A 54,943-nucleotide genomic window follows, 5' to 3' on the forward strand; every position below is an offset into this window, starting at 1 on the left:
GGTGGCCTCACGATCGCCGCGGCCACGGGCAACGATCCCACTCAGGGCCAGCCATTGGGCAAGCATGGATTTTTGCGCGGTGGCCGAAGGGGCCGGCAGGAAGCGACTCAGATGGGCGGCCAGTTCTTCGGCGGCGTCCAGTTGGCAAGCCAGCCCCAGCGCCCAGCTGTAGAGCACGATCAACCGTGGCGTGCTGATGAGCAGGCTGTCGGGCAGATCCATTTTCCAGCGCAGCAGCATACCGACGTTCTGCTCGGCCAGCAGTTGCTCCTCCGATAGGTTCTGCACCAGGTTCGCCGCCACGTCCAGATGGCCGGCCCGCAGGGCCTGTTCCACGGCCTCATCGATCAGGCCCTGGGCGTTGAACCAGCGACAGGCCCGCAGATGCAACGTCGCGGCCGGCACCATGGCCGGCGCGCTGGGACGACTGCGCAGCAAGTCGGAAAACAGGTGGTGATAACGGTACCAGTGGCCATGCTCGTCCAGCGGTACCAGGAACACTTGATGAGCCGCCAGGAAACCCAGGATCTCGGCGCTGTCATGGGCTTCGCGCACGGCATCACACAGTTCGCTGCAAAAGCGGTCCTGAGGGGCTGTGTCGTAGAGGAACGCCTGCACCTCGGTGGGCAGGCAGTCGATGACTTCTTCGAGCAGGTAATCGCGAATCAGCCCTTCCCCGCCGTGCAGGGCCTGGGGCAGCAGGCCTTCGGTACCGGCTTCGGAGGCCGCCAACAGCCAGAAACGCAGCCCGGCCACCCAACCTTCGCTGCGCTGGATCAGGTTTTCCAGCGCTTCCCCACGCAGCGAACTGCTGTGATGCTGGAGCAGGGTCAGGGCCTCGTTGTGGGTCAGGCGCAGATCCTGTTCATTCAGTTCGAGCAATTGCCGCGACAGACGCAGGCGCGCCAGATGCCAGTCCGGGCGCTGACGGCTGGTGACCAAAACCAGCAGGCCATCGGGCAGGTGATTGAGGAAAAACTGCAGGCAGCGATCCAGCACCGGGCTTTGGGCCAGGTGATAATCATCGAGCACCAGCAGCAAGGGTTTGTGGGGCGACAGGTGCGCGGACAGTTCATCCAGCAGACCGTCGAGCCACTCCTCGAACGCAAAAGGTTGGTGGCGCTGACGCATTTTCAGCAACCCCAGCGCCCGGCCTCCCAATTGCGGAAAAAATGCCTGGAGCCCGTCGAGCAGCCGCTCCAGAAAACGCCCCGGGTCGTTGTCCCGGGCGCTGAGCCCAAGCCAGAGGCTTTGCCAGTGGCTCGGCAGCCCCTGGCAGAACTCCACCGCCAAGGAGCTTTTGCCAAAACCCGCCGGGGCACTCACCAATAGCAACCGGCCTCCAAGCCCCGCACTCAGACGCTCGCACAACCGCGGCCGCACAACATGACCGTCGGGCAAGGGCGGGCGGTAGAAGCGCCCGTCCTGTACCGCAATGGCTGCGCGGGCAGAATCCGGAAGTGAAGACAGATCAGTCATGGCCGGCTCTTGTTGAAAGGCGGGTGGCGGCGTTGCAGATGTCCGCAGACTAGCGGTAAACGCGGAGGTATTGAAGGGAGTGCTACAAATGGCTACAAAAAGACTACAAAACGGTTTACTGGAAAGACCAATGCCAGGCACCGCCCCTGTGGCGAGGGCGCTTGCTCGCGCTGGGCTCTGTAGGCGCTGGCAAAGCCTGCGATCTTTTGATCTTTCGCTTGAGGCCCAAGTGCTTGGGGAAAGATCGCAGCCTCGTTGCACTCGACAGCTCCTACGGGCGCAACCCAGCGGGAGCAGGCGCCCTCGCCACGGGGGGGGGTGCTGGTCAAAAAAACGCCCCGAACCAGTCGGGGCGTTTTTTCGAGGATGCGGCCTCGGGTAAAGCGGTTTAGCGGATGCCGTCCTGGCGCAGTGCGTTCGGGGTGAAATCCGCGGTGGTGGCGGTGAAGCCGAAGTCGTAGGCCGATTTCTCTTCGTTCTTCATGCCCAGGGCCAGGTAGCGGCCCGACTGCAGGTCGTAGAGGGTTTCCAGGGCGTACCACGGCACTTGCTTGTCGTAGTAGTTCTCGGCATGGGCCTCAGCAACGCGCCACAGTTGGCCACGACCGTCGTAATGGTCGATCACCGCCGCTTGCCAGGTGTCTTCGTCGATGTAGAAGTCACGCTTGGCGTAGATGTGACGCTGGCCTTCCTTCAGGGTGGCGGTCACGTGCCAGACACGACGCAGCTCGTAACGGGTCAGGTCCTGGTTGATGTGGCCAGCCTTGATGATGTCGTCGTATTTGAGCTGCGGCGAATCGATCTTGTGGCTGTTGGCGGCGATGTACAGTTCTTTCTTGCCTTCCAACTTCCAGTCGTAGCGGTCCGGCGCGCCGTTGTACATGTCCAGGTTGTCGGAAGTACGCAGACCGTCGGCGGCGGTACCCGGGCCGTCATAGGACACTTGCGGGGCACGACGCACGCGACGCTGGCCGGCGTTGTAGACCCAGGCCGAACGTGGCTCCTTCACCTGGTCGAGGGTTTCGTGCACCAGCAGCACGCCACCGGCCAAACGCGCCGGCGCGGTCACTTGCTGCTTGAAGTAGAACAGGATGTTGCCAGGGTTGGCCGGATCGAAATCCTTCATCTTGTCGCGGAACACGAACTGGTCACGGAAGTACACCAGGCTGTACGAGCCATTGGGTTGCGGCGTGGCCTGGGTCACCAGGCGCGTCACGCTGCCGCCGCGGTAGCGGGTGATGTGGTTCCAGATCACTTCCACACCGCTCTGGGGAATCGGGAACGGCACGGCCGTCTCGAAGTTCTCCAGGCCGTTGCCGCCGGACACCAGCTTGGTGTTGACCGCGTTTTTCTTGATGGAGGCGAACACCTCGTCCGGCACGGTGGCGCCGCGATGGGTCGGGTAGACCGGCATCTTGAAGGTTTCCGGGTAGCGCTTGAACATCGCGTACTGGCCCGGCGCGAGTTTGGCTTTGTACTGGTCGACGTTCTGCGCAGTGATGGTGAACACTGGTTTTTCACTGGCGTATGGGTCGGAAAGGAAACCCTTGCTGTCCACCGAGCCGGCGTTCTTGGCCATGGGTTTCCAGGCCGAGATCGAGCCATCGGCATTGCCGGCCATCTCAGCGCCCATCGGCGTCAGGCTCTTGCCCAGTTTGTCGGCCTCGGCGGCAGGCACCGCCGCCATGACACTGGCCGCCAGCAGGGATAGCCCCAAAGCACCGACCTGCAACAGATTCTTGGTTATTTTCATAGTGTGTCGTCCTGAAATACGGTGCTTAGAAGGTCACGCCGACGCTGAGCGCCAGGAAGTCGCGATCGTCCACAGTGCTGAAGTCGCCACCAAAGAAGTTGGTGTAGGCCAGGCTCGCGTTGTAAGTGTTCTGGTACTCCGCATCCAGCCCGAGGCTAACGGCCTTGCGGCCTTCTTCGAAGTTGCCGCCAGGGCCTGGCGAGTAGCCTTTGACGTCATGGGACCAGGCCACGTTGGGCTTGAGGTTCACGCCAGCGAAGACGTCCGGGTATTCCCAGATGGCGCGAGCGCGGTAGCCCCATGAGGTGGCGGTGGTGAAGCCGTCGTTGTTGCAGTTGCTGTTCACACCGCTGCTGGTCTGGCCGCCACCTGCGGCGGTCGAAGCGTTGAGCGTGTTACAGAAACCATTGGGCAGTTCACCTGGACCGAACACTGGGTCACGGCCGTAGCGAGCCTCGGACCTGCTTTCCAGGCCTCCGACGTGAGTGACCCCAACCTCACCCACCAAGGTCAGACGGCTCGCGCCCATAACTTGATCGAGGAAGTGGGTAAAGGTGGTCTGGAACTGGGTGATTTCCTTGCGGCGATAGCCGTGCAGATCCTGACCTGGGGTGCCATCGAGCACCGAGGCATTACCAAAACCCGGGATCGGAGTAACACCTGCAAAGAGAATATCGGTGGTGCTCAACTGTACCGGCGCATTCGGCCGATAACTCAGCTCGCCGCTCCAGGCCGTGCCGGTGGGCAAGGTGGTGGAGAAACTCAAGCCATAGAGCCGAATGTCTTCAGGGTATTCAACGAAGTAATTGGAGTTACCCGCCACGATCAGAGGACGCAATGCCGCCAATGGCCCCAACGGCATCGTATAAAACCCTGATGCCGCTCCCGTGGCGCTGAAAATCGGCGCCCGGCTATGGTAATTCATGAAGTAGGCACCGAATTCGGTGTCCAGCGGCTCGAACATATATTTCAGGGATGCGCCCCATTGGCCGCTATCCCGGGCATCGCGGTCCGCGCCACGACGCACCAGTACGCCTTCATCGTTGACGTCGACCCCCCTTGCAGCCAATGCACCTAATGCAGGGGCCGAGAGCGCGGAGCGTTTATTCAGTACACGCAGATTGTCATCGCACCCATCGGCAATAACATCCGGTTGGGAGAAGAACGTCCCGCAGTTATCGACAACAGTCTGGTCCCACTCCAACTGGTAGAAAGCTTCAGCCGACAAATTGTCGGTCAGGCTCTGGGACACATAGAACATGTTGACCGGGATCAAGCCCTCCTTGACCTCGGCACCAGGGCGACGGAATGCGGACACATCGACCGGGTTGATGGAGTTGATGCCGCCCTGGATGAAAGTACTTTCCCCCCAACTGACAACCTGTTTGCCCAGGCGGACCGAACCCGGCTGATCGGCAATGGCGTAGTTGTGATAGACGAACGCATCGAGGATCTGCCCGCCGGAAGACTGGGCGCCTTCCTTGCGATTGTTGTCGCTGATGTCCTTGTACAGGCGGTGTTCGTCCTTGAGCTCAAAGTCATACCAGTACTTGCCGCGCACAAACACGCCGGTATCGCCGTACTTCAGTTCCAGGTCGTGGATGCCCTTGAAGATCTTCGAGAAGGTTTCCCCGCGCTTGAAGTTCAAGTGGCCGTCATCGGAGGTCTGCGACAGCCCACGGCCGCCGTTGTTGACGCCGATCAGGTCTTTATTGGCGTTGGCCGTGGACCAGCTCGCCCCCACCGACAGGGACGAGTCGAACTGGCCTTCGATTTCACCAATGTTGAAACTGACGCCGAATGCTGGGCCGGCGAGCGAAGAGGCAAGACTGACCGCCAAAGGCAGTTTTGCCCGGCGCCAGAACGTATTTGCTGAGGTCATCGACGCTACTCCATGTGCTTTATTGTTATGGCAGACAGTATTTTCAAAGACCCTTTTCAACGGCTGGAAGCGGCATGCCCCACCCTCCGTTCAAAGTCGCAGCGCCCGTTTAGTACGTGCGTTCCGTTTTTGAAAATTCTTACGCGGACTATAGCCAGCAGGTAGTACGGCTTGATCCCTCTAAAGTGTGATTTATCGCCTCGACCACTCTGGAACAGTCCATTGCCAGGCCGACAAGTGTCGGCACGGCAAGGATGGCTGAAATTTTCGGTTTGACAAGGCAAGCGCTTGCTTGGTGCGGCTGCCGCGCCCTTTCGGGCGCGGAAAAGGTGTTTAAAGCGTCGAGAGAAAGGTGCTGTTGTTGCTCTGCCATTCGGTGATGTCGACGCGGATGCGCTTCTTGTCGAGCTTGCCGACGCTGGTCTTGGGAATTTCCGTAACAAGGGCGATCTGACTCGGGATCGCCCACTTGCTCAGGTGCCCCAGCTCGACGAACGGCTTGAGGTGTTCCTTGAGCTCGCGAGCCCCGATCTGATGCCCTTCGCGAATCACCAGCAAGGCAAACGGTCGCTCGCCCCACTGCGGATCGGGAATGCCGACCACTGCTACTTCGCGTACCGCCGCGTGACGGCTGATGAGGTCTTCGAGGTCCAGGGAGGAGATCCATTCGCCACCGGTCTTGATCACGTCCTTGATGCGGTCGCGGATGTCGATGAAACCCATGTTGTCCAGCGTGGCGACGTCGCCGGTGTGCAGCCAGCCGCCGGCCCAGAGCTCGGCGCCCTTCTGCGGCTCGTTGAAATAGCCCTCGGTGAGCCACGGCGCACGCAGCACCAGTTCGCCCTGGGTCTCGCCATCGGCCGGCAGGAACCGTCCCTCGGCGTCGACAATCGCCGCCTCCACCAGCGGCCCCGGCACGCCGGCCTTGATCCGGTAGGTGGTGCGCTCGTCTTCGCTGCCGGCCATCAGTTCAGCGTTGAGGTGGGCGCAGGACACCAGCGGGCCGGTTTCCGACATGCCGTAGGCGGCGGTGAGCTGGATGCCCCGGGCCTTGGCTGCTTCGTACAGGCTGCGGTTCAGGGCGCTGCCACCGATGACGATTTTCCAGCCGCCGAAATCGGTGTCCTGGGCGCCCTTGGCGTTGAGGACCATTTGCAGGATGGTTGGCACGCAATGGGAGAAGGTGACCTTTTCCTTGCGCCACAGTTGCACCAGGAATTCCGGATCGTAGCGACCGGGGTAGACCTGCTTGAGCCCGAGCATGGTCGCCACGTAAGGCAAACCCCAGGCGTGGACGTGGAACATCGGCGTGATCGGCATGTACACGTCGTTGGTGCCCAGCAGCCGCACGCTGTCGATGGAGCCCATGATGGTCGCCACGCCCATGGTGTGCAGCACCAGTTGCCTATGGGTAAAGTACACGCCCTTGGGGTTGCCCGTGGTACCGGTGGTGTAGAACGTGGTGGCGACGGAGTTTTCGTCGAAATCCTGGAAGTCGTAGGTTGGGCTGGCGGCGGCCAGCAACTGCTCGTATTCACCCACCAGGTTCGGCAGGTCGGCGGTTTTTTCCGGCAGGTCGGTCAGCAGCAGGGTTTTCTGCACCGTGGTCAGGTGCCCGGCGATCGCCTGGTACAAACCGACAAACTCGCTGTTGACCAGCACGAAGCGGTCCTCGGCGTGGTTCATGGTGTAGACGATCTGCTCCGGTGACAGACGCACATTGATGGTATGGATCACCGCGCCGATCATCGGGATCGCGAACATGCATTCCAGGTAACGATGGCTGTCCCAGTCCATCACCGCCACGGTATCACCGGCCTTGACCCCGGCCTCGGTCAGCACATTGGCCAGCCGGGCGACCCGTTCGATCAGCGTCGGATAGCTGTAGCGCAACTGGTCACGGTAGATGATCTCGCGGGTTTTCTCGTAACGCGCCCCGGACATCAGCAGCCGCTTGATCAGCAGCGGGTATTGATAGGCACCTTCGGCTGGAGGAATAACGCGAGTCTGCAACATAAGAGTCCCTTTTCTGACTGCACGGTCTTGGCTGGAAGTAAGCACTCTAGAGTGCTTATACACGGATCAAATCAGCCAAAGGAATGATTTGATCCGCGTGCAAATACTAGCCTTGAGCCATCCACGGGCAGGGACCAGGGCCCGTCAATGCGTCTCGGTAAACGCCAGTTTCACGCCGATAGCGACCAGTACCGCGCCCATGGTCCGGTCGAACCAGTGGCCCATGCGGGCAAAGCCGGCGCGCACCCGCTGCTGGCTGAACAGCATGGCCACCAGGCAGAACCAGGCGGCCGTCGCGACCGCCAGGTACACGCCATAACCGGCCTGGATCGCCAGAGGCGTGTGCGGATTGATCACCACGGTGAACAACGACAGGAAAAACAGCGTCGCCTTGGGGTTCAGGCCATTGGTGACGAAGCCCGAGGTGAACGCGCCGCGAGCAGTACGTTCGCCCGCCTCCTGGTGCAAGTTGTCTGCCGTTGGCTTGGCCGGTTGTGCGCGCAACGCCTTGAAGCCGATGTACAGCAGGTACGCGGCGGCGGCCCATTTCAAGGCGTTGAACAGCACGATCGACTGCGACACGATCAGGCCGATGCCCAGCAACGAATAGCCCACGTGCAGGAAAATCGCCGTACCGACGCCCAGCGCCGTCCAGGTCCCGGCGCGCCGGCCATGGGTCACGCTTTCACGCACCACCACGGCGAAATCCGGCCCGGGGCTGGCAACGGCCAGCAGGTGAATCAGGGCGACGGTGAGGAATTCGGTGAGGTACATGGGGGCTCCAGGGAGGTACGCGTTGTTAAGTGAAAACGGTGGCGAGGGAGCTCGCTCCCGCTCGACTGCGCAGCAGTCGCTTGCCGTTTGTTGGGGCCTGCTTCGCAGGCCAGCGGGAGCAAGCTCCCTCGCCACGGGGTTCGCCGCCATGGCAGCCAATGCATCTGATAGGCTCGCCACATTACGCCTTCGATTCTTCAGATAAAAGGTACAGCTGATGACGAATACCGCCCGCGCAGTTTTCCTCGACCATCCCTCCCTGGACCTTGGCGACCTGGACCTGGCCCCGCTGCGCAACTGCTTCGGCGAACTGCAATTGTTTGATCGGACCACACCGGATCAGGTGGCCGAACGGCTCAAGGGCGCCACGGTGGCGATTACCAACAAGGCAGTGATCGATGCAGCGGCCATGGCCGCCAACCCCGAGCTGAAACTGATCCTGATCAGCGCCACCGGCACCAACAATGTCGACCTGGCCGCCGCCCGCCAACACGGCATCACGGTGTGCAATTGCCAGGGCTACGGCACGCCATCGGTGGCCCAGCACACGATCATGTTGCTGCTGAACCTGGCAACGCGCCTGGCCGACTATCAGAAAGCCGTGGGCGAAGGTCGTTGGCAACAGGCCTCTCAGTTCTGCCTGCTGGACTATCCGATTGTCGAGCTGGAAGGCAAAACCCTTGGCTTGCTGGGGCATGGCGAGCTGGGCAGCGCCGTCGCGCGATTGGCCGAAGCCTTTGGCATGCGCGTGCTGCTGGGGCAGGTTCCCGGGCGCCCTGCCCGCCCTGACCGCGTGCCACTGGATCAACTGTTGCCGCAAGTCGATGCCCTGACCCTGCATTGCCCGCTCAACGAACACACCCGCCACTTCATCGGTGCCCGGGAACTGGCGCTGCTCAAACCCGGCGCCTTTGTGGTCAACACCGCCCGTGGCGGCCTGATCGACGAACAGGCCCTGGCCGAGGCGCTGCGCAATGGCCACCTGGGCGGCGCAGCCACCGACGTGCTGAGTGTGGAGCCGCCGAGCCAGGGCAATCCGTTGCTGGCCGCCGACATTCCCCGGCTGATCGTCACGCCCCACAACGCCTGGGGCAGCCGCGAGGCGCGGCAACGGATCGTCGGGCAAATGAGCGAAAACGCCCAGGGCTTTTTCAGCGCTGCAGCGCGGCGGGTCGTCAGTTGATAAACTGCCGCACTTTTTTTCAAGGAGCAGACCATGGATCCGCGCAGTGAAGTACTGCTTCGTCAGGCCGAGTTATTCCAAGGCTCGGTGTTACTGGCCGGCCTGCCCGCCGACGATCTGCTCGGCCGCCTGCCCGAAGCCCACGGTTGGTGCTGGCACGCGGGCGATCAGGCGGCGCTGGACGCCCGCTTCCCCGAGCGCAGCCACTTTGGCGTGAACGTACCAGAGCGCGGGTTTGACACTGCCGTGGTGTTCCTGCCCAAGGCCAAGGACCTGACCGATTACATCCTCAATGCCGTGGCCGCGCGCCTGGCCGGGCGCGAGGTGTACCTGGTGGGAGAAAAGCGCAGCGGCATCGAAGGTGCGTCCAAGCAACTCAATCCATTGGGCAAGCCGCGCAAGCTCGACAGCGCACGGCATTGCCAGCTATGGCAGGTCACCGTTGCCCAAGCCCCCGAGGCCAAGCCGCTGGAAAGCCTGGCCCAGACCTACGAGTTGCCCCTGGCCGAAGGCCCGCTGAAGGTCATCAGCTTGCCGGGGGTGTTCAGCCACGGTCGCCTGGATCGCGGCAGTGCGCTGCTGCTCGAACACCTGGATAAACTGCCCAGCGGTCATTTGCTGGACTTCGGCTGCGGTGCCGGTGTGCTCGGGGCGGCGGTCAAGCGTCGCTATCCACACAACACCGTCACGCTGCTGGACGTGGATGCGTTCGCCGCCGCCAGCAGTCGCCTGACCCTGGCTGCCAACGGCCTGGAAGCCGAGGTACTGACCGGTGACGGGATCGACGCGGCACCGATGGGTTTGAGCGCGATCCTGAGTAACCCGCCGTTCCATGTCGGCGTGCACACCGATTACCACGCCACGGAAAACCTGCTGCGAAAAGCAGCCAAACATCTGAAAAATGGTGGCGAACTGCGGCTGGTCGCGAACAGCTTCCTCAAGTACCAACCCTTGATCGAAGAGCATTTGGGTGTGTGCGCCATCAAGGCCGAAGGCCAGGGGTTTCGCATCTACCGGGCCAAGCGCGGCTGAAGCAATTTTAAGAAACAGCACTTGCCCAATCGGATTTGCCTAGGCAGAATCCGCTCCGTCCTAGGGGAGTAGTCTCCCGCGAGCGCCATGCTCGCCCGGCATACGTCAACATACTTGGTCAGCAGACCATGGCGTATGCGGCCCAAGCGTCCACGCAGATGGTCGCTGGGTTTGACAAGACCTATGACACGCACACCTTACCCGGGGCGGGAAGGCTGTACGTGTCATAGCCGTGTCGACCCGCCCCTCTAGGAATCACCTGATGCTGGACTCTTTCCTCGTACCTACCGCTATCGTTGCGCTGGCCGAAATCGGCGACAAGACGCAATTGCTCGCCCTCATCCTGGCGGCACGCTTTCGCAAACCCTGGCCGATCATCGCCGGCATCATTGCCGCAACGCTCGCCAACCATGCCGCCGCCGGGGCGGTGGGGGCCTGGGTCGGCAGTTTTTTCTCGGATGCGGTCCTGCACTGGATCCTGGCAGCGAGCTTCGCGGCCACGGCACTGTGGACCCTGGTCCCGGACAAGCTGGACGATGAAGAAGCCAACACGGCGCGCAAGTTCGGCCCGTTTGTCACCACGCTGATTGCGTTTTTCCTGGCCGAAATCGGCGACAAGACGCAGATCGCCACGGTGATGCTTGCCGCGCAATACCCGGAGTTGTGGCTGGTGATCATCGGCACCACCGTGGGCATGCTGATTGCCAACGTGCCGGTGGTACTGGCCGGCAATTTCGCCGCCGAAAAACTGCCCCTGACCCTTATCCGCCGCCTGGCCGCCTCGGCATTTTTCGTCCTGGCGATCGTGGCGGTGTACAAGGCGATGCAGAGTAGTGGGTGGGTTTGATCCAGGCTCAGGAGGGCAATTGTGGCGAGGGAGCAAGCTCCCTCGCCACAAAAAACAGCTTTTACTGCATAACGCTGGTTACTTCTTGGCCTGCTGATAAAGCGGCATCACCTTCGGAATCGCCGCCTGCAACGAGGCGATCCGGCTGCTCGACGAAGGGTGGGTGCTCATGAACTCTGGTGGCGCCCCCTCCGAGGCCTTGGCCATCTTGTTCCACAAGGTGATCGCCGCGTTCGGGTCGTAGCCGGCGCGGGCAGCCAGTTCAAGGCCGATCAGGTCGGCTTCGTTCTCGTTGCCGCGGCTGTTAGGCAGGGTCATGCCGTAGTTGGCGACAGTGTCGGCCAACGCCAGGCTGTCCTGGCCCAGGCCGAACAAGGCACCAGCGCCCTGCTTGGCCATCTCGATGCCGTAGGCCTTGGACATCGCTTCACGCCCGTGCTCGCGCAGGGCGTGGGCGATTTCATGGCCCATGATCGCGGCGATTTCAGCGTCGGTCAGTTTCAGTTGGTCGATCAAGCCGGTGTAGAACATGATCTTACCGCCGGGGCCGCAGTTGGCGTTGAGCTCGTCGCTCTTGATCAGGTTCACTTCCCAATTCCATTGCGCCGAATCCGGGCGGAATATCGGGGCCTGGGCAATCAGTCGGTCAGCAATGACCTGGATACGCTTGGCATCGCTACTGGTCTTGTCCAGCACGCCCTTGTCGCTCGCCTCGCCCATGGTCTTCTGATAGGACTGCGCATACATCTGGTTGACCTCAGCAGTCGACAACATGCTGAACATGTACTGCTTGCGCTCCACGCCCACGGCTCCGCCACTGGTGGTGTTGACCGATTGGCAACCGGCGAGCAGCAACCCTGCGCTCAGTGCACTCACCATCAAAATCTTGTTCATTTTAGAAGCTCCCTGGAAACGTGGGCGTATCCTAGGCGGTGATTTGTATCCGCGCCAGATACACAGCAGCAACGAATTACATTTTTTTCATACAAACCCATCCAGTCCATTTACGACACTCACCCAGTCAAAACAGTCACCCGACGAATAGCGCCTCATGCCAGGCCACACAAACGCCGATACATGCACCAGACGTCATCCTGCGTCCGGAGCCTTTATGAAATTCAAATCGATCCAGTTTTCCGTGGCCGCCCTGGCGGGTGCCATCGTGCTCAGCGTGGTCGGCGCCCTGGTGCTGTACGCGTTGTTTGCCGGCGCCCGCACCCAGGACATGGTGCAACAACGGACCAAAGCACAGTTCGAGCAGCTCATCGAACAACGCCTCAGCGCCCTGGCCCGCACCCAGGCGAGCCTGATCCAACGGGAACTGGAAGCACCGCTGCAGCTCGCCCGCGGCCTGGCCACCAGCAACGCCTTGATGGGCATGAACGGCCCGGATGGCAACCCGCAACTGAAGGTGCCTCGCGAGCAAATGATCAGCCTGCTGCGCGAAACCGTGGTGCGCAACCCGAAGGTCCTTGGCGCCTACATCGCCTGGGAACCGAACGCCATCGACCACGACGACGCCAATTACGTGAACAGCCCCGTGGTTGGCATGGAAACCAACGGGCGCTTCCTGCCGTGGTGGTTTCGCAATCAGGATGGCAGCCTGGGCCTGGAAAAACTCGCCGACGTAACCGACCAGAAACTGCTGTCCACCGGCATCCGCGCCAGTGAGTACTACCTGTGCTCCCAGGACAGCAGGAAAGCCTGCGTGATCGACCCGGCGCCCTACCGCGTCGGCGCCACCATGACCATGCTCGCCTCGTTCATCGAGCCGATCATGATCGATGGCAAGTTCCAGGGCATCGCCGGGGCCGACCTGTCGGTGAACTTCATCCAGGACATGCTCGTTGCCGCCGACAGCAAGCTGTACAACGGCGCCGGGGAAATGGCCCTGCTCTCGAGCAACAACCGGCTGGTGGCCTTCACCAAGGACCCGAGCAAACTCGGGGAAAAGGCCAGCGACCTGCTCGACACCAGTGAGCTGGATAACCTGGCCAAGCTCGGTGTTGGCGAAGTGCGTTACGACATCGATGAAGAGCATGGGCATATCGAGGTGTACATGCCGTTCGGCATCGGCGAGACCGATGCCCGCTGGACGCTGATGCTGCAACTGCCGCTGAATGCGGTGATGGCCGATCTGTTGGCGTTGCAGAAAGACCTCAACCAACAACGCGAGACCGACATCTTCGGCATGGCCATGGTCGGCTTGGTGATTGCCGGTATTGGCCTGTTGGTTATCTGGCTAGTGGGCCACGGCATCGCCCGGCCGCTCAAGCAAATGGTGGCGATGCTCGAGGATATCGCCCAAGGCGAAGGCGATCTGACCCGGCGCCTGGTGAGCGACCGCGCCGACGAACTGGGCGCGATTGCCAGGGGCTTCAATACTTTCCTGAGCAAGTTGCAGGGGATGATTACCCAAGTGGTGACCTCGGTGCAGAGTGTCAGCGACTCATCGGAGCACACCGCCGACATCGCGATCCGTACCAATCAGGGGGTGCATAAGCAGATGTCGGAGATCGATCTGGTCGCCACCGCCGTGCACGAAATGACCGCCACCGCCCAGGACGTGGCCCGCAACGCGACCCAGGCCGCCCAAGCCGCCAGTCACGCCGACCAGGCCGCCAGCCAGGGCATGCAGATCGTGCGGGACACCTCCACCTCCATCGGCGCCCTGGCCGTGGAAATCGGCAAGGCCGTGAGCGTGGTACAAACCCTGGCCAAGGACAGCGAGAACATCAACGCAATCCTCACCGCCATTCGCGGGATCGCCGAACAGACCAACCTGCTGGCCCTCAACGCGGCCATCGAAGCGGCCCGGGCCGGTGAACAAGGGCGTGGTTTTGCGGTGGTGGCCGATGAAGTGCGCAATCTGGCGCAGAAGACCCAGCAGGCCACGGGAGAAATCCAGTCGATGATCCAACAGTTGCAGCAAGGCACCCGGGATGTGGTGCGGGTGATGGAAGACAGCCAGCACCGCACCGATGAAAGCGTGCAGCACGCGGCGAAAGCGGCCCAGGCCCTGGAAACCATCACTCAGGCGGTGTCGGTGATCAACGACATGAACACCCAGATCGCCAGCGCCGCCGAGGAACAAAGCGCCGTGGCCGACGACATCAACCGTAACGTGATCAACATCGGGCAAGTGGCGAACGAAGTGGCCAGCGGCGCCGACGAATCCAGCGCGGCCAGTGCCGGCTTGACCAAGCTGGCAGAGCAGCAGCGGCGGTTGATCAATCAGTTCAGGGTTTGATCCACGGGCCTCATCGCGAGCAAGCTCGCTCCCACAAGGGATTGGCGGTGAACACACTTTTTGTGAACACCCGCAGCCAATGTGGGAGCGGGCTTGCTCGCGATGAGGCCAGCACAGACGCCTCAACACTCAAGCCGGGGTCAGGCACTCCGGGCCGTTGAGCTTCGGGTCATTGACCATGTTGGCCAGCACCCGCTCGCGCAGTTGTGCCGGTTCGCTGGCCAGAAGCCCTTGCAAGGCGTGCAGTGGTGTCTCGGGATCGAGCCACAGGCGCTGACCCTCTTCGTCCAGGATCAACGGCCGGCGCTGACCCGCCGCCGGCTGAGTGATAACCGCCGTGCTCAGCCACACCTGTTCCTGCACCGGATACGCCTCCCAGATCGCGGCAAAAAACAACGACGAGCCCTCCCCTGGCGTCAGCCAGTACGGACGCTTGCGCGTGCCGCCACGCCATTCATAGAAGCCGTTGGCCGGCAGCAGGCAGCGACGCTGGCGCAAGGCTTCACGGAACATCGGCTGCTCGGCCACGGTTTCGGCCCGGGCATGGGCCGGGGTGCGGGACAGGTCGGTCAGCCACGGCGGCGTCAGCCCCCAGCGCGCCCGGGCCAACTCACGCTGGCCCTCGGCGCCGGCGCGCAGCATCAGCACCGAATCGTTGGGCGAAATATTCCATTGGGCCTTCTGATCGGCAGGAAAGCCGGGCAAGGCCGCGAAGGCGGGGTTCCAGCGAAACAGGGCATAACGTCCACACATGGGGCAACACAACTCTTGATCAAACGGCCGCCAGCCTAACAGACCAGCGTGCCGGGGTAGCTCTCCGGCTCATCGCCGGGCAGCGGCAATGCCGCATTGTACGCGGCGATCAAGTCCCGGGCGTATTGCGCCTGATCGTCCTCCACCGCCAGCCCCAACAGCCCGTGCATCGGCAACTCCCCGGCGCCGCCCATCAAATCACGACCCACCAGGTGCGCCCTGATGCCTTCGCTGGCGAGCATGCCCTGGAGCAACTCGCCTTCCATCAGATTTTCCAGCTCATAGATTCGTCGCATGGACGCCCCCATCACTCGTTTTCGCTAAAAACCTCGAGATGCCACTCCTCACCATGGACCTGCAGTACGAAGGTTATCGGCCGGCAACAAACCTGACAGTCCTCGATATAGGTCTGGTCGCCACCGGACAGGTCCACCGAAGTCTCCACTTCCTCACCACAATACGGACATTCATACAGAGCGGTTTCCAGCATCGCGGTCTCCCAGGTGACTTGTGCGTATAATCGCCGGTCTATTTGCAGGGCTATTTTTGCCTGGCTTATCTTCCAGGCCGTGCCCCGTCGTTTTTTGATCGAACCTTTACTTACCCTAGCCGTTTCCAACAAGAGAGCATGATGGGCGAATTCGATGCCATCCGACCTTACGACGACAGCGAAGTCCCAGCGGTGCTGGCACGGCTGCTCGGCGACAAGGCGTTTCTAGATATCCTCACCCACTTCCGCTTCCCGCGCCTGGCCGGCGCCTTCGGCTGGATGCTCAAACCCCTTATAGCGCAAAGATTGCGTCGCGAGTTCGCCGGTGTGACGTCAGTCGCCACTTTGCAGGACAAGGTGGAGTTCTACGTCGATCACACCATCGAGCGCGCCACCGATGGCGTGACGTATACCGGGGTGGAGCAATTCAAGTCCGGCAGTGCGTACCTGTTCATCGCCAACCACCGCGACATCGTGATGGACCCGGCCTTCGTCAACTATGCCGTGTACCACGCCGGCTTGCCGACGCCGCGCATCGCCATTGGCGACAACCTGCTGCAAAAGCCCTTTGTCAGCGACCTGATGCGCCTGAACAAGAGCTTCATCGTGCACCGCTCCATCACCGGGCGGCGGGAAAAAATGGCGGCGTACCAGTTGTTGTCGGCGTACATCAACCATTCGATCCGCAACGATTGCGCCTCGATCTGGATCGCCCAGGCCGAAGGTCGGGCCAAGGACGGCGACGACCGGACTGAATCGGCAATCCTCAAGATGTTCCACATGAGCCGCAAGGACGAGCCGTTTGGCGAGGTGATCCAGTCACTGAACCTCACGCCGGTGTCCATCAGCTACGAATACGACCCGTGCGACCAGGCCAAGGCCCGCGAGTTGTACATCCGCGCCACCACCGGCACCTACACCAAGGCGCCGGGCGAGGACGATGTGAGCATCGCCACGGGCATCACCGGCTACAAGGGCCGCGTGCATGTGAATTTCGCCGCGCCGATCACCGAGCTGTTCGAGGACACCAAGCAATTGGCCCAGGAGATGGACCGGCAGATTCTCGGCGGCTATCGCCTGTTCCCGGTGCACTACCTGGCCTACGCCCAATGGGCCGATGCCGACCCACAGTTGCAGGTGCCCAAGGCGGCCGAGGTGTTTGATGCCGAGGAATTGGCCAAGGCCCAGGAAGAATGGCAACGCCGGCTGGACGCTTGCCCACAGGAACACCGGCCGTTCCTGGTGCTGCAATATGCAACGCCGGTGCGCAATCAGTATCGGGTCAAGGCGGGGTTGGCGCTGTAAAACCACGCTTGCGAGAACCTGATGCGGCTTTTTGTGGCGAGGGAGCTTGCTCCCTCGCCACAAAAGCGCCTTTACCCCAGCGACCTATCAGAACTGCGTACTGATCCACGAAACCAGCAACGCCAGCGCCAGACAGCCAAAACCGAACCGGTAGAAAAACCGGTTCATGCGCTGAGTGGCCAGGTCCAGCAGCGCTTCGAATCGTTCATTGCCATCACGATTGCGTGCTTCAAGGCAGGCCCGCGCCCGCAGTTCACGGCGGCGCGTGGCGTGCAACACCCAGCCGCCCGGGCAGGCAAACAGCAATGCGAGCAGGTTGATCAGTTTGGCGGGGTGGGCGGCGAACAACGAAAGCACATGCAACGACATCACAAACCTCAAGCGAAAATCGGACAGGACACGCCCGGGACCTACGAACAGGGCGCGGATTCTACCGAAAGCCCACCGCTCTGCGCCGTTTTTTCCGACCAGTAACGATCCCACCGCAGCGCTGGGTTCTTTTGTGGCGAGGGGACTGTGCAACACCCTAATTCTTCATGTCACGGTTTCGTCATCTGAGCAGGCCACTCTGTCGCCCTTCAAACCTGCACGGACCCCATCATGCTTCACGCCGAAAACCAGGATCGTCTCTACCTCATCAGCCCGAGCGAAGAACAACAGAACCTCGTCGGCAGCCTGTCCTTCAACGTGCAAGATCGACACTGGCTGGTGTATTGCGCCCTCGGCGGCCATCAACACGCCGACCTGCCCGAGACCGACCTGCTGACCGGGATCAGTGTGCTGGAGTTTTATTCCCAGGCAGCGTGAAGATCTCGCCCATAAAAAACCCTGTGGGAGCGAGCTTGCTCGCCCCCACAGGGTTTATGGGACGTAATACTTACTCAGCCAGCACCTGACCAATGGTCGGGTCCTTGAACAGCCGGGTCAGGGCATCGCTCAATACGTCGCTGACCAGCTTGGTGTTGGTTTCCTGGTTGGGCGCCATGCCGAAACGCTGGTCCAGGGAGGCGCCGTAACGGCCGCTGTAGCGGCGGTTGGCGTTCTGCACGTCGGAGCGGAAGGTCGCGCCGATGGTCGCTTCGGTCACGTACATGCCTTCCTTGGGCGACTGGTACTTGAGCTCAGCCAGGGTGACGGTCAATTGCGGCGCATTCATGGCATTGGCGGTGGGGGTGAAACCCAGCAAACGCACCGCTGCTTCAGCCTGGGCCTGCAGCTTGGGCAGGATCTGCGCGCCCTGCACGGTGATCACGCTGGTTTCCGGGTACAGCCCGCCACGGGTGCCGAGCGTCGGCGACGGACGACCATCCACGACCCGCACCACCACCGGCTGGCCGCGACCCACAGGCGCCAGTTGGGCATTGAGCGTGGGCTGCGGGTTAAGTTGTTGCGGGCTGTGGGCGCAGCCGACGAGGGTCAGACTGGTCACAGCGATCAAACCGAACAACAGGCGTTGCAACATGCTCTTCTCTCCAGAATCGGGCACAAACAGGCCGGCAGTATAGCGGTGCGCCATCGCGGTGAACTAGCGCCTTACGATGAATACTGAAATGTCTGACACGGGCCGGCATTACCGGTTCCTGTCACCCCATTGTCACGATCCTTACACCGGCATGTCATGGCCAGCTGTCAGGCTTGCCCCAAGCTCACCGACCCGGTATCCGATCATGCGCTACCTTATTTCCCTGTTCACCCCGCGCCCACATCACCGCAGCTTCGCCCTGCTCGATCGCAACGGCCGTTGCCAGGCCTTCAAGCAGTGCAGCCTGCAGCCCATGGGCGAAGGTTGGGTGGAAATCGAGGAGATCCGCCTCAACTGGTTGCACCAGCCATTGCCCGCCAGCGCACGCGTGCAAGCACTTGCGGCTCGCGCACGTAACCGGCAGTTGTTGACCATCTGACCGGACGCCTAATAAAAGTCATTAAACACGACCATTTCCCTGCGTTTCTTCGATACAATCTCCCCCCGATTATAAGGACGTCTCCTGATCGGGCCTCGCAACACCGCCGATGCGCTGGTATTGGCACCCCGCAACGCCCACAGAGAGCCGCCCACACAGATCGAGTGAAGCTGGCGCGCCTGCTGTTCCCGGGCAAAACACCACTTTTCGCGAATCTGCAGAGCTGTCATTACGCTCGGTCACTGAGCTGTCTGCCCGTTTTGCCTGTCATGTACTACATGGGGGCAACCAAACCGGGCGCGGTGCCAGGCTGGGACAGCCCTTTTTTGAGGTTCACGTCTTCAAAAGAGCGTGAAAAAACGGGTTTTCACAACTTCACGAGAGTGTGGCGAGCAAATGAATAGTTTTGCGTCTGAACAAGCACCATTAGCGTCTGAAACAGCCCAACGACACAGGACCGGATATCGCTCAAGAACTGGCGCCTGAAGCCTGTCCGCTACGGATTTGGTTGCACGAACGGATGTCTCGGCCATAAGTCGAATTGCCTGCCCGGCGCTTAAATGAGTTCATGTGACTCTTGAGGCCAGGCTGCATGCATCCGCAGTAGGTGCGAAAAATTGCGAAGATTCGGACATGGCGATCCTGGCCATGGATACCTGGGGCGCAACTGACCTGCCCCGCCAATCCTGGCCGCTATGCCGACAATTTGGTGCTGCAGATTTTGGAGACGCGTTAAATGGCGCATAACGAAGCAGTCGATGTAGTTCTGGTAGGGGCCGGCATCATGAGTGCCACCCTGGCCGTACTGCTCAAGGAGCTCGACCCCGCGATCTCGCTGGAAGTCGTCGAGCTGATGGATTCCGGGGCCGCGGAGAGTTCCAACCCATGGAACAACGCCGGTACCGGCCACGCCGGGCTGTGTGAGCTCAATTACACGCCCCAGGCAGCCGATGGCAGTGTCGACATCAAGAAAGCCGTGCACATCAACACCCAGTTCGAGGTGTCGAAGCAGTTCTGGACGTACCTGACAAAAAAAGGCACGTTCGGCTCATCCAAATCGTTCATCGCCCCGGTGCCGCACCTGAGTTTCGTGCAGGGTGAGAAAGGCGTGTCGTTCCTGAAGAAGCGCTTCGAACTGATGCGCCAGCACCACGCCTTCGCCGACATGGAATACACCGAAGACAAGGCCAAGATGGCCGAATGGATGCCGCTGATGATGCCAGGCCGGCCGGCTGACGAAGTCATTGCCGCCACCCGCATCATGAAGGGGACCGACGTCAACTTCGGGGCCCTGACCAATCAGTTGCTCAAGCACCTGACCAGCGCCCCGGACACTCAGGTCAAGTACTGCAAGCGCGTCACCGGCCTCAAGCGCAACGGCAGTGGCTGGACCGTGAGCATCAAGGACGTCAACTCCGGCAGCAGCCGCGAAGTCGATGCCAAGTTCGTGTTCCTCGGCGCCGGTGGTGCTGCGTTGCCGCTGCTCCAGGCCTCGGGCATCGAAGAGAGCAAAGGTTTCGGCGGCTTCCCGGTCAGCGGCCAATGGCTGCGTTGCGACAACCCGGAAGTGGTCAAGCACCACCAGGCCAAGGTCTACAGCCAGGCCGCAGTGGGCTCGCCACCGATGTCGGTGCCGCACCTGGACACGCGCGTGGTCGATGGCAAGAAATCCCTGCTGTTCGGACCCTACGCCGGTTTCACCACCAAGTTCCTCAAGCACGGTTCGATCATGGACCTGCCGCTGTCGGTACGCGCCGGCAACATCGGCCCGATGCTGGCCGTGGCCCGGGACAACATGGACCTGACCAAGTACCTGATCAGCGAAGTGATGCAGTCCATGGAGCAACGTTTGGAGTCCCTGCGCCGCTTCTACCCCGAAGCGAAAGCCGAGGACTGGCGCCTGGAAGTGGCCGGCCAACGGGTGCAGATCATCAAGAAAGACCCGAAGAAAGGCGGCGTCCTACAGTTCGGCACCGAGCTGGTGGCGGCCAAGGACGGCACCCTCGCCGCCCTGCTCGGCGCCTCGCCAGGCGCTTCGGTGACCGTTTCGATCATGCTGGAACTGATTGAGCGCTGCTTCCCGGACAAGGCCAAGGGTGAGTGGGCGGCCAAGCTCGCACACATCTTCCCGGCCCGGGAAAAAGTGCTGGAAACCGACGCGGCGCTGTATCACAAGATCAGCACGCAGAACAACATCGCGCTGGAACTGGTTGAAGACAACAAGGCTCAAAGTTACGCCTGATACTGCGTACTTATAAAAAAGCCTCCCGTGCAAACGGGAGGCTTTTTAATTTCTGCTTTATTACTTCATGCTGAACTTGATGCGTGTTCCGCCATGACGAACATAATCGTCGTCATCTTCAACTTCCAACAACTCTGCGACACAGGAACCTGCCGGCTTCGCTTCAGCCCAGCGACGATAGGGCATTGTCTGCCCATCACTCACCGGCGCTTTAGCGATATGCCCGAAACTGAAATGACAGGCGCGGTTTCCTTGAGTATAAGTAAACGACTCCCGCTCGGCACGCGATTGGGGCAGATAATAGGTTAACTCCTGACTCTCGCCGGGACCCACAAAAAAGCCGTGGCCTGCATTTTCCGGGGCCTGGGACCAGGTGAAATCGCGGCCCGGAACAATGACCGCTGACGTTGCGTTGAATATTTCCACATTGACGATTTCATCGAACGCATTGGAAATCGAACTTGCCAAACAGCCAACCAAAGCCAATAACGCTCCGGCGATATAGGTATTTTTATCTTCCATGATGAACACAGCTCCATTTAAACGATTGAATTGAAACCACTTGGCTTCAACGCAAAAGTAATGGAAACCCGGACAAAACAAAACAGCCCGAATGGTGACATAACCTTTCGGACTTTCTTGAACAAGTAATGGGGATACTTAATAAGAACATTCAAGCGCCCCGAAGGGCGTTGACATGGCCTCTAACGCGCTCAGCCACGCGCCTTATTGATCAACGCAATATATTCCTCGGCATTGCGCTGGTCCTGGATCAGCGCAACAAAATCGTTGCCATGCTCATCCTTGCCATTGAGGTCGTAGCCGGCCTCGACGAAAAACGTCAGGAACCGCTCGAAATCGTCGACCCGCAGGCCGCGGTAGCCCTTGATCAGCTTGTGCAGCGACGGCGAAGTGGCATCGATCGGCTCGAAATTGAGGAACAGCTTGATCTGTTCATCGCCAATTTCGTCACCAATCACTTGTTTCTTGTCTTTACGCATTGCCGGCTCCAGCTCGCACAGTTCACGGGGCGAGCAGTTTACCCCCGCCAGGCCCTGGGGCTCAACGCGGGCGTTCGGCACCGGTGTGCAGGTCGGCCCAGATATGGCCATTGGCGTAGCTGAGGAACTGCACGTATACGGTGTCGTGGCGCAGCAGATCGATGACCACCCGGTACTGAGCCTGTGGATAAGACAGGGTCAGGGTCTTGCTCGCCTCGTCGAAAACCGGCTTCTTCAGGCTTTTGCTTTCGCCGTCGAAATTAAGGATCACCTGGTTGAGGGTGGCGCCCTTGTTCAGGGGCTTGCCCTTGAGGCGCACCAGCAATGGCGAGGTTACCGGGATTGGTTGCTGGTTGGACTGACGCTGATTGCCCAACACCACCGAATATTCGGTGACCTGCAGCAATTGCTGCTGTTCGGGCTGCTCCTGACGCAGCACCAAGTCGTCGGGCGGCAGGAACTGGCTGTGCATCGGCGCGGCAACAGCCGCCAGGGGCAGGCTGGACATCAGCAGCAGAGCGGCGCAGCGGCGGGTCAGTACACTCATGACAGGCTCCAGGGTCTTGGCCCGGCACTCTAGCATGAGCCCAGGTGGTAAAAATAACGATCCAGATCAATACATCCGCGCAACGAGCACGGCATACTCAAGGAGCCATCAGCCCCGGCCTTCCGGTGTCTGCCCTTGTGGCGAGGGAGCTTGCTCCCGCTGGGTTGCGGTAGGAACTGCCAAAGGCTGCGATCTTCTGATTTTTCGTTTGAGATTCAAGTGGCGGGGGAAAGATCGCAGCCTGGTTGCACTCGACAGTTCCTACGGTCCTGCGGGAGCAAGCGTCCTTGCCACGGGTTCTGTGTTTGGCAAAGCTCAGGATGTATCCCTTTCTTTCGTGCGTGGAGTGCCCATGTCCTTCTCCGCCCCACCGTTATTCGCCGCTTGGCGCCAAACCTGGCGTGCCGGCTACACCCTTGAGCGCCTGCGCGGCGATCTTGTGGCCGGCCTGACCGTTGGCATTATCGCCATTCCACTGGCCATGGCCCTGGCCATTGCCGTCGGTGTCCCGCCGCAACACGGCTTGTACACGGTATTAGTGGCCGCCCCCTTGATCGCCCTTACCGGTGGCTCGCGCTTCAATGTCAGCGGGCCGACGGCGGCGTTCGTGGTGATCTTGCTGCCCATCACCCAACAATACGGCCTCGGCGGCCTGTTGTTGTGCACCATGCTCGCAGGCCTGATCCTGATCGCCTTGGGATTGATGCGCGCCGGACGGCTGATCCAATACATCCCCTATCCGGTGATCCTTGGTTTTACCGCCGGGATCGGCGTGGTCATCGCCACCTTGCAACTCAAGGATCTGCTGGGGCTGACCACCGTCGGGCAAGCCAAGCACTACATCGAGCAATTGGGCGAATTGATCGTGGCGCTGCCCAGTGCCCGACTCGGCGATGGCATCATCGGCGTCGCGTGCCTGGCGGTGCTGATTGCCTGGCCACGCTGGGTGCCGCGGGTTCCCGGGCATCTGGTGGCCTTGCTGGTCGGGGCGCTACTGGGACTGGCGCTGGAACGCAGCGGATGGCCGGTCGCGACATTGGGCGAGCGCTTCAGCTACGTGGTCGATGGCATCAGCTACCCCGGCATCCCGCCGTTTTTGCCAAGTTTTGACTGGCCATGGAACCTGCCTGACGGCCAGGGCCACCCCCTGGCGCTTTCCTATGACCTGATCCGCCAATTGCTGGGCCCGGCCTTCGCCATTGCCATGCTCGGCGCCATCGAGTCGCTGTTGTGCGCCGTGGTGGCGGACGGCATGACCGGCAGCAAGCACGATCCCAACGCCGAGCTGATCGGCCAAGGCCTGGGCAACGTCGTGGCGCCGCTGTTCGGCGGCATCACCGCCACGGCCGCCATTGCCCGCAGCGCGACCAATGTGCGCAGTGGCGCCTCGTCACCTCTGGCCGCAATCATTCATAGCCTCGTGGTGCTGCTGGCGATGGTGCTGCTGGCGCCATTGTTCAGCTACTTGCCAATGGCGGCCCTGGCGGCGCTACTGGTGATAGTGGCCTGGAACATGAGCGAAGCCGGACACGTGCTGCACACCCTGCGCATCGCCCCGCGCAGCGACGTGCTGGTGCTGCTGACCTGCCTGAGCCTGACTGTCTTGTTCGATATGGTCATGGCCGTCGCCGTCGGCCTGCTGCTGGCCGCCGGGCTGTTCATCAAACGCATGAGCGAGTTGACGGACAGCGCCGAACTGCCGCGCCACTTCCATCAAGCCTTGCTGGACATGCCCGAGCATGTGCGCTGCTACGGGATTCGTGGGCCGCTGTTCTTCGGGGCGGCAGAAAAAGCCCTTGATGTGTTGCGCAAGTTCGATCCGGGGGTGCGGGTGGTGGTGGTGGAAATGAGCGCTGTACCGATGCTGGACATGACCGCGCTGGCTGCTTTTGAAAATATCCTGAAGGATTACCGCAAACAGGGCATCGGCCTGATTCTGGTAGCGACCGCACCACGGGTGCGCCTGAAGTTGCGCCGCGCCGGTATTCATCGCGAGCAGCGCCAATTGGCGTATGTGCAAACCCTGGAGCAGGCGCGGATCAAAAGCGAGCAGTGGCTGGCCGCTAGCAGCGCTCACTCAAAACTGGCCTGATTGATTTGTGGCCACGGCGCTTTTTGTGGCGAGGAGCTTGCTCCCTCGCCACAAAAGCCCAACTGCCGCAGCGGTCAATCGAACTGCGCGCGCATCCAGGCTTGATATTGCGCCGCACCCGCCTCGCCTTCACGGGGCGCCCAGTGGGCCAGTTCACCCTCGCCCACGGGCCGGTAAGGGCCGGCCTTGCATTCGAACATCAGGCTGTCGGCCTCCAGCACCACCAGGCCGTGATACACACCGGCCGGCAGGTCGACACCGAGGCAATCGCCGCCGGCCTGCAGGACGCGCTTGTCCAGCACCGCACCGGCCTCATCAAAAATCAACACCCCGAGCCGGCCCTTGAGCACCAGCAAGGTTTCAGCCTTGTCGGCGCTCAGATGGCGATGCGGCGGGATGTAGGTCGAGGGTTGCAAGCCAACCGCCATGCGATGGCAAGGCTCGTCCATCTGATGAAAATTGTGGTGCTGGCGCCCGCGAGGACTGGCCGCGGCTTTCTCGGCCAATTCAGCGAACAGCACTTGATCCAGAAAGCCCGGCCGAGTCATCGATTACATTCCCTTGACGGCAAAAATACCATTGGCGTTGCGCCAGTAGCCCTTGTAATCCATACCGTAGCCGAAGATGTAGCGGTCAATGCACGGCAGGCCAACGAAGTCGGCTTTCAAGTCAGGACGGGCCTTGCGGTCGTGGTCCTTGTCGATCAGTACGGCAGTGTGCACGGCGCGAGCGCCGGCGTGTTTGCAGAAATCGATGATCGCGCCCAGGGTGTGACCTTCGTCGAGGATGTCGTCGATGATCAGCACGTCGCGGTCGATGAACGAGACTTCCGGCTTGGCTTTCCAGAACAGATCACCGCCGCTGGTTTCATTGCGATAACGGGTGGCGTGCAGGTAGGACGCTTCCAGCGGGAAGTTCAGATAGGTCAGCAGCTTGCCGGAGAAAATCAACCCGCCGTTCATGACGCAGAACACCACTGGGTTGGTCTCGGCCAGTTGGTCGTTGATTTGTGCACCGACACGGGCGATAGCCGCTTCGACTTCGGCTTCGGTGTACAGGCAGTCAGCCTCTCGCATGATTTGACGGATATGCTCGAGATCAGCAGACATGGCGCTCTCCAGGAGAGGTTAAGGGGAGGGAGGGGTTCGGAAAAGCCGGCAAAGGTACGCATCCCGCCCGGCCAGATCAAGCGTTTGTGGACTAACGTTCTGTATTGTCTATAGGACAACACCCTCGGATAGATTAATCTAGGCCGGTTTTTTTGCCCGCCGCCGGAGCCTTCCCCATGCCCATCCTCGAGATCCGCCATCCGCTGATCAGACACAAACTCGGCCTGATGCGCCGCGCCGACATTAGCACGAAGAACTTCCGCGAACTCGCCCAGGAAGTCGGTGCCCTGCTCACTTACGAAGCCACCAAGGACCTGCCGCTGGAGTCCTATGAAATCGACGGCTGGGCCGGTACGGTCCAGGTAGAGAAAATCGCCGGCAAGAAGATCACCGTGGTGCCGATCCTGCGCGCCGGCATCGGCATGCTCGAAGGCGTGCTGAGCCTGATCCCGGGCGCCAAGGTCAGCGCCGTGGGCGTGGCTCGCAACGAGCAGACCCTGCAGGCTCACACCTATCTGGAGAAACTGGTACCGGAAATCGACGAGCGCCTGGCCATGATCATCGACCCGATGCTCGCCACCGGCAGCTCCATGGTCGCCACCATCGACCTGTTGAAAAAAGCCGGCTGCCGGGACATCCGCGCCATGGTGCTGGTCGCCGCCCCCGAAGGCATCAAGGCCGTGCATGACGCTCACCCTGATGTGACCATCTACACCGCCTCCATCGACCAGAAACTCAACGAGCACGGCTACATCATCCCGGGCCTGGGCGACGCCGGCGACAAGATCTTCGGCACCAAGCAGAAGGACGCTTGAGCATGCAGGACGAGTTCAACGATCCGCTCTGGCGCCAGGTACTGTCCGGTGCCCAGATGCTGTTCGTCGCCTTCGGCGCACTGGTCCTGATGCCGCTGATCACGGGGCTGGACCCAAACGTGGCGCTGTTCACCGCAGGCTTGGGAACGATCCTGTTCCAGATCGTCACCCGCCGGCAGGTACCGGTATTCCTGGCATCCAGCTTTGCCTTCATCACCCCGATCATCCTCGCCAAGGACCAGTTCGGCCTGGCGGCGACCATGGGCGGCGTGATGGCGGCCGGTTTCGTCTATACGTTCCTGGGCCTGGCAGTGAAGGTCAAGGGCACCGGGTTCATCGACCGACTGCTGCCGCCGGTGGTCATCGGTCCGGTGATCATTTCCATTGGCCTGGCGATGGCGCCGATTGCCGCGAACATGGCGATGGGCAAGGCCGGCAACGGCACCGAGCTGATTCATTATCAAACCGCGATGATGATTTCGATGCCGGCCCTGCTCACCACCCTGATCGTCGCGGTGTTCGGCAAAGGCATTTTCCGCCTGGTGCCGATTATTTCCGGTGTGCTGGTGGGCTTTGCCATGGCGTTTTATTTTGGTGTGGTGGACACCGCAAAGATCGCCGCCGCACCGTGGTTCGCCCTGCCGAACTTCACCGCGCCGGAGTTCAACTGGCAGGCGATCCTGTTCATCGTGCCGGTGGCCCTGGCGCCGGCCATCGAGCACATCGGCGGGGTGATTGCCGTGGGCAGCGTGACCGGTCGTGACTACCTGAAAAACCCCGGCCTGCATCGCACCCTGTTCGGTGACGGCGTTGCCACCACCGCCGCCGGCCTGTTCGGCGGCCCGCCCAACACCACCTACGCCGAGGTCACTGGCGCGGTGATGCTGACCAAGAACTACAACCCGAAAATCATGACCTGGGCGGCGATCTTCGCCATCAGCCTGGCGTTCATCGGCAAGTTCGGCGCGCTGTTGCAGAGCATCCCGGTGCCGGTGATGGGCGGGATTCTGTGCCTGTTGTTCGGTTCGATCGCGGCGGTGGGCATGAATACGCTGATCCGCCACAAGATCGACCTGGGGGAGGCGCGCAATCTGGTAATCGTCTCGGTGACGCTGGTGTTTGGTATTGGCGGCATGTTGGTGGGTACCGGCAGCGGCCCGGACGACTTCGGCCTCAAAGGCATCGCGTTGTGCGCGGTGGTGGCGATCGCCCTGAACCTGCTGCTGCCGGGCAATGACGGTTGGAAGCAGAAGAAGGCCGATGAGCCGCTTCTGTAAATCAGCCTGAACCTAATGTGGCGAGGGTGCTTGCTCCCGCTGGGTTGCGCAGCAACCCCAAACTTTGCGAGCGCTTCGCACTCGAGCGGGAGCAAGCTCCCTCGCCACAGGTTTTTCCTTATAGCGCTATAGGCGCCCGTTCACATAGCGTACTCAACGCCTTGACCCACTGCGGCTGGTCATTGAGACACGGCACCAGCACCAACTCCTCCCCCCCAGCCTCGCGGAACTGCTCACGCCCGCGATCACCGATTTCCTCCAGAGTCTCGATGCAATCGGCCACGAACGCCGGGCACATCACCAGCACTTTCTTCACGCCGCCCTTGGCCAACTCAGCCAGGCGCACCTCGGTGTACGGCTCGATCCACTTGGCGCGGCCCAGCCGCGACTGAAACGACACCGACCACTGGCCGTCCTTCAACCCCATTTTCTGGGCGAACAGCTCGGCGGTACGAATGCACTGCGCGCGGTAACACGTCGCCATGACCTCCGGCGGTGCGTTCTTGCAGCAATCGGCATCCTTGAAACAATGAAAGCCGGTCGGGTCGAGCTTGGTCAGATGCCGCTCCGGCAAGCCGTGGAAACTCAGCAGCAGATGATCGTAATCTTGCATCAGATACGGTTTGGCGCTGGCGACCAAGGCATCGAGGTACTCCGGCTGATCGTAGAACGGCTGGAGAATCGAGAGCTGCACATTGAGCTTCCTGGCCCGCACCACCCGCTTGGCTTCCTCGATCACCGTGGTCACGGTGCTGTCAGCGAACTGCGGATACAGCGGCGCCAACGTGATGTTCTTGTGACCCCGGCTCGCCAGGCGTACCAACGTCGACTCAATCGACGGCTCGCCATAACGCATCGCCAGCTCCACCGGACCCTGGGTCCATTGAGCCGTCATGGCCTGCTGCAGCCGACGGCTGAGCACCACCAGCGGCGAACCCTCGTCCCACCAGATCGAGGCATAGGCGTGGGCCGACTGCTCGGGACGCTTGATCAGGATCAGCGACACCAGCAAGCGCCGCACCGGCCATGGCAGGTCAATGACGTACGGGTCCATCAGAAATTGATTGAGGTAGCGGCGCACATCGGCCACCGAGGTGGAAGCAGGCGAACCCAGATTCACCAGAAGCAACGCGTGATCGGTCATGCAACGTCCTATTTCAAAGGCGGCCCGACAAGTCGTCCAGGGCCGCAGGCAAATCAGTAAACCGAAAAGTGAAACCCGCCGCCTGCAATCGCGCTGGCGTGGCCCGCTGACCACCCAGCAACAGCAATGACAACTCTCCCAGGGCAACTTTCAGCACCAATTCCGGCATCGGCACCACGGCAGGTCGATGCAATACCTTCCCCAGGGCCTTGGCAAAATCGCGGTTGCGCACCGGGTTCGGCGCGCAGGCATTATAAGGACCGCTGGCATCAAAGCGGTGCAGGAGAAAATCAATCAGGGCGATTTGATCGTCAATGTGAACCCACGGCATCCACTGCCGACCACTGCCGATACGCCCGCCCAGCCCCAGTTTGAACGGCAGCAACAGCCGCGACAAAAGGCCGCCCTCGGCAGACAGGACCAGGCCAGTACGAATCAGTACCACACGCACGCCCATGGCCTCGGCCCGCTGCGCGGTTTCTTCCCAGGCGATGCATAACTGGCTGGCGAAATCCTCGCTGACCGGTCCCGATTCCTCGGTCAACTCACGCTCACCGCCGTCGCCGTACCACCCCACTGCGGAACCTGAAATCATCACCTGCGGTTTTTGCTCGCAACGCTCCATCCACGCCAGCAAATTTTCAGTCAGGGTGATGCGGCTGCTCCATAGCAACAGCTTGCGTTTGTGGCTCCAAGGGCGGTCGCCAATCGGCGCACCCGCGAGGTTGACCACCGCATCCACCGACTCGCCAAGCTCATCGAGCTGGGCAATTGCGCGTACCTGCGCACCGCAGATTTTTGCCACCTCTTCAGGTCGACGACTCCATACCGTCAAGCGATGTCCCTGCTCCAACCAGAGGCGGCAGAGCTGACGTCCGATCAAACCAGTACCGCCGGTCAGCAATATGTGCATGAGATGTTCCTCGCATCGCGTTTTAATCGGCCCACTAGTCTATTTTTATAAGCAGGGATTTTTCGTATCGGGCAGAGTCTGTGTTTAACAATAGGACAACCTGTCCAAATGCGAACGGTGAAACTTATACCAAAAACCCGAATTGTACAGGTTTAAACGACGGCGTAGTCTGTACAGAAAGGTAAACGAGGCCCTCATGACTGTACCTATCGCAATCATCGGCACCGGCATCGCCGGACTCTCAGCCGCCCAGGCCCTGACGGAGGCCGGGCATGTCGTTCAACTCTTCGATAAAAGCCATGGCAGCGGCGGACGTATGTCGAGCAAACGCAGCGATGCCGGCGCGCTCGACATGGGCGCGCAATACTTCACCGCCCGCGATCGCCGTTTTGTCATGGAAGTCCAGCGCTGGCAAGCCAATGGCTGGGCCGCGGAATGGAACCCGCAACTCTATAACTTCCAGGGCGGACAACTGAGCCCTTCGCCAGACGAGCAGACCCGCTGGGTCGGTACCCCGCGCATGAGCGCCATCACCCGCGCCCTGCTCGGCAAGTTGCAAGTGCAGTTCTCTTGCCGAATCACCGAGGTGTACCGGGGCCAGGAACACTGGCATCTGCAAGACGCAGAAGGCTTCACCCATGGCCCCTTCGGCCAGGTGGTGATCGCCACGCCCGCGCCCCAGGCCACCGCATTGCTGGCGGCCGTACCGAAGCTCGCCGGCGTGGCAGCCGGGGTAAAAATGGACCCGACCTGGGCGGTGGCCCTGGCCTTCGAAACACCGCTGGATACGCCCATGGAGGGCTGCTTCGTACAGGACAGCCCACTCGATTGGCTGGCCCGCAACCGCAGCAAACCGGGGCGCGACAGTCAGCTCGACACCTGGGTATTGCACGCCACCAGCGAGTGGAGTCGGCAGCACATCGACCTGTCCAAGGAAGCCGTGATCGAACAGCTTCACGGTGCCTTCGCCGAACTGCTGCACAGCGCCATGCCTGCCCCGAGCTTCAGCGTCGCTCATCGCTGGCTCTATGCCCGCCCTGCTGGCAACCATGAATGGGGCGCCCTGGCCGATGCTGATCTGGGCCTGTATGTCTGTGGCGACTGGTGCCTGTCCGGGCGCGTCGAAGGTGCGTGGCTCAGTGGCCAGGAAGCCGCACGTCGCCTGCACGCCAGCCTGCAGTAGATCGCATCCCCCCACCTCACCCGCTGCTGTCGAAAGAGACAGCAGCCCATCTGCGAAAAGAACCCTCCAAAGCACTTCCTTGCACAAAACGAATTGACTTGTGTAGGTTCGAACCTATGATGAAAATATTGTACAAAATTAGTTTTCTGTACAGGATTGAGCAATCAGAGGTTCACCATGCCCAACGCAACCGTCACCAAACCGAAAATTGCCATCAGCGCCTGCCTGATGGGTGCTGAAGTTCGCTTTAACGGCGGGCACAAGCAATCGCAGCTGTGCAGCCGCAGCTTGGTCGATTACTTCGATTTCGTGCCGGTGTGCCCGGAAGTCGCCATTGGCCTGGGCATCCCTCGGGAGCCAATCCGGCTGGTGGGCGATGTCGCGCACCCCGAGGCCGTTGGCACGGTAAACCGTGACCTTGACGTGACCCGACCACTGGCCGAATACGGGCAACAGATGGCAGCGGAACTGAGTGACCTCTGCGGCTACATTTTCATGCAGAAATCGCCGTCCTGCGGGCTGGAGCGGGTGAAAGTCTACGACCACAATGGCGTGCCGCAGGACGGCGGTGGACGCGGTATCTATGCCCAGGCCTTTTGCGAACGTCACCCCGACCTGCCAGTGGAGGAAGACGGTCGCCTCAACGACCCGGTACTGCGGGAGAACTTCCTGACGCGGGTGTTCGCCTATGCCGCCTGGCAACCGTTGCGCCGCCAAGGCCTGACCCGACGCGATCTGATCAAATTTCACTCGCGCTACAAATACCTGCTGATGGCCCACAACCCGGTGCAATACAAGGCCCTGGGCAACTTGCTCGGCAGCATGGGCAAGGCCGATCCCAATGAACTGGGCCCGCGCTATTTCAGCGCGCTGATGACCGCCTTGAAAAAATGCGCCACGCGCCGCACCCACACCAATGTGTTGCAGCACCTGAGCGGTTACCTCAAGCGCGCCATCACCGCCGAAGACAAGCAGGAAGTGCAGCATCTGATCGGGCAGTATCGCCAGGGCATCGTGCCGCTGGTGGTACCGCTGACCTTGCTCAAGCATCACCTGCGCCAGCACCCCGATCCTTACCTGGCGCAGCAGGTCTACCTGCAACCGCATCCGGAAAACCTCAGCTTGCGCAACGCCATCTGATGAAGAACGAACCCGATTCCAGCGCCAGCGAAGACCTGGGGGCCGATTTCGCAAAAGCCCTGGCGCAGGGCTGGCTCCCCATACGCGAAGTCGCCCGACAAACCGGCGTCAACGCCATCACGTTGCGGGCCTGGGAGCGCCGTTACGGTTTGATCGTGCCGCACCGCACCCCCAAGGGCCATCGACTGTTCAATGCCGAACACGTGCAACGGATCCTGAGCATCCTCACCTGGATCAATCGCGGAGTGGCCGTGAGCAAGATCAAGCCGTTGCTTGATACACCGCCGCCGCCTGCCGAACCGCCAGAAAACGATTGGCAGCGCCAGCGTCAGGCCCTGGTATTGGCGGTGACGCAACTGGCTGAGCGTCAGGTTGATGATCTACTCAATCAGGCCATCGCGCTGTACCCGCCCCGGACCGTCTGCGAGCAGTTGCTGCTACCCCTGCTCGCAGAGCTGCAATTGCGCTGGCAAGGCCAGTTCGGTGCGCAGCTGGAACGTGTGTTCCTGTACTCCTGGCTGCGCAGCAAATTCGGCAGTCGGATCTACCACAACAACCGTCAGCTACGCGGCGCGCCGTTGCTGCTGGTCAACCATTCGCAATTGCCCCTGGAACCGCAACTTTGGCTCACGGCCTGGCTGGCCAGCAGCGCCGACTGCCCGGTGGAAGTGTTCGATGGGCCTCTACCGGCGGGCGAACTGGCCCTGGCGGTCGAGCGCCTCAAGGCTCGCGGCGTGCTGCTGTATTCCAGTAACGCCCTGAACCTGTCCCAACTGCCCAAACTGCTGAGCGGTATCGATTGCCCGATCATCATCGCCGGCTCGGCCGCGTCTATTCACCACGCCAGGTTATCCACAAGCGTCTCGATGACTGACGTCACCTGGGCCGAAGACCCGTTATCGGCTCACCGCGAACTGAGCCGCAGAGAACTTCTTTAAATGGAAAACAGCATGCAACTGATCTGGCTGCGCAGCGACTTGCGCGTGCACGACAACACCGCCCTGGCGTCGGCCGCAGCCCGGGGGCCATGCGTAGCGGTGTACTTGCCGAGCCCGGCACAATGGCGTGCCCATGACGATGCACCGTGCAAGATCGATTTCTGGTTGCGCAACCTCGCCTCGCTGGGCGCCGCTCTGGACGCGCTGAATATTCCCCTGCTGATCCGCCCCGCGCAGCTCTGGGATCAGGCATCGCAGGTGCTCCTCAGGCTGTGCGACGAACTGAAGATCAGCGCCGTTCACGTCAACGAAGAATACGGCCTGAACGAAACCCGCCGCGACGCCGAGGTTGCCCAGGCCTTGAGGAGCCAGGCCATCGAGTTTCACAGCCACCTTGACCAGTTGCTGTTCAAGCCCGGCAGCGTGCTGACCAAGACCGGGAATTACTTCCAGGTGTTCAGCCAGTTCCGCAAGGTTTGCTACAACCGCTTGCACTTCTCACTGCCGAGCCTGGTCGCCACACCCGCCCGGCAAGCGCCTACCGGTATCGCCAGTGATCCAATACCGACGCAGGTCGAAGGGTTCACCCTGGCCAGTGAAGCGCTGCGTGCACTTTGGCCCGCCGGTGAAGACGAGGCCCGGCGACGCTTGGACACCTTTGTCGAGCAACACCTCGATGACTACCAGGGTGAACGGGATTTTCCAGCAAGACCGGGCACCAGCCAGATTTCGGCTTATCTGGTGGCCGGCGTAGTTTCACCGCGCCAATGCCTGCACGCGGCGCTGCAAGCCAATCAGGGGGAATTCGAGAGCGGAAGTGTCGGAACAGTGACCTGGATCAATGAATTGCTCTGGCGCGAGTTCTATAAACATATTCTGGTGGGCTATCCACGCGTGTCGCGCTATCGCGCGTTTCGCCCGGAAACCGAAGCGTTGGCCTGGCGCAAGGCCCCCGAGGAACTGGAGGCCTGGAAGCAGGCACGAACTGGCTTGCCCATTATTGATGCGGCCATGCGTCAGTTGCTGGAAACCGGCTGGATGCACAACCGCTTGCGGATGGTGGTGGCGATGTTTCTTACCAAGAACCTGCTGATCGACTGGCGCGAGGGTGAGCGCTTTTTCATGCAACACCTGATCGACGGCGACCTGGCCGCCAATAATGGCGGTTGGCAATGGAGCGCCTCCACCGGCACGGACTCGGCGCCCTGGTTCCGAATCTTCAACCCATTGAGCCAGTCGGAGAAATTCGATCGCGAGGGTTTGTTCATCAAACGCTGGTTGCCTGAACTGAACGATCTCGACAGGCAACAGGTCCATAGCCCAAATACCCAGGGCGGATTGTTTGATCGGGTGGATTACCCCTCTCCGATCGTCGACTTGAGCGAATCCCGGGCGCGCGCACTGTCAGCATTCAGAGATCTCGCGGTGCGAAAAGGCGACGATTGAGAGACTGGGCGATCAGCGAACATGAAATTGCCCCCCGCCAGATGCAATTTCAACCCTGCGGTCATACAGTTCATATCGAACTTGAGCACTGCCCCGTCGTGAGGAGTATGGAATGGCTTTAGAACCACCTACGCGATATTGGCTGACCGGCGCGGGCAATGGAGTCGGCGCGGCCTTGGCCGAAGCGATACTCGAAACGGGTGCGCTCCTGGCCGTCAGCTCGCGGTCGGCGGGGTCATGTGAAGGCCTTTCGGCACGCTATCCAGGCCAAGTACTGGCGGTACCCGGCGATTTGACCGACAGCCAGACCGTGCGTGAGATCGGCGAGCAAATTACCCGCCAATGGGGCGCTCTGGACATCGTCATTCTCAATGCCGGAACCGCTGAATACGTTGATGGCCAGCCCATCGACCATATGATCATCGAACACATCGTACGCAGCAACCTGCTGGCGGCCAGCCTTTGCATCAACGCAGCCTTGCCATTATTGCGCACAGGCAACGAGTCTCATCTGGTGGGGATCGCCAGCCCGGCGACTTACCTGACACCATCGCACACCGGCTCCGGTGAGCGCGGGGTGCGTTATCTATTCGACGCTGCTCGTGTTGACCTGGCCCCCAACGGCGTCGATGTGACGCTGGTTCACTCAGGCGTCGACAACCCATCGCCGAATCTCGACGATTGTTTTCCGGCCCCGCTCCGGTGGACGGCCGAAGCGGCAGCGCATCACGTCCTGACACAGCTCAAAGAACGCCCGCAGGAAGTGGTTCTCCCCGTCGCCACCATGACCGCGCTCTGGCCACTGCCTTCTTCGACCGAGACCGTGCAGGCAGACATCGACTCGTGTCAGGCGAGTAACAAGTGCCCGATCAAGGGACAACCCTGAACAGCCCGGTTGCCTTACACTGCGCGCCATGAAAACCATTCCCCTCCATGAAATTGCCGCTCCGGTCGTCACTTGCTCGACGTGCGCGGCATGCTGCTGCCAGTTGGAAGTGATGCTGATCACCGACACCGGCGTCCCGGAACGTTTTATCGATACGGACGATTGGGGCGGGGAAGTGATGCTGCGGCTCGACGACGGCTGGTGCGCGGCCCTGGATCGCGACAGCATGATGTGCACGATCTACGAAAAACGCCCGCTGATCTGCCGCGAATTCGAGATGGGCGCGCCGGAGTGCATTGAAGAACGCTTGGGGATTGCGACGGCGTATCGGTAGGAAATCAACGCGACTTCTGTGGGAGCGGGTTTACTCGCGAAAGCATCGGATCAGCCAACACCGAAGTGCCTGACACCACGCTTTCGCGAGCAAGCCCGCTCCCACAGGGGCGAGCGTTACAGCGGCATGGTGTAATGCAACGCGTAACTCTCCACACCGTCGTTGGTCGACTTGATACCCGCATTGGAATAGTGAGTGGCGCGGATGCCCACTTCATGTCCGCCGTTAAAGCGCAGGCCGAAACCGATGCGATCCTCGAACTGGAAAGCCGTTCCCAGCTTATTGTCTTCAACTTCGGTATCCGCGAACAGCGCAACCCCAACACCCGCCTCGATGTAAGGCTTCACGTTCTGCCCGGAAAACTCATACACGAAGACCGGCGAGAACGACAGGCTGTGGTTACTGGATGTCTTGTCTCCGTCCCAATACGTATAGGCACCGCTCCAGTAGCCGGTCAGGCGCCCCATATCGCTCTGCAACCAGCTTTTGTCCCAATCGAATTGCATCCCCAGGCGATAAGTCATAGTCGAGTCACTGGTCTGGCCGACTCCGAACTCCACACCCGCTGCCTGCGCAGTGTAAGTGTGCCCCAGCAATGCAGCCGCAAGCGCAGCTAAGCAGAATAAACGCTTCATTAGAAACATCCCTTTCCGACGACCTTAGTTAGTTTTTTGTTACAAACAGACAAAGCTATAGAAATCCGCGTTAAAACAGAAGTTCACCCCGTTTTACACATTTTTCACGTTTTCTTTACAGATCGAAGCTTCGCACAACGCCGGAAGAATTCCATAGCATCGGTAGGATATTTCTTAAATGTATCGGATCTGCACTACTCCAGAATTGCGTTTCTCTGGCCGGCCCTTCGGCCAATAGCGCCCGCTCGGCCAGCAGCCGCTGAAGTTGGCGTGCCACGGCGGCGCCGGTGTCAATCAGGCTTATCTGTTCCGGGATCATTTGCTTGAGCAATGGCTTGAGAAACGGATAGTGCGTGCAGCCCAGGATCAGCGTATCGCAGCCGGCAGCCAGCAAGGGATCGACGTAGCCCTGTAGCAGTTGATACACGGCCGGGCTGTGCAAATCACCCGCCTCGATCAGTTCCACCAGCCCCGGGCACGGTTGAGTGATGACCCGCACATCAGTGGCGAAACGGTCGAGCAAGGCGGCGAATTTGGCGCTTTGCAAAGTGCCGGTGGTGGCCAACACACCGACAATGCCGCTGCGGGTGGCGGCGGCCGCAGGCTTGACCGCCGGCTCCATGCCGACGATGGGCCAATGGGGGAAATCGCGCCGCAGATCAGCCACCCCGGCGACCGTCGCGGTATTGCAGGCCACCACCAACGCCTTGGCGCCCTGGCGCTGGAGAAAGTCGGCAATGATCGCGCAGCGCTGTCGGATGAATTCCGGGGTTTTCTCGCCGTAGGGAATATGCCCACAGTCACCCACGTACAACAGCGACTCATTGGGCAGCAACTGACGGATTTCTCCCAGCACCGACAGCCCGCCGACACCCGAATCGAACACGCCGACCGGAGCCTCACTCATGCGGGTCACCACAGACGCTACACCCCGGATCGCGCTTGACCCGCAGCTCACGGAAGCGGGTGCCCAGGGCATCGATCAGCAGCAGGCGCCCTACCAGCGGCTCACCGAAACCGGCCAATAACTTCAAGGCTTCTAGGGCTTGCAGGCTACCCACCAAACCCACCAGTGGCCCGATCACGCCGGCTTCACTGCAGGTCAACTCAGCTTCGCTGCCGTGACCGTAGAGGCAGTGATAGCAAGGACTTTCGGGACGACGTGGATCGAACACCGACAACTGCCCTTCCAGGCGAATCGCCGCCCCACTGACCAGCGGCTTACCCGCCGCGACACACGCAGCGTTCACCGCTTCGCGGGTGGAAAAATTGTCGGAGCAATCGAGCACCACATCCACCGCCGCGACCGCGGCGGCCAAGCTGTCTTCATCCATGGCCGTCGGGTGCGGCACCAGCCGAATCTCGGGGTTGATCGCCGTCAGACGGCGTATCGCCGAATCGACCTTGCTCAGGCCGACGCTGTCGGTGTCGTGAATGATCTGACGCTGCAGGTTGGTCAGGTCGACCGTGTCGAAATCCGCCAGGTGCAACTCGCCGACGCCGGCGGCAGCCAGGTACAACGCCACCGGGGAGCCAAGACCGCCGAGGCCGACGATCAACACACGGCTGTGCTTGAGGCGCAATTGGCCGTCGATATCGACATGCTGCAACAGAATCTGCCGGCTATAGCGCAACAACTCCTGATCGTTCAGCACGGCAGGCGCCCCAGGCTGATGCGCTCATGGCCACCCAAGTCCTTGCGGCTGTGGACTTCAGCAAAGCCTTGGGCCCGCAGCAAATCGCCCACCGCCGCGGCCTGATCGTAACCGTGCTCCAGCATCAACCAGCCGCCCGGTTCGAGGTGCCCCGGCGCCTGGGCAATGATCTCGCGCAAATCATCCAGACCGTCTTGCCCTGCGACCAACGCACTGGCCGGTTCGAAACGCACGTCGCCCTCGGCCAGATGCGGATCGGTGGCGGCGATATAAGGCGGGTTGCTGATGATCAACTCAAAACGCTCGCCGTCCAACGCGCTGAACCAGTGACTGCTCAACACTGTGACGTTGTGCAGGTCCAGGCGCTGGCGATTGCGTTCGGCCAGGGCCACGGCCTCCAGCACGCGGTCGACCGCCGTGACTTTCCAGGCCGGACGCTCGCTGGCCAAGGCCAGGGCAATCGCGCCACTGCCGGTGCCCAGGTCCAGGACCCGGGCCGGTGTGGCCGGCAACAAGGCCAGCGCGGTTTCCACCAGCAGTTCAGTGTCAGGACGCGGGATCAGCGTGTGGGGGGCGACTTCCAGATCGAGTTTCCAGAAGCCCTGCTGCCCGAGGATGTAGGCCACCGGCTCGCCGGAGCGACGCCGGCGCAGGTACTCGGAAAACAGCAGCGCCGCCTCGCTCGGCACAATCCGCTCGGGCCAGGTGTGCAGGAAGCTGCGGGACTTGCCCAGTGCAGCGGCCAGCAGCAACTCGGCATCCAGCCGTGGCGTGGGCGAATCCGGCAACTCGGCGGCGCGTAACAAACTGGCGATGATGGTCATTTATTCACCTGTGCTTACTCGCCAATCGCCGCCAACTGGTCGGCCTGGTATTCGGCCAGCAACGGCTCGATTACCGCATCGACACCACCGGCAAGAATTTCGTCGAGGGAATACAGGGTCAGGTTGACACGATGATCCGTGACCCGGCCCTGGGCGAAGTTGTAGGTACGGATCCGCTCGGAACGATCGCCCGAACCCACCAGGAGTTTGCGTTCGCTGGCGATGGCATTGGCCGCGGCGCTGGTCTGCTGGTCGTTGAGCTTGGCCGACAACCAGGACATGGCCCGCGCCCGGTTCTTGTGCTGGGAGCGTTCTTCCTGGCACTCGACCACGATGCCCGAAGGCAAGTGAGTGATGCGGATCGCCGAGTCAGTCTTGTTGACGTGCTGGCCGCCCGCACCGGAGGAGCGGTAGGTGTCGACCCGCAGGTCCGCCGGGTTGATCTCGATGGCTTCCTGCTCGTCCGGCTCGGGCAATACCGCCACGGTGCAGGCCGAGGTATGGATACGCCCCTGGGATTCGGTGGCTGGTACGCGCTGCACACGGTGGGCGCCGGATTCGAACTTCAGCTTGCCGTAGACGTTGTCACCCTCGACACGGGCGATGACTTCTTTATAGCCACCGTGCTCGCCTTCGTTCTCCGAAAGGATCTCCACGCGCCAGCCGCGACGTTCGGCGTACCGCGAATACATGCGGAACAGGTCGCCGGAAAAAATCGCCGCCTCGTCGCCACCGGTACCGGCACGGATCTCAAGAAATACGTTGCGCCCGTCGTTCGGGTCCTTGGGCAGCAGCATGCGTTGCAGGCTGCTTTCCAGTTCAAGCAGTTGCTCCTTGGCTTCGCGGACTTCCTCGACCGCCATTTCGCGCATGTCCGGATCACTGTCCTTGAGCAGCGCCTGGGCACCTTCGAGGTCACCCTGGACTTTGAGCAACTGTTTATAGGTGGCGACAATCGGCTCGACTTCCGCATATTCCTTGGAATAAGTACGGAATTTATTCTGGTCGGAAATGACTTCGCCATCGCCCAGCAAGGCGGTCAGTTCTTCGAAACGGTCCTGGAGGATGTCCAGTTTATTGAGCAGTGACGCTTTCATTGCGGTTTTTTATCCGAAAAGCTATCCGGTGAGCCCTCACCGAGGGCAAAGAGTTCCTGGGCCATGGCCAGCGCATCGAGGCGGCCTTCGGCGGTCAGCTTCTTGAGCTGAACACTGGGGGCGTGGAGCAATTTGTTGGTCAGGCCGCGGGCCAATTGCACCAGCACCTCTTCGGCATTGCCACCGTTGGCCAGCAGGCGCTGGGCCTTTTGCAGTTCCTCGTCGCGCAGGCGTTCGCTCTGCTGCCGATAGGCCTTGAGCACATCCACCGCCGCCAGTTCGCGCAGGCGCACCATGAAATCGTCGGCGCCGACGGTGATCATCTCTTCCGCCGCCTGGGCCGCGCCTTGCCGGCTCTTGAGGTTCTCGGCGACCACTTCGTGCAGATCATCGACGCTGTAGAGATAAACGTCGTCGAGTTCGCCGACTTCCGGCTCGATGTCCCGGGGGACGGCAATGTCCACCATGAAGATCGGTTTGTGCTTGCGCAGCTTCAGGGCGCTTTCCACCGCACCCTTGCCCAGGATCGGCAATTGGCTGGCGGTGGAACTGATGACGATGTCGCTGTGCACCAGCTCGGCCGGGATGTCCGACAGCAGCACCGCGTGGGCGCCAAACTGCTCGGCCAGGGTACTGGCGCGCTCCAGGGTCCGGTTGGCGACGACGATGCGCTTGACCCCCAGGTCGTGCAGATGGCGGGCAACCAGGGTAATGGTCTCGCCGGCGCCGATCAGCAGCGCCTGGCTGCGTTGCAAATCGCTGAAAATCTGTTTCGCCAGGCTGACGGCGGCAAACGCCACTGACACCGGGTTCTCGCCGATGGCGGTGTCGGTGCGCACCTGCTTGGCGGCGTTGAACGTGGCCTGGAACAGCCGCCCCAGCAGCGGACCGACGGTGCCGGCCTCCCGCGCCACGGCGTAGGCCGACTTCATCTGGCCGAGAATCTGCGGCTCGCCCAGTACCAGCGAATCGAGCCCCGAGGCGACGCGCATCATGTGACGAACGGCCGCATCGTCCTCATGCACATAGGCACTGGCGCGCAGCTCTTCAAGGCTCAGGTTGTGATATTCGGCCAGCCAGCGCAGCACTGAATCTGCCGAAACGTGATCCTGTTCTATATAAAGCTCGCTGCGGTTGCAGGTGGAGAGGATCGCAGCTTCGCGGCTGTCGGTGAGTCGGCAGAGCTGCTGCAGGGCCTCAACCAGCTGCTCAGGCGTAAAGGCCACGCGCTCGCGGACGTCTACTGAAGCAGTCTTGTGGTTAATACCAAGTGCAAGGAAGGCCATTCAAGGTCGCTGATAGTGACGTGAAGCCGGCAATTGTCCTACTTCGCCAGATTCAGAACAACCACTCGATCTCTATCACTGCGCACCCGCGCCGTAAATCGACGGGGCGGTTATGTTTGACCGAAGGCTTGTGTCATGATGATCCGACCGCAGGTTAGTCGTCCTCTTCCTATATGAATAGATCTTCCGCGTTGCTCCTCGCTTTTGCCTTGCTCAGCGGCTGCCAGTCCATGGCCCCCGTGTCGACGGACGGCACGCCGCCGGTCGAAGACAGCACGCAGGCGCCTGAAAAAACCAAGGTCTACGGCTCGTTCAGCGAAGAAACCATCTTCAGCCTGTTGAGTGCCGAACTGGCGGGCCAGCGCAATCGCTTCGACATTGCGCTGGACAACTACGTGACCCAGGCCATCAACACCCAGGACCCGGGCATCTCCGAGCGGGCGTTTCGCATCGCCGAGTACCTGGGAGCCGACCAGCCCGCACTGGATACCGCGCTGATCTGGGCCAAGAATGCCCCGGACGATCTTGACGCGCAGCGCGCTGCCGCCGTGCAACTGGCGCGGGCCGGACGCTACGACGACTCCATGATGTATATGGAGAAGGTCCTGCTGGGCAAGGGCGACACCCATTTCGACTTCCTTGCGCTGTCCGCCGCCGACACCGACCAGGAAACCCGCAACGGCCTGATGAAAAGCTTCGACCGCCTGTTGCAGCGTCACCCGAACAACGGCCAGCTGATTTTCGGCAAAGCCCTGCTGCTGCAACAGGATGGCGACACCCAGGGCGCCCTCACCCTGCTGGAAGACAACCCACCGGAAGCCGGTGAAGTGGCGCCGATCCTGCTGCGCGCACGCCTGCTGCAAGGCTTGAACCGCGGCGACGAAGCGCTGCCGCTGCTGGAAAAAAGCATCAAGAAGTACCCGGACGACAAACGCCTGCGCCTCACCTACGCCCGCATGCTGGTGGAAAACAACCGCATGGACGACGCCAAGGTGGAGTTCTCCAGCCTGGTCCAGCAGTACCCGGAAGACGACGAGCTGCGCTATTCCCTGGCGCTGGTTTGCCTGGAAGCCAAGGCCTGGGACGAGGCCAAGGGTTATCTGGAAGACCTGATCGCTCGGGAGAGCCATGTCGACTCGGCTCACCTGAACCTGGGGCGCATCGCTGAAGAGCGCAACGACCCCGAGACCGCGTTGATCGAGTATGCCCAGGTCGGCCCGGGCAACGACTATCTGCCGGCGCAATTGCGCCAGGCCGATATCCTGATGAGCAACGGCAAGACCGCCGAGGCCCAGAGCCGCCTCGCCGTACAGCGCGACTCCCAGCCGGACTACGGCATCCAGCTGTACCTGATCGAAGCCGAGACCCTGTCGGCCAACAATCAGGGCGACAAAGCCTGGAACGTGTTGCAACAAGCCTTGAAGCAGTACCCGGACGATCTGAACCTGCTGTACACCCGTGCGATGCTGGCGGAAAAGCGCAATGACCTGGCCCAGATGGAAAAAGACCTGCGCCTGATCATCCAGCGTGACCCGGACAACGCCATGGCCCTCAACGCCCTGGGCTACACCTTGTCGGATCGCACCACCCGCTACGACGAAGCCAAGGTGCTGATCGAGCAGGCCCACCAGCTCAATCCGGAAGACCCGGCGGTGCTCGACAGCCTCGGCTGGGTGAACTTCCGGCTGGGCAACCTCGATGAAGCCGAACGCCTGTTGCGCCAAGCCCTGGAGCGTTTCCCCGATCAGGAGGTCGCCGCTCACCTGGGCGAGGTCCTGTGGGCCAATGGCAAACAACGCGAAGCCCGGCAGATCTGGAGCAAGTTCCTCAAGGACCAGCCCGACAGTCCCATTTTGCGCAGCACCATCAAACGCCTGACCGGATCAGAGACCCTTTAAGATTATGTTTTTGCGCCATTTCATCGTGTTCAGCTTTATCGCCCTGCTCGCCGGTTGCGCGGGCTTCGGCGCCCGTGAATCCGTCCAGGGCCACGGCAGCCCGGCCCAGTGGCGTGAACACAAGCAACAACTGAGCGGCCTCGACGGCTGGCAAATCGACGGCAAGATCGGCATCCGCGCACCGAAGGATTCAGGCAGCGGCACGTTGTTCTGGTTGCAACGCCAGGACTACTACGACATTCGCCTGTCAGGGCCTCTGGGTCGCGGTGCGGCCCGCCTGACCGGCCGGCCGGGCCAGGTCTCGCTGGAAGTCGCCAACCAGGGTCGCTATGAGGCGCCCACCCCAGAAGCGTTGCTCGAAGAACAACTGGGCTGGAAATTGCCGGTATCCCATCTGACCTGGTGGGTTCGCGGGCTACCCGCACCGGACAGCAAAAGCCGCCTGACCCTCGACGCCGACAGCCGCCTGTCCAACCTGGAACAGGATGACTGGCAGATCGAATACTTAAGCTATGCCCAGCAGAACGGCTACTGGCTGCCCGAACGCATCAAACTGCACGGCAGCAATCTCGACGTCACGCTGGTGATCAAGCAATGGCAGCCGCGCAAGCTGGGGCAATGACATGACCGCTCCACGCCTGACCCTGCCCTCCCCGGCCAAGCTCAACCTGATGCTGCACATCCTCGGTCGTCGCCCGGACGGTTATCACGAGCTGCAGACGATTTTTCAGTTTCTGGACTACGGCGACGAAATCACCTTTGCCGTGCGCGACGACGGCGTGATTCGCCTGCACACCGAATTCGACGGCGTGCCCCACGACAGCAATCTGATCGTCAAGGCCGCGAAAAAACTCCAGGAACAATCCGCTTGTTCGCTGGGCATCGATATCTGGATCGAAAAAATCCTGCCCATGGGCGGCGGTATCGGTGGCGGCAGTTCGAATGCGGCGACGACTTTACTCGGGCTCAACCACCTCTGGCAGCTGGGCTGGGACACGGATCGCCTGGCTGCGCTGGGCCTGACACTAGGCGCCGACGTGCCGGTTTTCGTGCGTGGCCACGCCGCTTTTGCCGAGGGCGTCGGGGAAAAACTCACCCCGGTGGACCCCGAGGAACCCTGGTACTTGGTACTGGTGCCGCAAGTATCTGTAAGTACAGCAGAAATTTTTTCAGATCCGCTGTTGACACGTAACTCTCCTCCCATTAAAGTGCGCCCCGTTCCCAAGGGAAACAGTCGAAATGACTGCTTACCGGTGGTAGCAAGGCGTTACCCAGATGTTCGTAACGCATTGAATTTGTTAGGTAAATTTACCGAAGCAAAACTCACCGGAACTGGAAGTTGTGTGTTTGGGGGCTTCCCAAGCAAAGCTGAAGCTGATAAAGTCTCGGCCCTTCTGACAGAGACCCTTACAGGGTTTGTAGCAAAAGGAAGCAACGTTTCGATGTTGCATCGCAAGCTGCAAAGTCTGCTCTAAAAGGAATCGAGTGCTGGGCACTCGCAGCAACAGATACAGGGGCGTCGCCAAGCGGTAAGGCAGCAGGTTTTGATCCTGCCATGCGTTGGTTCGAATCCAGCCGCCCCTGCCATTTTCCTATACTCATCCAGGTATACCCTCAGCCTTCAGGTACTGCGCGTGTCCAAGATGATGGTCTTTACGGGGAACGCTAACCCCGATCTGGCTCGGCGTGTCGTACGTCAGCTGCATATCCCTCTCGGTGACATCTCTGTCGGTAAGTTCTCCGACGGCGAAATCACTGCCGAGATCAATGAAAACGTTCGCGGTAAAGACGTTTTCATTATTCAGCCGACTTGCGCTCCGACCAACGATAACCTGATGGAACTCGTCGTGATGGCTGATGCCTTTCGCCGTTCCTCGGCTACTCGTATCACTGCTGTTATTCCTTACTTTGGTTATGCCCGTCAGGATCGCCGTCCGCGTTCCGCACGTGTGGCTATCAGCGCGAAAGTCGTGGCTGACATGCTTACCGTAGTCGGCATCGATCGTGTACTCACGGTTGACTTGCATGCTGACCAGATTCAGGGCTTCTTCGATATTCCCGTGGATAACATCTACGGCTCCCCAGTCCTGGTGGATGATATTGAAGATCAGCGCTTCGAAAACCTGATGATCGTGTCCCCGGACATTGGTGGCGTCGTGCGTGCACGGGCCGTTGCCAAATCCCTGGGCGTGGATCTGGGTATCATCGACAAACGCCGTGAGAAAGCCAATCACTCCGAAGTGATGCACATCATCGGCGACGTCGAAGGGCGTACCTGTATTCTGGTCGACGACATGGTCGATACCGCCGGCACCCTGTGCCACGCGGCCAAGGCCCTGAAAGAGCATGGCGCTGCCAAGGTCTTTGCCTACTGCACACACCCTGTGTTGTCGGGTCGGGCAATCGAAAACATTGAAAATTCCGTGCTGGACGAACTGGTGGTGACCAACACCATCCCGTTGTCCGCAGCAGCACAAGCCTGTGCGCGTATCCGTCAACTGGATATCGCACCGGTTGTTGCCGAAGCGGTTCGCCGCATCAGCAATGAAGAATCGATCAGCGCGATGTTCCGCTAAGGGCCCTGCCCTTGCCGTGACATCTCGTTGACGAAAAGCGCCCCGCCCCGGCATTCACTGCCGGGGCGGGGCTTTTTTGCCCATATCGCCTTTAGCGCTGGTCGCAAGCGCTGGGGGTGAATGTGGTTACTTTGGAGATACAACATGAACGAATTTACCCTGAATGCTGAAGTGCGTTCCGACCTGGGGAAAGGTGCGAGCCGCCGCCTGCGTCGTCTCGCAAGCCTGGTTCCAGCTGTAGTCTACGGTGGCGAGAAAGCCCCTGAGTCCATCAGCATGCTGGCCAAAGAAGTTGCCAAGCTGCTCGAAAACGAAGCGGCTTACAGCCACATCATCGAGCTGAACGTTGGTGGCACCAAGCAAAACGTCGTGATCAAAGCCCTGCAACGTCACCCGGCCAAAGGCCACGTGATGCACGCTGACTTCGTACGCGTAGTCGCTGGCCAGAAACTGACCGCTATCGTGCCTGTGCACTTCGTTGGCGAAGCTGCTCCGATCAAGAAAGGCGGCGAAATTTCGCACGTTGTTTCGGAAATCGAAGTGACCTGCCTGCCGAAAGACCTGCCTGAATTCATCGAAGTCGACCTGGCTGACGCCGAAGTTGGCACGATCATTCACCTGTCCGACCTCAAGGCTCCTAAAGGCGTTGAGTTTGTTGCTCTGGCACACGGCGATGACAAGGCTGTTGCCAACGTCCACGCTCCACGTGTTGCTCCAGAAGCTACTGAAGAAGGCGCTGCAGAGTAATTTCACTCTGTCGCCGGAGTGACCGGAAACATCGCGGACTGGAACGTAGCGAAACAGCGGGCGAGAACGCGAAGTTTACTTAACGGTAGATCCGCACTTTTCGTCCACTGTCGCCATACCGTTTGAGCGCGACGTTGTTATCCACACTCCAGGAAGGGCCCCTATCGTGACTGCCATTAAACTGATCGTTGGCCTGGGAAATCCAGGCGCCGAATACGAACAGACCCGGCATAACGCAGGGGCCCTTTTTGTTGAGCGCATCGCGCACGCACAAGGCGTCAGCCTGGCGGCCGATCGCAAATATTTCGGCCTGACCGGGCGCTTCTCGCATCAGGGTCAGGATGTTCGTCTGTTGATTCCCACCACCTACATGAACCGCAGCGGCCAGGCCGTGGCGGCATTGGCCGGTTTCTTTCGCATAACGCCTGAAGAAATCCTGGTGGCCCACGACGAACTCGACCTGCCTCCGGGCGTCGCCAAGCTCAAGCAGGGCGGCGGCCATGGCGGTCACAACGGGTTGCGCGACATCATCGCGCAACTGGGTAATCAGAATACCTTTCACCGCCTGCGGCTCGGCATCGGCCACCCGGGCGTTGCCAGTATGGTTTCAAACTTTGTCCTGGGTCGTGCGCCTCGCGCCGAACAGGAAAAACTCGATGCCAGCATCGACTTTGCCCTCGGCGTGCTGCCGGATATCCTCGCCGGGGAATGGAACCGTGCGATGAAAAACCTGCACAGCCAGAAGGCCTGACACTTATCCGAGGGGAAACACCATGGGATTCAATTGCGGCATCGTCGGCCTGCCTAACGTCGGCAAGTCCACCCTGTTCAACGCCCTGACCAAATCCGGTATCGCGGCTGAGAACTTCCCCTTCTGCACCATCGAGCCGAACACCGGCATCGTGCCGATGCCCGACCCACGCCTGGACGCCCTGGCGGCCATCGTGATCCCGGAGCGCGTGCTGCCAACCACCATGGAGTTCGTCGACATCGCCGGCCTGGTAGCCGGGGCCTCGAAAGGTGAAGGCCTGGGCAACAAGTTCCTGGCCAACATTCGTGAAACCGATGCCATCGCCCACGTGGTCCGCTGCTTCGAAGACGAGAACGTGATTCACGTCTCCAACAGCGTCGACCCGAAACGCGATATCGAGATCATCGACCTGGAACTGATCTTCGCCGACCTCGACAGCTGCGAGAAGCAACTGCAAAAAGTCGCTCGCAATGCCAAGGGTGGCGACAAAGACGCCGTCGCCCAGAAAGCCCTGCTCGAGCAGTTGATCGCCCACTTCACCTTGGGCAAGCCGGCACGCAGCCTGATCAAGAACATGGGCGTCGATGAGAAGCAGATCGTTCGCGGCTTCCACCTGCTGACCACCAAGCCGGTCATGTACATTGCCAACGTTGCCGAAGATGGCTTCGAGAACAATCCACTGCTGGACGTGGTAAAAGCCATCGCCGAAGAAGAAGGCGCCATAGTGGTCCCGGTCTGCAACAAGATCGAAGCGGAAATCGCCGAGCTCGAAGACGGCGAAGAGAAGGACATGTTCCTCGAGGCCCTGGGCCTGGAAGAACCTGGCCTGAACCGCGTGATCCGCGCCGGCTATGAAATGCTCAACCTGCAGACGTACTTCACCGCTGGCGTAAAAGAAGTCCGCGCCTGGACCGTTCGCGTCGGTGCCACCGCGCCACAAGCCGCGGCCGTGATCCATACCGACTTCGAAAAAGGCTTCATCCGCGCCGAAGTCATCGCCTATGACGATTTCATCCAGTACAAGGGTGAAGCCGGCGCCAAGGAAGCCGGTAAATGGCGTCTGGAAGGCAAGGAATACATCGTCAAGGATGGCGACGTGATGCACTTCCGCTTCAACGTCTGACGTTGTTGGTAGCATAGAAAAAGCCGCGTTGATTCGCGGCTTTTTCGTGTGTGGGCGGGCCTGCTTCGCAAATAAACACGTCTAGAACAGATAGCCGATGTAGATCGCCCCGCCACCACCGGCCTGCACACCAGCGTTCATGCCGGCCATGACCAGCGCGCCCTTGGCCGACCGCGCCAACTGCCGGTTGACCGTGGTGGACGCAATGAGCGCGGTCGCCGGATTGGAGCTCAGCGCCACCGACAACGCCAGCAACTTGGGATCAAGCCCAAACAGCAGCGCCGTGGCAGAACCGCCGACCACCAGGCCGCCTCCCACTTCGGTATACATGCAAGGGCCGGTGATATCGTCACTGGTCAGGTCGCGACTGGCCAAGGCGTCGCTGACAAACACTTTGCCGAAGCTGGGAAAAGCCTCTGCCGCGCCGACGCCAGCCACGCTCTTGCCCTTGATCTGGATATTGATCTTGCCAAAACGCGGCAGCCGCGCACCAAATCCGGCCCCCACCCCGACGCCGCCATAGCGGTAGCTGACGTCCTCACCTTGGGGCGAACGCAGGGTGATCGAACCACCACTGCCCGCCACCATGACCACGGTCAGGCCGCCACCACTGGCGGTTTGGTACTGCCAGCGACTTTCATTGAGCGGAATTGGGATGTTGTAGCTCATACGTTCAAAATCCTTTATGTGAATGAACCGCACCGTGACCGCGCTGACGAATGACTTTTGCCAGACCAGCCAGGGTAAACATCAGGCCGAGGCACCCCAGCAGCCCGGCAGGCCCCCAAAGCGCACCCGGATCATCAACGATAGCGCTGCCGACCGGACGCTCGGGCAAGTAATGCACGCGTACCGTCTGCCCCTGCCGATAGCCGAAGATTATGCCGCCTTGGGGATAAGAGATTTTTTCGCCAGTGCCGGTGGTGAAGGCGATCTCAGGATGGGAACCGCCGGCATTCAAGTGGCTGACAGTGCCTTCAGCGGTCTGTGCGCGGGCGAGAAACTCGCGGCGGTCAAGCGTGAGATTGACGGCAATGCCCAACAGGACGATACCAATCAGGGCAAACAGCAGGCCCAGCAGTATCTTCCCGATGTTTGACGGGGTGTCGTTAGCCATGGTTTGCCTCGGCGTTCGTCCATGAAAGAGGGACGGCAGGATAACAAAGAAGCTTCGTTATGCCACATCCCCGGCAAAATGATTGATGACCAGGAGAAGCCGCTGCCTCTTGCATTGCGCGTCAAGGCAGCTTCCAGACTGATGGCCTATGCCTGGACCAGATTGGCAATCTTCACGTCTGGATCGACGTCAGCCTCATAGTCCACCCCTTCGATCCCGAAGCCGAAGAGACGCAGGAACTCCGCTTTGTAACCGACAAAGTCAGTCAGCTCATAAAGGTTATCCGTGCTGACCTGATCCCAGAGCTGCTTGACGCGGTCCTGGACTTCGGGAGCCAGCTCCTTGTAGTCCGCGCGCAGGCGTCCTTCCTCGTCCATCACTGGAGATTGGCTGTACAAGCTGTCCTTGTAGAGCCCATGGACCTGTTCGATACAACCCTCGTGCGTGCCCTGTGCCTTCATGACTTTAAACAGCAATGACAGGTACAGCGGCATGATCGGGATCGCTGAACTGGCCTGAGTCACCACCGCTTTCAATACCGAGACCCGCGCATCGCCCCCCAGAACAGCCAATCGTTCACGAATGCCAAGGACTTTCTGATCCAGGTCCTTCTTGGCCGCGCCAATAGAGCCATTCCAGTAGATGTCATGCGTCAGCTTTTCGCCCAGGTAGGTGAACGCAGTCGTTTTCGCCCCATCAGCCAGAACACCCGCTTCGTGCAGGGCATCGATCCACATCTGCCAGTCTTCGCCGCCCATCACGGCCACCGTGCCATCGATCTCGCTTTGGGTCGCCGGCTCCAGGGTGGTGTCCTTGACCACTTCTTTATCCGTATCCACACCCTTCAAGGTCACGGCCTTGTCGAGTGGCTTGAGGGTAGAGCTCAGTACGGCACCAGTCTTGGGGTGCGTGCGGCGTGGCGCGGCCAGGCTGTACACAACGAGGTCGACCTTGCCGAAGTCGCGTTTGATGACGTCGATGGTCTGCTGTTTGATCTCATCGGAAAAAGCGTCGCCGTTGATGCTCTTGGCGTAGAGGCCCTCGGACTCGGCAAACGAGTGAAAGGCCGCAGTGTTGTACCAGCCGGCAGTGCCGAGCTTGCCTGCATCACTTCCACGTTCAAAAAACACACCGAGCGTCTTGGCGCCACAACCAAAAGCGGCGGTGATCCGCGCAGCAAGGCCGTAACCGGTCGATGCGCCGATCACGAGTACGTTCTTTGGCCCATCAGCGATGGGGCCTTGTGCGCTAACGTAGTCGATCTGACTCTTGACGTTGGCTTCGCAGCCAGTGGGGTGGGTCGTCACACAGACAAAGCCACGAACGCGCGGTTTGATGATCATAAAGGGACCTGCCTCTTCCAGGATGTAGAGTGCCAACACTGGCTATAAAGTCGTAGACGCCTGGAAAGTTGAAGCGTCACGGTGAATGTTCCTTTACGTGGTTTGGTTCACCAACGGCAACCTCACCACGAACTCACTCCCCTGGCCATCCCCCGCGCTCCTGCCGGTCACGGTGCCGCCGTGGCTTTCGACCAACTCGCGTACCACCGTCAGACCAATGCCCAGGCCAGCGCCATTGAAACCGACGGCGTGAACGTCCTGCACAAACGGCTCGAAAATGAACGGCAGCGCCTTGGCCGAGATGCCTATGCCGCTATCGCGGAGACTGATCTCCACCTTGCCGACCTCGACCGTGGCCGAAAACCTGATCGTGCCACCAGCGGGTGTGTACTTGGCGGCATTGCCCAGCAAGTTGTCAAAAATCTGAGCGAGCCGCACCGAGTCACCGTTCACCGATAATGCACACTCGGGTAATTCGGCGCTGAGGTGCAGGTTGCCAGAGAGCATGACCGGCCGACAGTTGTCGATGGACTCATGAATGATCTGAACGATATCGACCATCTGGCAATCGAGGCGAAACTTACCGGTCTTGACCCGAGAGACGTCGAGCAAGTCTTCGACCAACCGAGACATGTGCCGCACCTGGCTTTCGATCAACTTCTGCATGCGCGGCAGTTCCTCACTGGGCACCCGTGCCAGTCGGCCGGCAATCATGCTGATGGGGGTCAGGGGATTACGCAGTTCATGGGCCACCAGGGCGAGGACGCTACGCTGGCGCTCCAGCGCGCGTTCGGCCGAGGCCTTCAGATGTTGCGCGCTGAGGGCGGCGATGACCAATAGCTCATTGGCTTCGCGCATATCCAGATACAGCTGTTGTTGTTCGACCGCCTGGGTGTTTTTTGGCTTTTCAGCCTCGGACTGGGCCGACAGGATCGCCAGGACCAACTGCTGATTGGCCTCGATCAACTGCTCGATCTGCTGCTTATCGGCCAGTTGAGTGCTGGCGTCGCGCAGCTCCTTCTGCAACGCCGCCAGCACCGCCCGCGCCTCGACGGTTTTCTGGCCAAGCAGGAACAGCTCGCGAGCGACCGTGGCCTTCGCTTGCTCATTCTTGCCATTGCCCTCATCCATGATCGTGACTCATCCCGCGCCGTGGCCGGAACGTCGCAAGGTAGGCCGGCCGCCGAGCAACCCCTCCTGATCCGGCAACATTTCGCCGATCTGTAAACCGTTGTCGTCGATGCGATAAAGGCGTAGCTCATCGGAGTGGGCACTGGCCCGCACCTTGACCACGGCCATGATGCGCAATAAACGGCTCTGCACTTCAATGTAGCGCTGAACGATGATGGCGTCGGTGAGAAACGCTGTGCCGTAAGGACTGAAACGCAGATCGGTGTAGCGGTCCTCCAGCTCCGAAGTCAGCAATACCGTGACACCGGCGCTGGTCAACGCCGTGACCATGCGCGACAGCGACTCGCGAAAGTCCTCGCGAAAGGTCGGCGCCAGCGCCAGTTCGAAGCCCGACAGCGAATCAATGACCACCCGGGTCGCTTTCAGGCGGGCGATCTCGCCCAGCAGCAAGTGCACGATTTCGTCGATGGACAGGTCCGGCGCGCGGCTATCCACCAGCCCGACTTTTCCACATTGAATCAAGTGGGTGAGCGTGGCGTTCTGGGAGTGATTGGGACGCTGTTCAAACACCGCGATCACACCGGTCTCACCGTTGCGCGCGCCTTCGGCGAGAAAGGACGCCGCCAGAATGCTTTTACCCGAACCGGACGGGCCCGCCACTAACAAGGAATACCCGCGCGGCAGGCCACCGCCGAGCATGTCATCGAGCTGCGGTACACCCATTGCCAGGCGCTTGATGGGAAATTCCATCGACGTTTCGCTCGGGTTGAAGGGAGCGGGGGCAAATACCTTGATTCCTGACGCGGCGATACGGAAGGTGTGCAGGCCCGGCAGCGTCGGCTGGCCGCGCATCTTCATGATTTCCATCTTGCGCACCATGGAGTTGCGCTGAACGCTCTGGCGCAGCCAGATCAGCCCATCGGCGACGGTGAAAATCGGGTTGGTATCGGTTTCGGTGAAATATTCGCCGATCAAAAACGTCGTGGCCTGCCAGGTGGTCATCAGCATGCCCAACTGCTGGACGAACTGCGGCAAGTTGTTATTGGGGTTGTCCTGGGTCTGGCTGGCCAGCACCACCGAACGGAACGAGTCAACGAACACCAGCGCCGGGGAGTGAGCCTCCACCTCGCTGACAATGCGTCGCAGCACTTCGTCCAGATCCCCGGCCAGGGTGTCGTCAGCCAGGTTGACGTAGCGGATCGATTGATTGATCGCCTCGCTGTCAAAGAAGTCGAACTGCTGTTGATAACGCAGCATCTTCAGCGGCGGCTCGCCCAACACAGTAAAAAACAGCGCGGGACGCTCTGGGGTCGCCAGGGCAAACATCATCTGGTGCGCGAGGGTGGTCTTGCCGCAACCGGGGGGGCCGGCGATCAGGTTGAACGAAAACTCCGGCAACCCTCCGCCCAAGACCTCGTCCAGTCCTGGCACGCCGGTGGCCAAGCGGTTGATAGTCACTTTGGTGCTCATGGCGAATTTTCCTGCGAAGGGGTGTCGCTCAAAGAAGGTTCCCACACGCCACGAAGCAAACGTGCGGTGAGCGAGGGCCCGATCAGCGTAGTCAGTAACTCGTAGAATATAGTCAGCAACATTTCACCGAAAAACAGCGCATCGGCTTCGCTTTGCTCAACGAGTACAGATTTAAGGGCAGTCAGAGCCAGGCCAGGCGGCACCTTGTCGCAGATGCTGGCCAGGCGCGGATAAGTGGATGCGCACAGGTGCAGGCTGCGGCGATAAAGCGCCGCAACCCCTTGTGGACCGATGACGGGCGTAAGAGCAGCCTCTATATCCTGCAGAATTGAAATGATCGCGTGGGCGGTCTTTGCAATGTCAGCGTTGGGGCCAACGCGGTGCGCCAGAGAAGCTACGATCTGACGGCTCTCTTCGCTTAGCGTGGACATAGCTAACTGATATCTGATGGATAGAAATCGATAGTACACCCTCAAGCCGGTTATCGAGACCCTATTGGGCAAAGCAATGCAATTGCGATCATTTACCGTCAGTGAATAAACCCAGCCCGGATGATCGTCCAGACTGAAAAATCCCCGGCATCACTCGCGGATCCGGGGATTTGCGCAATCACGCTCCAGGCGGGCGCCTGAGCTGGCTGGAAAACAACTAAGCTCTTTTGACTTTGAAACGTCCCAGCACGCGCTGCATCAGCGAGGCTCGCTCCGAAAGGTCCTTGGCCGCCACCGCGCACTCTTGCGAGTTTGACTGGTTTTTCTGCGTCACTTCATCGATCTGCTCCAAGCCGATGCTGGCCTGCTGCAAGCCCGAAGCCTGCTCGCTGGAAGCTTGGTAAATCAGCGAAACCAGGTTGGAAACCGCGCTGGTTCCAGTGACGATGTTTTTCAGCGATTCGGCGGTCCGGCCGGCGATGATCATGCCGCGTTGCGTCTTGCTCGATGAGTCGGCGATCAAGGCCGCCGTCTGCTGGGCGGCCTCGGCGCTGCGGGCGGCCAAGCTGCGCACTTCGTCTGCGACCACGGCAAAACCACGCCCAAGCTCACCCGCCCGGGCGGCTTCGATGGCCGCGTTCAACGCCAACAGATTGGTTTGTGCGGCAATATTGTCGATGGTGGTGATGATCGCGGTGATGTCCTTGCCCGAGTTGTCGATTTCGGCCATGGCGGCAATCAGCTCGCTCATCAATTTATCGCTCTCCCCCGCATCGGCACGGGATGCCTGGGATTGCTCGTCGGCCTTCTTGGCGTTGGCGGCGTTGTCCCGGGTCTGCGCGGCCATTTGCGTCATCACCGCGCTGATTTCGGTAATGGACGACGCGGAATTCGACGCGCCATCGGACAATGACTGGCTCAGATCAGTGACCTGCGCCGAGCTGCCGGTAATCTGCGTGGCGCTGGTCTGCACCTCGGAAATCAGCTGGTTCAGGTTGCTGACCATCTTCTCCAGTGACTTGCCCAGGGTATCGTGGGGCGAAGACAAGCGGACCTCCAGGTCCAGGTCTCCTTCAGAAATGCGCTCGGCCACACGAACCTGTCGTTGCAGGCTTTCGGACATGTCG

55 protein-coding genes, 1 tRNA gene, 2 pseudogenes and 1 riboswitch (2 of these 59 only partly in view) are annotated in these 54,943 nt (G+C 60.7%); of the genes and pseudogenes, 26 read left to right on the forward strand and 32 right to left on the reverse strand.

Annotated elements, in window-relative coordinates:
• From EPZ47_RS24650 to EPZ47_RS24670, 5 genes are all read right to left on the reverse strand, one after another.
• Window positions 1-1,479 carry the 5' portion of a winged helix-turn-helix domain-containing protein gene (locus EPZ47_RS24650; RefSeq protein ID WP_135847105.1) on the reverse strand. It extends 1,260 nt beyond the left edge of the window, so only the first 1,479 of its 2,739 coding nucleotides appear in the window; it begins with the start codon at window positions 1,477-1,479; the stop codon falls past the left edge of the window.
• Window positions 1,480-1,867: 388 nt separating this feature from the next.
• Complete coding sequence (locus EPZ47_RS24655; RefSeq protein WP_135847106.1) at window positions 1,868-3,232, reverse strand: DUF1329 domain-containing protein; 1,365 nt, start codon at window positions 3,230-3,232, stop codon at window positions 1,868-1,870.
• Window positions 3,233-3,257: 25 nt separating this feature from the next.
• Window positions 3,258-5,114 carry a DUF1302 domain-containing protein gene (locus tag EPZ47_RS24660; protein ID WP_135847107.1) on the reverse strand — a complete coding sequence of 619 codons (1,857 nt, stop codon included), beginning with the start codon at window positions 5,112-5,114 and terminating at the stop codon, window positions 3,258-3,260.
• 333 nt (window positions 5,115-5,447) lie between these two features.
• On the reverse strand, window positions 5,448-7,130 hold the full coding sequence (locus EPZ47_RS24665; RefSeq protein WP_135847108.1) for a fatty acid--CoA ligase: 1,683 nt from the start codon (window positions 7,128-7,130) through the stop codon (window positions 5,448-5,450).
• A 144-nt stretch (window positions 7,131-7,274) separates the two neighbouring features.
• The gene (locus EPZ47_RS24670) at window positions 7,275-7,904 is read right to left on the reverse strand and encodes a LysE family translocator (protein ID WP_135847109.1); all 630 of its coding nucleotides are present in this window, start codon (window positions 7,902-7,904) and stop codon (window positions 7,275-7,277) included.
• A gap of 217 nt (window positions 7,905-8,121) precedes the next feature.
• Here EPZ47_RS24670 and EPZ47_RS24680 point away from each other — a divergent pair, with 217 nt between their 5' ends.
• From EPZ47_RS24680 to EPZ47_RS24690, 3 genes are all read left to right on the forward strand, one after another.
• Window positions 8,122-9,087 (forward strand): 2-hydroxyacid dehydrogenase, encoded by a 966-nt coding sequence (locus EPZ47_RS24680; RefSeq protein ID WP_135847111.1) that lies wholly within the window; start codon window positions 8,122-8,124, stop codon window positions 9,085-9,087.
• 33 nt (window positions 9,088-9,120) lie between these two features.
• Complete coding sequence (locus tag EPZ47_RS24685; protein ID WP_135847112.1) at window positions 9,121-10,119, forward strand: class I SAM-dependent methyltransferase; 999 nt, start codon at window positions 9,121-9,123, stop codon at window positions 10,117-10,119.
• A gap of 50 nt (window positions 10,120-10,169) precedes the next feature.
• Window positions 10,170-10,292: riboswitch (yybP-ykoY riboswitch) on the forward strand.
• Window positions 10,293-10,381: 89 nt separating this feature from the next.
• On the forward strand, window positions 10,382-10,966 hold the full coding sequence (locus EPZ47_RS24690; protein ID WP_135847113.1) for a TMEM165/GDT1 family protein: 585 nt from the start codon (window positions 10,382-10,384) through the stop codon (window positions 10,964-10,966).
• A gap of 78 nt (window positions 10,967-11,044) precedes the next feature.
• Here the strand turns inward: EPZ47_RS24690 and EPZ47_RS24695 are convergent, their stop codons facing one another.
• Window positions 11,045-11,860 (reverse strand): M48 family metallopeptidase, encoded by an 816-nt coding sequence (locus EPZ47_RS24695; RefSeq protein WP_135847114.1) that lies wholly within the window; start codon window positions 11,858-11,860, stop codon window positions 11,045-11,047.
• Window positions 11,861-13,163: 1,303 nt separating this feature from the next.
• Here EPZ47_RS24695 and EPZ47_RS30960 point away from each other — a divergent pair.
• Window positions 13,164-13,358 (forward strand): annotated as a pseudogene (locus tag EPZ47_RS30960) (HAMP domain-containing protein); the annotation flags it as partial.
• 114 nt (window positions 13,359-13,472) lie between these two features.
• Window positions 13,473-14,216, forward strand: a complete 744-nt coding sequence (locus EPZ47_RS30965) for a methyl-accepting chemotaxis protein (RefSeq protein WP_406550190.1) — start codon at window positions 13,473-13,475, stop codon at window positions 14,214-14,216.
• A 129-nt stretch (window positions 14,217-14,345) separates the two neighbouring features.
• Here EPZ47_RS30965 and EPZ47_RS24705 read toward each other — a convergent pair whose 3' ends face one another.
• Genes EPZ47_RS24705 through EPZ47_RS24715 form a run of 3 tightly spaced genes read right to left on the reverse strand, consistent with a single transcriptional unit; the run spans window position 14,346 to window position 15,459 of the window.
• On the reverse strand, window positions 14,346-14,969 hold the full coding sequence (locus tag EPZ47_RS24705; protein WP_135847116.1) for an SOS response-associated peptidase: 624 nt from the start codon (window positions 14,967-14,969) through the stop codon (window positions 14,346-14,348).
• Window positions 14,970-15,004: 35 nt separating this feature from the next.
• Complete coding sequence (locus EPZ47_RS24710) at window positions 15,005-15,265, reverse strand: putative signal transducing protein (protein ID WP_135847117.1); 261 nt, start codon at window positions 15,263-15,265, stop codon at window positions 15,005-15,007.
• A gap of 11 nt (window positions 15,266-15,276) precedes the next feature.
• Window positions 15,277-15,459, reverse strand: coding sequence for a CPXCG motif-containing cysteine-rich protein (locus tag EPZ47_RS24715; protein ID WP_109754890.1), 183 nt, complete (start codon window positions 15,457-15,459; stop codon window positions 15,277-15,279).
• A gap of 138 nt (window positions 15,460-15,597) precedes the next feature.
• Between EPZ47_RS24715 and EPZ47_RS24720 the strand changes: the two genes are divergently transcribed.
• Window positions 15,598-16,764, forward strand: a complete 1,167-nt coding sequence (locus tag EPZ47_RS24720; RefSeq protein WP_135847118.1) for a 1-acyl-sn-glycerol-3-phosphate acyltransferase — start codon at window positions 15,598-15,600, stop codon at window positions 16,762-16,764.
• A gap of 87 nt (window positions 16,765-16,851) precedes the next feature.
• On the opposite strand, the gene EPZ47_RS24725 is transcribed toward EPZ47_RS24720, so the two are convergent.
• The gene (locus tag EPZ47_RS24725; RefSeq protein WP_135847119.1) at window positions 16,852-17,133 is read right to left on the reverse strand and encodes a hypothetical protein; all 282 of its coding nucleotides are present in this window, start codon (window positions 17,131-17,133) and stop codon (window positions 16,852-16,854) included.
• 231 nt (window positions 17,134-17,364) lie between these two features.
• Here EPZ47_RS24725 and EPZ47_RS24730 point away from each other — a divergent pair, with 231 nt between their 5' ends.
• Window positions 17,365-17,571: a hypothetical protein gene (locus tag EPZ47_RS24730; RefSeq protein WP_135847120.1), complete on the forward strand. Its 207-nt coding sequence runs from the start codon at window positions 17,365-17,367 to the stop codon at window positions 17,569-17,571.
• Between the two features lie 70 nt (window positions 17,572-17,641).
• Here the strand turns inward: EPZ47_RS24730 and EPZ47_RS24735 are convergent, their stop codons facing one another.
• On the reverse strand, window positions 17,642-18,226 hold the full coding sequence (locus tag EPZ47_RS24735; protein WP_135847121.1) for a YajG family lipoprotein: 585 nt from the start codon (window positions 18,224-18,226) through the stop codon (window positions 17,642-17,644).
• A 205-nt stretch (window positions 18,227-18,431) separates the two neighbouring features.
• Between EPZ47_RS24735 and EPZ47_RS24740 the strand changes: the two genes are divergently transcribed.
• Window positions 18,432-18,665, forward strand: a complete 234-nt coding sequence (locus EPZ47_RS24740; protein ID WP_135847122.1) for a hypothetical protein — start codon at window positions 18,432-18,434, stop codon at window positions 18,663-18,665.
• Window positions 18,666-19,401: 736 nt separating this feature from the next.
• Window positions 19,402-20,907: a malate dehydrogenase (quinone) gene (gene mqo, locus EPZ47_RS24745; protein WP_135847123.1), complete on the forward strand. Its 1,506-nt coding sequence runs from the start codon at window positions 19,402-19,404 to the stop codon at window positions 20,905-20,907.
• Between the two features lie 60 nt (window positions 20,908-20,967).
• Here the strand turns inward: mqo and EPZ47_RS24750 are convergent, their stop codons facing one another.
• The 3 genes from EPZ47_RS24750 to EPZ47_RS24760 form a co-directional block, all read right to left on the reverse strand.
• Window positions 20,968-21,429, reverse strand: coding sequence for a hypothetical protein (locus EPZ47_RS24750; protein ID WP_135847124.1), 462 nt, complete (start codon window positions 21,427-21,429; stop codon window positions 20,968-20,970).
• A gap of 191 nt (window positions 21,430-21,620) precedes the next feature.
• Complete coding sequence (locus tag EPZ47_RS24755; protein ID WP_135847125.1) at window positions 21,621-21,908, reverse strand: PA4642 family protein; 288 nt, start codon at window positions 21,906-21,908, stop codon at window positions 21,621-21,623.
• 61 nt (window positions 21,909-21,969) lie between these two features.
• Window positions 21,970-22,455 carry a hypothetical protein gene (locus tag EPZ47_RS24760; RefSeq protein ID WP_135847126.1) on the reverse strand — a complete coding sequence of 162 codons (486 nt, stop codon included), beginning with the start codon at window positions 22,453-22,455 and terminating at the stop codon, window positions 21,970-21,972.
• A 352-nt stretch (window positions 22,456-22,807) separates the two neighbouring features.
• Here EPZ47_RS24760 and dauA point away from each other — a divergent pair, with 352 nt between their 5' ends.
• Window positions 22,808-24,547 carry a C4-dicarboxylic acid transporter DauA gene (dauA, locus tag EPZ47_RS24765; protein ID WP_135847127.1) on the forward strand — a complete coding sequence of 580 codons (1,740 nt, stop codon included), beginning with the start codon at window positions 22,808-22,810 and terminating at the stop codon, window positions 24,545-24,547.
• A gap of 74 nt (window positions 24,548-24,621) precedes the next feature.
• Here dauA and EPZ47_RS24770 read toward each other — a convergent pair whose 3' ends face one another.
• Window positions 24,622-25,095, reverse strand: coding sequence for a WbuC family cupin fold metalloprotein (locus EPZ47_RS24770; protein ID WP_135847128.1), 474 nt, complete (start codon window positions 25,093-25,095; stop codon window positions 24,622-24,624).
• Window positions 25,096-25,098: 3 nt separating this feature from the next.
• Window positions 25,099-25,656, reverse strand: a complete 558-nt coding sequence (locus tag EPZ47_RS24775) for a hypoxanthine-guanine phosphoribosyltransferase (protein ID WP_135847129.1) — start codon at window positions 25,654-25,656, stop codon at window positions 25,099-25,101.
• 176 nt (window positions 25,657-25,832) lie between these two features.
• Between EPZ47_RS24775 and upp the strand changes: the two genes are divergently transcribed.
• Together upp and EPZ47_RS24785 are read left to right on the forward strand one after the other, a co-directional pair.
• On the forward strand, window positions 25,833-26,471 hold the full coding sequence (gene upp, locus EPZ47_RS24780) for a uracil phosphoribosyltransferase (protein WP_018606486.1): 639 nt from the start codon (window positions 25,833-25,835) through the stop codon (window positions 26,469-26,471).
• Window positions 26,472-26,473: 2 nt separating this feature from the next.
• On the forward strand, window positions 26,474-27,748 hold the full coding sequence (locus EPZ47_RS24785) for a uracil-xanthine permease family protein (protein WP_135847130.1): 1,275 nt from the start codon (window positions 26,474-26,476) through the stop codon (window positions 27,746-27,748).
• A 118-nt stretch (window positions 27,749-27,866) separates the two neighbouring features.
• Here EPZ47_RS24785 and hemH read toward each other — a convergent pair whose 3' ends face one another.
• Both hemH and EPZ47_RS24795 read right to left on the reverse strand, forming a co-directional pair.
• Window positions 27,867-28,892 (reverse strand): ferrochelatase, encoded by a 1,026-nt coding sequence (gene hemH / locus EPZ47_RS24790; RefSeq protein ID WP_135847131.1) that lies wholly within the window; start codon window positions 28,890-28,892, stop codon window positions 27,867-27,869.
• A gap of 13 nt (window positions 28,893-28,905) precedes the next feature.
• Window positions 28,906-29,805: a TIGR01777 family oxidoreductase gene (locus EPZ47_RS24795; RefSeq protein ID WP_135847132.1), complete on the reverse strand. Its 900-nt coding sequence runs from the start codon at window positions 29,803-29,805 to the stop codon at window positions 28,906-28,908.
• 196 nt (window positions 29,806-30,001) lie between these two features.
• Between EPZ47_RS24795 and EPZ47_RS24800 the strand changes: the two genes are divergently transcribed.
• From EPZ47_RS24800 to EPZ47_RS24825, 6 genes are all read left to right on the forward strand, one after another.
• Entirely contained in the window at window positions 30,002-30,988 is a 987-nt protein-coding gene (locus tag EPZ47_RS24800; RefSeq protein ID WP_135847133.1) for an NAD(P)/FAD-dependent oxidoreductase, read from the forward strand.
• A gap of 177 nt (window positions 30,989-31,165) precedes the next feature.
• Window positions 31,166-32,128 carry a YbgA family protein gene (locus EPZ47_RS24805; RefSeq protein ID WP_135847134.1) on the forward strand — a complete coding sequence of 321 codons (963 nt, stop codon included), beginning with the start codon at window positions 31,166-31,168 and terminating at the stop codon, window positions 32,126-32,128.
• Window positions 32,128-33,066, forward strand: a complete 939-nt coding sequence (locus tag EPZ47_RS24810) for a MerR family transcriptional regulator (RefSeq protein WP_135847135.1) — start codon at window positions 32,128-32,130, stop codon at window positions 33,064-33,066. Before EPZ47_RS24805 ends, EPZ47_RS24810 begins: the two co-directional genes overlap by 1 nt.
• 12 nt (window positions 33,067-33,078) lie before the next feature.
• A complete protein-coding gene (gene phrB, locus EPZ47_RS24815; RefSeq protein ID WP_135847136.1) occupies window positions 33,079-34,512 on the forward strand; it encodes a deoxyribodipyrimidine photo-lyase in 1,434 nt (477 codons plus the stop codon).
• A 112-nt stretch (window positions 34,513-34,624) separates the two neighbouring features.
• Window positions 34,625-35,398, forward strand: a complete 774-nt coding sequence (locus EPZ47_RS24820) for an SDR family NAD(P)-dependent oxidoreductase (RefSeq protein WP_135847137.1) — start codon at window positions 34,625-34,627, stop codon at window positions 35,396-35,398.
• Window positions 35,399-35,426: 28 nt separating this feature from the next.
• Window positions 35,427-35,732 carry a YkgJ family cysteine cluster protein gene (locus tag EPZ47_RS24825; RefSeq protein ID WP_135847138.1) on the forward strand — a complete coding sequence of 102 codons (306 nt, stop codon included), beginning with the start codon at window positions 35,427-35,429 and terminating at the stop codon, window positions 35,730-35,732.
• A gap of 116 nt (window positions 35,733-35,848) precedes the next feature.
• Here the strand turns inward: EPZ47_RS24825 and EPZ47_RS24830 are convergent, their stop codons facing one another.
• The 6 genes from EPZ47_RS24830 to hemA all read right to left on the reverse strand — a co-directional run bounded on the left by EPZ47_RS24830 (window position 35,849) and on the right by hemA (window position 41,229).
• Window positions 35,849-36,367, reverse strand: coding sequence for an acyloxyacyl hydrolase (locus tag EPZ47_RS24830; RefSeq protein WP_135847139.1), 519 nt, complete (start codon window positions 36,365-36,367; stop codon window positions 35,849-35,851).
• Between the two features lie 115 nt (window positions 36,368-36,482).
• The gene (gene murI, locus EPZ47_RS24835) at window positions 36,483-37,274 is read right to left on the reverse strand and encodes a glutamate racemase (RefSeq protein WP_135847140.1); all 792 of its coding nucleotides are present in this window, start codon (window positions 37,272-37,274) and stop codon (window positions 36,483-36,485) included.
• Window positions 37,267-38,022 (reverse strand): molybdopterin-synthase adenylyltransferase MoeB, encoded by a 756-nt coding sequence (locus tag EPZ47_RS24840; protein WP_135847141.1) that lies wholly within the window; start codon window positions 38,020-38,022, stop codon window positions 37,267-37,269. The genes murI and EPZ47_RS24840 overlap by 8 nt, the downstream gene beginning before the upstream one ends.
• A complete protein-coding gene (gene prmC, locus EPZ47_RS24845) occupies window positions 38,016-38,846 on the reverse strand; it encodes a peptide chain release factor N(5)-glutamine methyltransferase (protein ID WP_135847142.1) in 831 nt (276 codons plus the stop codon). The genes EPZ47_RS24840 and prmC overlap by 7 nt, the downstream gene beginning before the upstream one ends.
• A 14-nt stretch (window positions 38,847-38,860) precedes the next feature.
• Complete coding sequence (gene prfA, locus EPZ47_RS24850; protein WP_135847143.1) at window positions 38,861-39,943, reverse strand: peptide chain release factor 1; 1,083 nt, start codon at window positions 39,941-39,943, stop codon at window positions 38,861-38,863.
• On the reverse strand, window positions 39,940-41,229 hold the full coding sequence (gene hemA, locus EPZ47_RS24855) for a glutamyl-tRNA reductase (RefSeq protein ID WP_135847144.1): 1,290 nt from the start codon (window positions 41,227-41,229) through the stop codon (window positions 39,940-39,942). Before hemA ends, prfA begins: the two co-directional genes overlap by 4 nt.
• A 173-nt stretch (window positions 41,230-41,402) precedes the next feature.
• Between hemA and EPZ47_RS24860 the strand changes: the two genes are divergently transcribed.
• From EPZ47_RS24860 to ychF, 8 genes are all read left to right on the forward strand, one after another.
• Entirely contained in the window at window positions 41,403-43,127 is a 1,725-nt protein-coding gene (locus EPZ47_RS24860; protein ID WP_135847145.1) for a tetratricopeptide repeat protein, read from the forward strand.
• Between the two features lie 4 nt (window positions 43,128-43,131).
• Window positions 43,132-43,749: a lipoprotein insertase outer membrane protein LolB gene (gene lolB / locus EPZ47_RS24865; RefSeq protein WP_135847146.1), complete on the forward strand. Its 618-nt coding sequence runs from the start codon at window positions 43,132-43,134 to the stop codon at window positions 43,747-43,749.
• A 1-nt stretch (window position 43,750) separates the two neighbouring features.
• Entirely contained in the window at window positions 43,751-44,602 is an 852-nt protein-coding gene (ispE, locus tag EPZ47_RS24870; RefSeq protein ID WP_135847147.1) for a 4-(cytidine 5'-diphospho)-2-C-methyl-D-erythritol kinase, read from the forward strand.
• A gap of 37 nt (window positions 44,603-44,639) precedes the next feature.
• Window positions 44,640-44,714, forward strand: a tRNA-Gln gene (locus EPZ47_RS24875).
• A gap of 47 nt (window positions 44,715-44,761) precedes the next feature.
• Window positions 44,762-45,703 carry a ribose-phosphate pyrophosphokinase gene (locus EPZ47_RS24880; protein ID WP_003171603.1) on the forward strand — a complete coding sequence of 314 codons (942 nt, stop codon included), beginning with the start codon at window positions 44,762-44,764 and terminating at the stop codon, window positions 45,701-45,703.
• A gap of 144 nt (window positions 45,704-45,847) precedes the next feature.
• Complete coding sequence (locus tag EPZ47_RS24885) at window positions 45,848-46,450, forward strand: 50S ribosomal protein L25/general stress protein Ctc (RefSeq protein ID WP_135847148.1); 603 nt, start codon at window positions 45,848-45,850, stop codon at window positions 46,448-46,450.
• Window positions 46,451-46,616: 166 nt separating this feature from the next.
• Window positions 46,617-47,201 carry an aminoacyl-tRNA hydrolase gene (gene pth / locus EPZ47_RS24890; RefSeq protein ID WP_122564708.1) on the forward strand — a complete coding sequence of 195 codons (585 nt, stop codon included), beginning with the start codon at window positions 46,617-46,619 and terminating at the stop codon, window positions 47,199-47,201.
• A 22-nt stretch (window positions 47,202-47,223) separates the two neighbouring features.
• Window positions 47,224-48,324 carry a redox-regulated ATPase YchF gene (ychF, locus tag EPZ47_RS24895; protein ID WP_135847149.1) on the forward strand — a complete coding sequence of 367 codons (1,101 nt, stop codon included), beginning with the start codon at window positions 47,224-47,226 and terminating at the stop codon, window positions 48,322-48,324.
• A gap of 81 nt (window positions 48,325-48,405) precedes the next feature.
• Here the strand turns inward: ychF and EPZ47_RS24900 are convergent, their stop codons facing one another.
• The 8 genes and pseudogenes from EPZ47_RS24900 to EPZ47_RS30975 form a co-directional block, all read right to left on the reverse strand.
• A complete protein-coding gene (locus EPZ47_RS24900) occupies window positions 48,406-48,993 on the reverse strand; it encodes a hypothetical protein (protein ID WP_135847150.1) in 588 nt (195 codons plus the stop codon).
• 4 nt (window positions 48,994-48,997) lie between these two features.
• On the reverse strand, window positions 48,998-49,441 hold the full coding sequence (locus EPZ47_RS24905; protein WP_135847151.1) for a DUF3592 domain-containing protein: 444 nt from the start codon (window positions 49,439-49,441) through the stop codon (window positions 48,998-49,000).
• A 146-nt stretch (window positions 49,442-49,587) separates the two neighbouring features.
• Complete coding sequence (gene fabV / locus EPZ47_RS24910; protein ID WP_135847152.1) at window positions 49,588-50,784, reverse strand: enoyl-ACP reductase FabV; 1,197 nt, start codon at window positions 50,782-50,784, stop codon at window positions 49,588-49,590.
• A gap of 93 nt (window positions 50,785-50,877) precedes the next feature.
• A complete protein-coding gene (locus tag EPZ47_RS24915; RefSeq protein ID WP_135847153.1) occupies window positions 50,878-51,915 on the reverse strand; it encodes a sensor histidine kinase in 1,038 nt (345 codons plus the stop codon).
• Window positions 51,916-51,924: 9 nt separating this feature from the next.
• Window positions 51,925-53,385 carry an ATPase domain-containing protein gene (locus EPZ47_RS24920; RefSeq protein WP_135847154.1) on the reverse strand — a complete coding sequence of 487 codons (1,461 nt, stop codon included), beginning with the start codon at window positions 53,383-53,385 and terminating at the stop codon, window positions 51,925-51,927.
• Window positions 53,382-53,816 (reverse strand): hypothetical protein, encoded by a 435-nt coding sequence (locus EPZ47_RS24925; protein WP_238346675.1) that lies wholly within the window; start codon window positions 53,814-53,816, stop codon window positions 53,382-53,384. The genes EPZ47_RS24920 and EPZ47_RS24925 overlap by 4 nt, the downstream gene beginning before the upstream one ends.
• Window positions 53,817-54,033: 217 nt before the next feature.
• Window positions 54,034-54,939: a methyl-accepting chemotaxis protein gene (locus EPZ47_RS30970; RefSeq protein WP_406550191.1), complete on the reverse strand. Its 906-nt coding sequence runs from the start codon at window positions 54,937-54,939 to the stop codon at window positions 54,034-54,036.
• A pseudogene (locus EPZ47_RS30975) lies at window positions 54,934-54,943 on the reverse strand (methyl-accepting chemotaxis protein) (its annotated part continues 1,253 nt past the right edge of the window); the annotation flags it as partial. The pseudogene EPZ47_RS30975 and the gene EPZ47_RS30970, both read right to left, overlap by 6 nt.

Source organism: Pseudomonas viciae, assembly GCF_004786035.1.
GTDB classification, from domain to species: domain Bacteria; phylum Pseudomonadota; class Gammaproteobacteria; order Pseudomonadales; family Pseudomonadaceae; genus Aquipseudomonas; species Aquipseudomonas viciae.

What these genes read in the sequence shown, in the direction of transcription:
- EPZ47_RS24655 (WP_135847106.1), bottom strand. Translation starts at nt 3,232, where the DNA reads ATGAAAATAACCAAGAATCTGTTGCAGGTCGGTGCTTTGGGGCTATCC.
- EPZ47_RS24660 (WP_135847107.1), bottom strand. Translation starts at nt 5,114, where the DNA reads ATGACCTCAGCAAATACGTTCTGGCGCCGGGCAAAACTGCCTTTGGCG.
- EPZ47_RS24665 (WP_135847108.1), bottom strand. Translation starts at nt 7,130, where the DNA reads ATGTTGCAGACTCGCGTTATTCCTCCAGCCGAAGGTGCCTATCAATAC.
- EPZ47_RS24670 (WP_135847109.1), bottom strand. Translation starts at nt 7,904, where the DNA reads ATGTACCTCACCGAATTCCTCACCGTCGCCCTGATTCACCTGCTGGCC.
- EPZ47_RS24680 (WP_135847111.1), top strand. Translation starts at nt 8,122, where the DNA reads ATGACGAATACCGCCCGCGCAGTTTTCCTCGACCATCCCTCCCTGGAC.
- EPZ47_RS24685 (WP_135847112.1), top strand. Translation starts at nt 9,121, where the DNA reads ATGGATCCGCGCAGTGAAGTACTGCTTCGTCAGGCCGAGTTATTCCAA.
- EPZ47_RS24690 (WP_135847113.1), top strand. Translation starts at nt 10,382, where the DNA reads ATGCTGGACTCTTTCCTCGTACCTACCGCTATCGTTGCGCTGGCCGAA.
- EPZ47_RS24695 (WP_135847114.1), bottom strand. Translation starts at nt 11,860, where the DNA reads ATGAACAAGATTTTGATGGTGAGTGCACTGAGCGCAGGGTTGCTGCTC.
- EPZ47_RS30965 (WP_406550190.1), top strand. Translation starts at nt 13,473, where the DNA reads ATGTCGGAGATCGATCTGGTCGCCACCGCCGTGCACGAAATGACCGCC.
- EPZ47_RS24705 (WP_135847116.1), bottom strand. Translation starts at nt 14,969, where the DNA reads ATGTGTGGACGTTATGCCCTGTTTCGCTGGAACCCCGCCTTCGCGGCC.
- EPZ47_RS24710 (WP_135847117.1), bottom strand. Translation starts at nt 15,265, where the DNA reads ATGCGACGAATCTATGAGCTGGAAAATCTGATGGAAGGCGAGTTGCTC.
- EPZ47_RS24715 (WP_109754890.1), bottom strand. Translation starts at nt 15,459, where the DNA reads ATGCTGGAAACCGCTCTGTATGAATGTCCGTATTGTGGTGAGGAAGTG.
- EPZ47_RS24720 (WP_135847118.1), top strand. Translation starts at nt 15,598, where the DNA reads ATGATGGGCGAATTCGATGCCATCCGACCTTACGACGACAGCGAAGTC.
- EPZ47_RS24725 (WP_135847119.1), bottom strand. Translation starts at nt 17,133, where the DNA reads ATGTCGTTGCATGTGCTTTCGTTGTTCGCCGCCCACCCCGCCAAACTG.
- EPZ47_RS24730 (WP_135847120.1), top strand. Translation starts at nt 17,365, where the DNA reads ATGCTTCACGCCGAAAACCAGGATCGTCTCTACCTCATCAGCCCGAGC.
- EPZ47_RS24735 (WP_135847121.1), bottom strand. Translation starts at nt 18,226, where the DNA reads ATGTTGCAACGCCTGTTGTTCGGTTTGATCGCTGTGACCAGTCTGACC.
- EPZ47_RS24740 (WP_135847122.1), top strand. Translation starts at nt 18,432, where the DNA reads ATGCGCTACCTTATTTCCCTGTTCACCCCGCGCCCACATCACCGCAGC.
- mqo (WP_135847123.1), top strand. Translation starts at nt 19,402, where the DNA reads ATGGCGCATAACGAAGCAGTCGATGTAGTTCTGGTAGGGGCCGGCATC.
- EPZ47_RS24750 (WP_135847124.1), bottom strand. Translation starts at nt 21,429, where the DNA reads ATGGAAGATAAAAATACCTATATCGCCGGAGCGTTATTGGCTTTGGTT.
- EPZ47_RS24755 (WP_135847125.1), bottom strand. Translation starts at nt 21,908, where the DNA reads ATGCGTAAAGACAAGAAACAAGTGATTGGTGACGAAATTGGCGATGAA.
- EPZ47_RS24760 (WP_135847126.1), bottom strand. Translation starts at nt 22,455, where the DNA reads ATGAGTGTACTGACCCGCCGCTGCGCCGCTCTGCTGCTGATGTCCAGC.
- dauA (WP_135847127.1), top strand. Translation starts at nt 22,808, where the DNA reads ATGTCCTTCTCCGCCCCACCGTTATTCGCCGCTTGGCGCCAAACCTGG.
- EPZ47_RS24770 (WP_135847128.1), bottom strand. Translation starts at nt 25,095, where the DNA reads ATGACTCGGCCGGGCTTTCTGGATCAAGTGCTGTTCGCTGAATTGGCC.
- EPZ47_RS24775 (WP_135847129.1), bottom strand. Translation starts at nt 25,656, where the DNA reads ATGTCTGCTGATCTCGAGCATATCCGTCAAATCATGCGAGAGGCTGAC.
- upp (WP_018606486.1), top strand. Translation starts at nt 25,833, where the DNA reads ATGCCCATCCTCGAGATCCGCCATCCGCTGATCAGACACAAACTCGGC.
- EPZ47_RS24785 (WP_135847130.1), top strand. Translation starts at nt 26,474, where the DNA reads ATGCAGGACGAGTTCAACGATCCGCTCTGGCGCCAGGTACTGTCCGGT.
- hemH (WP_135847131.1), bottom strand. Translation starts at nt 28,892, where the DNA reads ATGACCGATCACGCGTTGCTTCTGGTGAATCTGGGTTCGCCTGCTTCC.
- EPZ47_RS24795 (WP_135847132.1), bottom strand. Translation starts at nt 29,805, where the DNA reads ATGCACATATTGCTGACCGGCGGTACTGGTTTGATCGGACGTCAGCTC.
- EPZ47_RS24800 (WP_135847133.1), top strand. Translation starts at nt 30,002, where the DNA reads ATGACTGTACCTATCGCAATCATCGGCACCGGCATCGCCGGACTCTCA.
- EPZ47_RS24805 (WP_135847134.1), top strand. Translation starts at nt 31,166, where the DNA reads ATGCCCAACGCAACCGTCACCAAACCGAAAATTGCCATCAGCGCCTGC.
- EPZ47_RS24810 (WP_135847135.1), top strand. Translation starts at nt 32,128, where the DNA reads ATGAAGAACGAACCCGATTCCAGCGCCAGCGAAGACCTGGGGGCCGAT.
- phrB (WP_135847136.1), top strand. Translation starts at nt 33,079, where the DNA reads ATGCAACTGATCTGGCTGCGCAGCGACTTGCGCGTGCACGACAACACC.
- EPZ47_RS24820 (WP_135847137.1), top strand. Translation starts at nt 34,625, where the DNA reads ATGGCTTTAGAACCACCTACGCGATATTGGCTGACCGGCGCGGGCAAT.
- EPZ47_RS24825 (WP_135847138.1), top strand. Translation starts at nt 35,427, where the DNA reads ATGAAAACCATTCCCCTCCATGAAATTGCCGCTCCGGTCGTCACTTGC.
- EPZ47_RS24830 (WP_135847139.1), bottom strand. Translation starts at nt 36,367, where the DNA reads ATGAAGCGTTTATTCTGCTTAGCTGCGCTTGCGGCTGCATTGCTGGGG.
- murI (WP_135847140.1), bottom strand. Translation starts at nt 37,274, where the DNA reads ATGAGTGAGGCTCCGGTCGGCGTGTTCGATTCGGGTGTCGGCGGGCTG.
- prmC (WP_135847142.1), bottom strand. Translation starts at nt 38,846, where the DNA reads ATGACCATCATCGCCAGTTTGTTACGCGCCGCCGAGTTGCCGGATTCG.
- prfA (WP_135847143.1), bottom strand. Translation starts at nt 39,943, where the DNA reads ATGAAAGCGTCACTGCTCAATAAACTGGACATCCTCCAGGACCGTTTC.
- hemA (WP_135847144.1), bottom strand. Translation starts at nt 41,229, where the DNA reads ATGGCCTTCCTTGCACTTGGTATTAACCACAAGACTGCTTCAGTAGAC.
- EPZ47_RS24860 (WP_135847145.1), top strand. Translation starts at nt 41,403, where the DNA reads ATGAATAGATCTTCCGCGTTGCTCCTCGCTTTTGCCTTGCTCAGCGGC.
- lolB (WP_135847146.1), top strand. Translation starts at nt 43,132, where the DNA reads ATGTTTTTGCGCCATTTCATCGTGTTCAGCTTTATCGCCCTGCTCGCC.
- ispE (WP_135847147.1), top strand. Translation starts at nt 43,751, where the DNA reads ATGACCGCTCCACGCCTGACCCTGCCCTCCCCGGCCAAGCTCAACCTG.
- EPZ47_RS24885 (WP_135847148.1), top strand. Translation starts at nt 45,848, where the DNA reads ATGAACGAATTTACCCTGAATGCTGAAGTGCGTTCCGACCTGGGGAAA.
- ychF (WP_135847149.1), top strand. Translation starts at nt 47,224, where the DNA reads ATGGGATTCAATTGCGGCATCGTCGGCCTGCCTAACGTCGGCAAGTCC.
- EPZ47_RS24900 (WP_135847150.1), bottom strand. Translation starts at nt 48,993, where the DNA reads ATGAGCTACAACATCCCAATTCCGCTCAATGAAAGTCGCTGGCAGTAC.
- EPZ47_RS24905 (WP_135847151.1), bottom strand. Translation starts at nt 49,441, where the DNA reads ATGGCTAACGACACCCCGTCAAACATCGGGAAGATACTGCTGGGCCTG.
- fabV (WP_135847152.1), bottom strand. Translation starts at nt 50,784, where the DNA reads ATGATCATCAAACCGCGCGTTCGTGGCTTTGTCTGTGTGACGACCCAC.
- EPZ47_RS24915 (WP_135847153.1), bottom strand. Translation starts at nt 51,915, where the DNA reads ATGGATGAGGGCAATGGCAAGAATGAGCAAGCGAAGGCCACGGTCGCT.
- EPZ47_RS24920 (WP_135847154.1), bottom strand. Translation starts at nt 53,385, where the DNA reads ATGAGCACCAAAGTGACTATCAACCGCTTGGCCACCGGCGTGCCAGGA.
- EPZ47_RS24925 (WP_238346675.1), bottom strand. Translation starts at nt 53,816, where the DNA reads ATGTCCACGCTAAGCGAAGAGAGCCGTCAGATCGTAGCTTCTCTGGCG.
- EPZ47_RS30970 (WP_406550191.1), bottom strand. Translation starts at nt 54,939, where the DNA reads ATGTCCGAAAGCCTGCAACGACAGGTTCGTGTGGCCGAGCGCATTTCT.